Below are 50,889 nucleotides of genomic sequence, written 5' to 3'. Positions count from 1 at the left end.
CTCTGGTGTCGGCTCAAGGACTGGCGACGCATTGCTACCCGATACGACAAGCTTGCCGCCAACTACCTCGCAGGTGCCTACATTGCCGCCGTCATTGCATTCTGGTGCGATTGAGTCCCGACCCTAGTCCGCCGGCCCGCCGCGGCCCGCAATTCTCAAATCCTCGATGCGCTGCCTCATGTCCTTCGCCAGGCGCGAGGCCTTATCGACCGGCACGAAGGCGCTGTCCTGATGGGGCGGGGAGGAGGATTTCGCATCGAAGATGCGGGCACCCTCGGGCGTCATCACCACATCGCCACGGCGCAGCGTGGGGTCGTCCTTGATGGGAATGGAGGCAACGCCCAGAGGTCCGCTCCCAGTGCAGGTGCACGCGGCGTCCAGCTTGGTGCGGTAGAGATAGGCGTTGGGGATCGCACTGTAGGAGCGCCCGCTTTCGCTCGTCGCATAGTCGATGCTGGACCCGCCGCGGAAGACCTGGGTCTCGGCCTTGGGGCACAAGGCGGCGCACTGGGTCTGCGCACCCCATTCCGACGTGTTACTCAGCGGGAAATAGCGCCCGTCGCACATGCGCACGCAATAGGCCACGCCCCGGCCGGACCCGCGCGACGTCTCATCGCTCCCCGGCACGCTGTCCGGCGGCATGCCGGGCAGAATCATCATGGCCGGCGGAGGTTTCGGCCGAAGGAAGCCTCCGAACAAGGCGGCGAAGAAGTCGCCCGGACCCTGCGCGGCGGCGGGTCCCGCCACGGTGAGGCTCAGGGCCAGCACCATGACGGTGGATCGTGCTGCGTGCCGCACGGATACCTCCCATGAGCCGAAACCTCAGGCGAACGCGCTTGGGCCGTAATAGCGCTCGGGCTTCGGCGGCGGCTGGTCCGGTCCGGCGGACGAATGCGGGGCGAGAAGCGACGCTGAAGCCGACGAAATGACCGCCAGCAACGAAATGATCACGAAGGCGCGCGCAAGTGCCATGTCACCCTCCTCCGAACCCGGAACCCTCTTTTGAACCAGTGCCCCCATGGCGCCTGGAAACCCTCCGCTAACTCTGTTTCCGCGATTTCAGTTCCAGCACCAAAAGTGGTAGGAGGGCGCCAATCCCACCACTTCACGAGCATGTGCTTGAAACGCCCCTCAGATCGGGCAAGCTGGCGCGCCCACGGGCAGGGCCGCATACGCCTAAGGCAGATTGACCGCACCGGATGATCGACAAGCTTGAATATCTGATCGCCCTTGCCCGCGAGCGCCATTTCGGCCGGGCGGGCGAGGCGTGCGGTGTGACGCAGCCGACCCTTTCCGCGGGCATCAAGCAGCTGGAGGACACGCTGGGCGTGCTTTTGGTCCAGCGCGGTTCCCGCTTCATGGGCTTCACCCCCGAGGGCGAGCGCACGCTGGAATGGGCGCGCCGCATCGTCGCCGACTCTCGCGCCATGCGGCAGGACATCGATGCGCTCAAACGCGGCCTCGCCGGCCCCTTGCGCATCGCCGCCATCCCCACCGCTTTGCCCATGGTGGCGGCGCTGACCACCCCGTTCCGCGCGCGCCACCCGGATGTGCGCTTCACCGTGATCTCCCGCACCTCCATCGAGATCCTGAACCATCTGGAAAACCTGGAGATCGATGCGGGCCTGACCTATCTCGACAACGAGCCCCTCGGCCGGGTGAACACCGTGCCGCTCTATCGCGAGCGCTACCGGCTGGTGACCTCGCCCAACTCCAAATATGGCGACCGCCCGGAAGTCACCTGGGCCGAGATCGCCGAGCTGCCGCTCTGCCTTCTCACCCCAGACATGCAGAACCGGCGCATCATTGACGGGCTGCTCTCCGCCGCGGGCGGGCCGCCCAAGCCGACGCTCGAATCCAATTCCATGATCGTGCTGTTCACCCATGTGCGCACCGGCCACTGGGCGAGCGTGATGCCGGCCATGCTGGCGGATTCGCTGGGGCTGACCTCCATCGTGCGGTCCATCCCCATCGTCGATCCCGAGATCACCCATTCCATTGGCCTTGTGGTTCCTCATCGGGAGCCCACCACCCCCATCACCGCCGCCCTTGTCGCGGAGGCCCGGCGCATCGCGCCCCGGCTGGAGAGCCTGACGGACAAGGACCCGGCTCTTGCTGCACTGCAACCTTAGGCAGCCTTAGCGCGGCGCCGTTTTGCCGGCGCCGGATAGACGAAAGCAATCAGTTTTAGCTCTGGAAGCCCCGAATGCCGCAGTCTGGCAGGCGGCCAACCCTTTGCGCGCCGTCAATCAGGGCTGCGGAACGATAGAGATGTTCTATCGCAACATCCCACAGCTCGCTTGATTAGAACGATTGGTATGCCACACTCCTTGTAATCATCACAAAAAGCGCAGCGTCACGCTGCCCTATGGGAAGTGAAGAATGCCGGTTGCAGGGTACGAGCCATGGAGCGCAGAGCGCGCTTCACAGATCATAGCGTCGCACCGTGAGATGGCGGGCGCCACCATGCCGATCCTGCACGCCATCCAGGAAGCTTTCGGCTTTGTCCCCGATCCGGTCGTTCCCATGATCGCCGAGAGTCTCAACCTCTCGCGCGCCGAGGTCTATGGCGTCGTCACCTTCTATCACGACTTCCGCCGTGAGCCGCCGGGCCGACATGTCATCAAGCTCTGCGCCGCCGAGGCGTGCCAGTCCATGGGCTCGACCCAGCTCGCCGAATATGCCGAGGAGCGCCTCGGCATCGAGATGGGCGAGACCTCGCCGGACGGCCGGGTGACGCTGGAGCCCATCTACTGCCTCGGCCTGTGCGCCTGCGCGCCCTCGGCCATGATCGACGGCCGGCTCGTGGGCCGTCTCGACCGCGAGACCATCGACGAGCTCGTTGCGGAGACCAATCGATGAGCCCCGCCCGCATCTTCGTCCCCAACGACGCCACCGCCGTCGCCTGTGGCGCCGACCGCGTCGCCCTGAAGCTGGCCGATGCGCTCACCGCGCGCGGCCTTCAGGTGGACATCGTCCGCAACGGCTCGCGCGGCCTGTTCTGGCTGGAGCCCCTTTTGGAGGTGGAGACCCCCGCCGGCCGTGTCGGCTACGGCCCGGTGAAGCCTTCCGACGTGGAGAGCCTGCTGGATGCCGGCCTGCTGGAGGGCAAGGACCATCCGCTTTCCGTGGGGCTGGTGGAGGAAATCCCCTACCTCAAGAAGCAGACCCGCCTCACCTTCGCGCGTTGCGGCATCATCGATCCCCTGTCGCTGGCCGACTACAAGGCCCATGACGGATACAAGGGGCTCGCCAAGGCCATCGAGATCGGCCCGTCCGCCATCGTGGAAGAAGTGTTCCAGAGCGGCCTGCGCGGCCGTGGCGGCGCAGGCTTCCCGACCGGCATCAAGTGGCGCACCGTCGCCGGCACGAAGGCCGACCAGAGATACATCGTCTGCAATGCGGACGAGGGCGACAGCGGCACCTTCGCCGACCGCCTGATCATGGAGGCGGACCCCTTCTGCCTGATCGAGGGCATGACCATCGCCGGCATCGCGGTGGGCGCCACCAAGGGCTATGTCTACTGCCGCTCGGAATATCCCCTCTCCCTGATCGTCATGGAGAAGGCCATCGAGATCGCCCGCAAGGCGGGTCTCCTGGGCGATAACGTCGCCGGCTCCGGCTACGCCTTCGACATGGAAATGCGCATGGGCGCGGGCGCCTATGTGTGCGGCGAGGAGACGGCCCTTCTCGACAGCCTGGAAGGCAAGCGCGGCGTGGTGCGCGCCAAGCCCCCGCTGCCGGCGCTGAAGGGCCTGTTCGGCAAGCCCACCGTCATCAACAATTTGATCTCGCTGGCCACCGTGCCCGTCATCCTCGACAAGGGCGGCGCCTTCTACAAGGATTTCGGCATGGGCCGCTCGCGCGGCACCATGCCCGTTCAGCTCGCCGGCAACATCAAGTATGGCGGCCTGTTCGAGACCGCCTTCGGCATTTCGCTGGGCGAACTGGTGAACGAGATCGGCGGCGGCACGGCCTCCGGGCGCCCGGTGCGCGCGGTTCAGGCGGGCGGACCGCTCGGCGCTTATATGCCGGTGCACCAGTTCGATACGCCGTTCGACTATGAAGCGTTTGCGGCCAAGGACGCGCTCATCGGCCATGGCGGCATCGTCGTGTTCGACGACACCGTGGACATGGCCCACATGGCGCGCTTCGCCATGGAGTTCTGCTCCCACGAGAGCTGCGGCAAGTGCACCCCCTGCCGCATCGGCTCCACGCGCGGCGTGGAAACCCTCGACAAGATCATGGCCGGCGAGCGGCGCGAGGCGAACCTCGCCATCCTCACCGACCTTTGTCAGACCATGAAGCTCGGTTCGCTCTGCGCGCTCGGCGGCTTCACGCCCTACCCGGTCATCAGCGCCCTCACCCATTTCCCGGAAGACTTCGGCGCCGCGCCGAAGCTGCCCGTGGCCGCCGAATAGGAGACGCCCTGTGTCCCTCGTCCACGAAATCGACTACGGCACGCCCCTCTCCAAGTCGGAGAAGCTGGTTTCCCTCGTCATCGACGGGATGAAGGTGCAGGTGCCGGAAGGCACCTCCATCATGCGCGCGGCCATGGAGATCGGGAACCAGATCCCCAAGCTCTGCGCCACCGACATGCTGGACGCCTTCGGCTCCTGCCGTCTCTGCCTCATCGAGATCGAGGGGCGCAACGGCACGCCGGCCTCCTGCACCACGCCGGTGGGCGAGGGCATGGTGGTGAAGACCCAGACCGAGCGGCTGAAGCAGATCCGCAAGGGGGTGATGGAGCTCTACATCTCCGACCACCCGCTGGACTGCCTGACCTGCTCCGCCAATGGCGATTGCGAGCTTCAGGACATGGCCGGCGTCGTCGGCCTGCGCGAAGTGCGCTACGGCTATGAGGGCGAGAACCACACGAAGCTGGGCAAGGACGAATCCAACCCCTACTTCACCTATGAGCAGTCGAAGTGCATCGTCTGCAATCGCTGCGTCCGCGCCTGCGAAGAGGTGCAGGGCACCTTCGCGCTGACCATTTCCGGCCGCGGCTTCGGCTCGCGCGTCTCGCCGGGCATGGACGAGCCCTTCCTCAATTCGGAATGCGTCTCCTGCGGCGCCTGCGTGCAGGCCTGCCCCACCGCGACGCTGAACGAGAAGGCGATGTTCGAGATCGGCACGCCCGAGCACTCGCTGGTCACCACCTGCGCCTATTGCGGCGTCGGCTGCACCTTCAAGGCGGAGATGCGCGGCGACGAGCTGGTGCGCATGGTCCCCTACAAGGACGGCAAGGCGAACCGCGGCCATAGCTGCGTGAAGGGCCGGTTCGCCTATGGATATGCGACCCATTCGGACCGTATCCTGAAGCCCATGATCCGCTCCTCCATCCACGAGCCGTGGAAGGAAGTGAGCTATGAGGAGGCGATCAATTACGCCGCCTCCGAGTTCAAGCGCATCCAGGCGAAGTATGGCCGCCGCTCGGTGGGCGGCATCACCTCCTCGCGTTGCACCAACGAGGAGACCTACCTCGTCCAGAAGCTGATCCGCGGCGCCTTCGGCAACAACAACGTGGACACCTGCGCCCGTGTCTGCCACTCGCCCACGGGCTACGGCCTCTCCCAGACCTACGGCACCTCGGCGGGCACGCAGGACTTCGATTCGGTCGAAGACAGCGACATCATCCTGGTGATCGGCGCCAACCCCACCGACGGCCACCCGGTCTTCGGCTCGCGCATGAAGAAGCGCCTGCGCGAGGGCGCCAAACTCATCGTGGTGGATCCCCGCAAGATCGACCTCGTGCGCACCCCCCATGTGGAGGCGTCCTTCCACCTGCCGCTCCGGCCGGGCACCAACGTCGCCATCGTCACCGCTTTGGCCCATGTGATCGTCACCGAAGGCCTCGTGGACGAGGCCTTCGTGCGCGAGCGCTGCGACTGGGCGGAATTCCAGGAATGGGCCGCCTTCGTCGCCGAGGAGCGTCACAGCCCCGAAGCCATCGCCAAGCTCACGGGCGTTGACCCGGCGCTGGTGCGCGGCGCGGCCCGGCTCTATGCCACCGGCGGCAACGGCGCCATCTATTACGGCCTGGGCGTCACCGAGCATTCCCAGGGCTCGACCACGGTGATGGCCATCGCCAACCTCGCCATGGCCACCGGCAATATCGGCCGCAAGGGCGTGGGCGTGAACCCGCTGCGCGGCCAGAACAACGTGCAGGGCTCGTGCGACATGGGCTCGTTCCCCCACGAGCTGCCGGGCTACCGCCACATCTCCGACGACGCCACCCGCGCCTCCTTCGAGGCCCTGTGGGGCGTGACGCTGGACGACGAGCCGGGCCTGCGCATCCCCAATATGTTCGATGCGGCCGTCGACGGCACCTTCAAGGGCATGTACGTGCAGGGTGAGGACATCCTCCAGTCCGACCCCGACACGCGGCACGTCTCCGCCGGCCTCGGCGCCCTGGAATGCCTCGTGGTGCAGGACCTGTTCCTGAACGAGACCGCCAATTACGCCCACGTCTTCCTGCCGGGCTGCTCGTTCCTGGAGAAGGACGGCACCTTCACCAATGCGGAACGCCGCATCCAGCGCGTGCGCAAGGTGATGGCGCCGAAGAACGGCTATTCGGACTGGGAAGTCACGATGATGCTCGCCAAGGCCCTCGGCTACGAGATGGACTATGCCCATCCAAGCGAGATCATGGACGAGATCGCCCGCCTCACCCCCACCTTCAAGGGCGTGTCCTACACGAAGCTGGACGAGGTCGGCTCGGTGCAGTGGCCGTGCAACGATGCGGCGCCGGAAGGCACCCCGATCATGCACATTGACGGCTTCGTGCGCGGCAAGGGCAAGTTCATCCTCACCGAATACGTGCCCACGGACGAGCGGACCGGCCCGCGCTTCCCGCTGCTGCTGACCACGGGCCGCATCCTCTCCCACTACAATGTGGGCGCCCAGACCCGGCGCACCGCAAACGTGGCGTGGCATGCGGAAGACGTGCTGGAGATCCACCCGCACGATGCCGAGAACCGCGGCATCCGCGACGGCGATTTCGTGCGCCTCGACAGCCGCGCCGGCTCCACCTCGCTGCGCGCGGTGATCAGCGAGCGCATGCCCACGGGCGTCGTCTACACCACCTTCCACCACCCGGTGACCCAGGCGAACGTGGTGACCACTGACTTCTCCGACTGGGCCACCAACTGCCCCGAATACAAGGTGACCGCCGTGCAGGTGGCCCCCTCCAACGGGCCGTCCGAGTGGCAGGAAGAGTATGAGAAGCTCTCCCGCGAAAGCCGCCGCATCGCCGAAGCGGCGGAGTGAGCGGGTCGGCTTCGATGTCTGCCCTCTCCGGTTTGCGCACCGCGCTCCCTCTCCCGCTTGCGGGGGAGGGCTGGGGAGAGGGAAATGGTGCGCCCCCTTCGAATTTCGCAGCTGTGCTCTGCTTGAGTGCCCCCTCCCTAACCCTCCCCCGCAAGCGGGAGAGGGAATGGTGGTGCGCCCCTGCGGCGACCGCCCGCTTGAACTTCACACCAATCCACACAACCTTGAAGGCATCGGCCTTGCGCGGTGCCCATCATGCCTGACGATTTCATCATCCCCGATTTCCCCGATCCCGTCCGCCGGATTGCCCGCGATGCGTGGCGCGAAGGCGTGACCGCGCGCGGGGAACGGGCGGTGCCGGAGGAGACTCCGGTGGCGCTCACCTATAACGGCACCACCCAGGCCGTGATGATGGCGACGCCCCTCGACATCGCCGATTTCGCGCTGGGCTTCTCGCTGACCGAAGGCATCATCGCCTCCCCCGCTGACCTCCTCGGCCTGGACGTGATCGCGGTGGAGGAGGGCATCGAGGCCCGCATGTGGATCGCGGAGGAGAAGATGAAACATCTCTCCGCCCGCCGCCGGCATCTGGCCGGCCCCACCGGCTGCGGCCTGTGCGGGGTGGAGAGCCTTGCAGAGGCCATCCGGCCGGCCGCGCAGGTGACGTCCGACGCCGTCTTCACCCCCGAGGCGCTGCTGGAGGCCATGGCCCTTCTCGGCCCGGCCCAGGCGCTGAACCACGAGACCCGCGCGGTCCATGCCGCCGGCTATTTCGAGCCGGGGCGCGGGCTTTTGGCGGTGTGCGAGGATGTGGGCCGCCACAATGCCCTCGATAAATTGGTGGGCAAGGTGGTGGTGCTCGACGCCCAGCCCGCGCGCGGCCTGCTGCTCCTCACCAGCCGCGTCTCCATCGAGATGGTGCAGAAGGCGGCGGTGCTGGGGGTGGGCGTGATCGCCGCCGTCTCCGCGCCCACCTCGCTCGCCATCCGCACGGCGGACGCCGCCAGCATCACCCTCGCCGCCATCGTGCGTTCCGACGGCTTCGAAGTCTTCACCCATCCCCGCCGCATCGCGCCGGGCAAATCCTCACGGCAGGCCCATGTCGCATAAGACCACCAACGACCGCCTCGTCTATATGGCGAACCAGATCGCGACCTTCTTCTCCAGCCAGCCCTATGAGGCGGCGGTGGCGGGCACGCGGGACCATATCCAGAAGTTCTGGGACCCGCGCATGCGGGCCGGCATCGCCGATCATATCGCCCATGGCGGAGAGGGCCTCTCGCCCATCGCTAGGGAAGCGCTGGACGGACTGAAGCCGGTCAAGGCGGCGTGAGTTTCGCCGGCCTTCGCGTGGGCGGCGCGGCCTAAGTACAGCCGTCATCGCCGGACTTGATCCGGGAATCCACATTTATCCCTTAAGCCTGCACTTGCAGCGCCCCGTGGATGCCCGGGTCAAGTCCGGGCATGACGGTGGAGAGGATTAAGCTCAGCCGCAATCGTCAGGGGCCGCGGCCGCTTCCCCTCACACCACATGGGCCGGCGCGAGGGCGCAGGGCAGTTCGCCCGCCTCCACCTGGATCGCCGCATGGCCGATCTGGAACTTCTCCTTCAGCCCCGCGCAGGTCTCAGCCAGGAAAGCGTCGTCGAGCGCCGCGCCGGGTCGCACCAGATGGGCGGTCAGCGCATTCTCGGTGGTGGAGAGCGCCCAGATGTGCAGATCATGCACTTCGGTGACGCCCGGGCGCTTGGAGAGATAGGCCTCCACATCCGCCCGGTCGATGCCCGCGGGCACCGCATCCATGGCCATGTCCACGCTGTCGCGGAACAGGCCCCAGGTGCCGAGGATGATGGCGGCGGCAATGGCGAGGCTGACCAGCGGGTCGAGCCACAGCCAGCCGGTGAAGGCGATGACGGCCGCCGCGATCACAACGCCCAGGGACACCGCCGCGTCCGCCACCAGATGCACGAAGGCGCCGCGCACATTCAGGTCGCTCTTGCGGTCCGCCATGAAGAGGAGGGCCGTGCCGAAATTCACGCCGATGCCGATGAGCGCCACGATCATCACGATGCCGGTTTCCACGGGCTGGGGATCGGACAGGCGCGAGACGGCCTCGACGATGATGCCGCCGGTGCCCAGCAGCAAAATGATGGCGTTCGCCAGCGCGGCCAGGATGGAGGAGCGGCCGAAGCCGAAGGTGCGCTTGGCGGTGGGCGGCCGGGTCGACAGCCACGCGGCCGCCCAGGCCAGGAGCAGGCCGAGCACGTCGGACAGATTGTGGCCCGCATCGGCGAGCAGGGAGAGCGAGCCGGAGAGGAAGCCGAAGACGGCCTCGATGATCACGAAGCCGAAATTGACCGAGGCGCCGATGGCGAAGGCGCGCAGGGATTTCGGCATGGCATGGGCATGATCGTGCCCCGCGTGCGAATGGCCCCCATGGGAGTGCCCGCCATGGGAATGGCCGGCATGGGCCTCGTGGTCATGGTCTTCGTGATCGTGGCCTTCGTGGGCTTGCTTTTCCGGGGCATGCTTTTCGTGGGAATGCCCCTTATAGGCCTCCGCAGCGTGGGTGCCATGCTTGTGGCCGGCATGCTCCTCCCCATGGCCCGCATGGTCGTGGTCATGCTCACCATGATCGTGACCGGCATGGTCGTGCGCCCCGTGCCCCGTTCTGCTGGTGTCGCCGGCCATGGTCCTTCCCCACTCACCTCAAATACTGCTGCCCAGTAAACACCATTCGGTGTCACTGCGGTGTCGTTTTCAAGGGAAAGCGCTCACTTCAGAAAGCCTTCAACCAGGCCCGCGAAAGCTTCCGGCATCTCGATGGACGACATGTGGGCGCAGTCCAGCACCTCGCGCCGGGCGCCGGGAATGTGCTTTGCGATCAGTTCGCCCCATTCCGGCGGGGTGGAGCGGTCGCGGGCGCCGATGATCACCATGGCGGGGACGGCGACGTGCGCCAGCGCAGCGCGGAAATCCATGTCCCGCATGGCGCAGCTCGTGCCCATATAGCCCGAGGCCGGCGTGTCCACGATCATCTGGCGCACCGGCGCCACCTTTTCCGGCTGCGCTGCGCGGAACTCCGGCGTGAACCAGCTGTCGATCACCGCATCGGCCACCGAGGCGGTGCCGGCGCGGCGGATATGCTTGATGCGCCCTTCCCACAAACGCGGCGGGCCGGCATGGGCGGTGGTGTTGGCGATGACCATGCGCTTCAGGCGCTGCGGCGCGTTGAGCGCCATCCACTGGCCCACCATGCCCCCCAAGGAGAGGCCGCACAGATGTGCTGCGGGGATATTCAGCGCATCCAGGATATTGATGAGGTCGCGGCCGAGATCGCCCATGGAATAGACCGCGTCCGGCGCGGCGCTCTGGCCGTGGCCGCGCGCGTCGTAGCGGATCACGCGGAAGTGGCGCGAGAGCGCCGGGACCACACTGTCCCACATCTCCAGCGACGTGCCGAGCGAATGGGCCAGCACCAGAGGCGGCGCCGTCTCCGCGCCGTTGAGGGCGATGCGGAAGCGCTCGCCGGAAAAGTTGAGGAAGGACACGGGGAAACCTCGGGGTATTCTGTATTCCCGATCTAGCCCCAGCCGCGGCGCGAGGGAAGAGAGCGCCGGGGTCGAAACGCTCCCCGGGCGCGCCGGGGAGCGATGTGCTCAGTCCAGATCGGCGTCCAGGATGGCCATCTGGAAATTGTAGGACAGGTCGCCGTCCTCATCGTCCTTGAACAGGACGCCGATGAACTCGTCCCCGAGATAGACCTCGGCGGAATCCTTCTTCTTCGGCCGCGCGGTCACCTTGATCTGCGGGTTGCCGAACAAGGTGCGAAGATAGCGCTGCACGCGTTCCAGCTCGGTCTTTTCCAAACGTCAGTCCTCCAGGGGTACGAATGGCCGCGAGACCGCGGCCACGAATGCGGGATGCTCCCGCGTGTCAGATATCGGCGCCGGCGAAGATATGGTCGTCGAACATTTGGTCCATGGCCCGCGCCGGCTCGGCGCAGCCCGCCTCGCCCACCACCTTGGCGGGCACGCCGGCGACCGTGGTGTTGTGCGGCACAGGCTTCAGCACCACGGAGCCGGCGGCGATGCGGGCGCAATGACCCACCTCGATATTGCCGAGGATCTTGGCCCCCGCGCCGATCAGCACGCCGCGGCGGATCTTGGGGTGCCGGTCGCCGGTTTCCTTGCCGGTGCCCCCCAGGGTCACACCCTGGAGGATGGACACGTCATCCTCGATTACCGCGGTCGCGCCGACGACGATGCCGGTGGCGTGGTCGAGGAAGATCCCCCGGCCCACGGGCACCGCCGGGTGGATGTCCACGTCGAACACGGAGGAGGCGCGGCTCTGGAGATAGAGGGCGAAGTCCCGCTGCCCCTGCGTCCACAGCCAATGGGCGAGGCGATGAGTCTGGAGCGCGTGGAAACCCTTGAAATAGAGCACGGGCTCGAGCGTGCGGGTGGCGGCGGGGTCGCGGTCCACCACGGCCATGATGTCGGCGCGCACCGCCTGGGAGATGGACCGGTCACCCGCCACCGCCTCGTGATAGGCGGCGCGGATGATGGAGCCGGGCATTTCCGCATGGTCGAGCCGCGCGGCGATGCGGGCGCCGATCACACCTTCCAGGCTGTTATGGCCGAGCACGGCGCCGATGAAGAAGCCCGCCAGCAGCGGCTCCTTGCCGGACGCCTCGTCGGCCTCGTTGCGCAGGCGCGCCCAGACCGGGTCCACCACGTCGTGCCAACGCTCGTTCGACACTTTCGCGACGGCCGGAACCGGCGTCTGGAACAGGGATTGGGGCATTCCTGCCTCCCGAATGGATCGTTTTCGCCACACTTCTAGCACAGCCGGAGGCATGGGCGCACCCCGGCGGACGCGGGGCGGCCCTTCACGGCCTGCGGGCCAGGAACTCCAGCACTGCCTGCTTGAACACCTTGTCGCCCACGGCGGGGTTGTGGTCCCGGTTCGGGATGTCCAGCGCCTCGCCCTTCGGCAGCAAGGCGGCAAGTGCGTGGGGATCGCCTGCGATGGTATCGCGGGTGCCCACGGCGACCAGCGCAGGCACGCGGATTTCCCCCACCTGCTCGCGCGTCAGGATCTGGCGCGAGCCGCGGATGCAGGCGGCGAGCGCCTTGAGGTCCGCCTTGTTGGCGTCGCTGAAGGCACGGAACATGCGGCCCATGGGGTCGGTCACGTCGTCAAGGCTTGGCGCCTCGAGGGCCTCCGCGATGGAGGTGGGCAGGCCTATGCTGTCCACCAGATGGATGCCGAGCCCGCCCATGATGGCCGAGCGCACGGCCTCGGGATAAAGCAGCGCCATCTGGGCGGTGACGCGGGCGCCCATTGAATAGCCCATGATGTCGGCGCGCTGGAGGCGCAGATGCTCCAGCAGGCGCAGCGCATCCTTGGCCATGAGGCGGGTGTCGTACTGGTTGGGGTCGTAGAGCTTTGCCGAGCCGCCATGGCCGCGATGGTCGAAGGCGATGACGCGCCGGCCGTCCCCCGTCAGCGTCTTGAACCAGGACGTGTTGATCCAGTTCACCTCCTTGGTGGAGGCGAAGCCGTGGATCAAAAGGATCGGATCGCCCTGCCCCTCCTCCACATAGGCAAGGTCCAGTCCGTCGGAGGAGAAGGTCGGCATCGCATCCTCTAGGTCTTATGCGCGGCGGACCCTAATTCGGCTCGGGGCGAGAGGGAAGCGCGGCGCTTGCGGCGCCAGAGCGGGCGCACCAGCGAAACGCACAGGCCGTTGAAAGCCGAGATGAGGCCGACCACCCAGAACAGCGCGCCAAAGCCCCACCAGAGGAAGGACAACACCGCGCCCGTCACCATCAGCGCGCCGCGCCCCGCCGCGCGCAGGATGAAAAGCGTCTGCCCGCCTTTCTTCTCGGAGAGCCGGGCAAGGCGGGAGACGTCATTGCCGTTCTCCACCAGCGCAAGCCCCTCGAACGCCGCGCGGGTACCGGCCTTCGCCTGGACCGTGCCGAGATCGTCCATGAGACGCGCCACGCGGGCCACGCCCTGGGGCCGCACCACGCCCTTCAGGGCGGCGGCATCCAGCGTGCCGCCGGCCCGCCGCAGGGCGGAAAGGTCCACGCTGTCGCGCACGAGATGGGTGAGATAGGCGGCGAACGGAGCGGAGAGCTTGCCGGTGCGCTTCGCCGCCTTCACCAGGCTGATGCCCATGCGGGCGGGAACGCCCCCGCCAAGGGTCGCATAAGTGCCGGCGGTGAGGGCGAGGCCGGTGGCGGAAAGGCCGAGCACCAGAGGGTCCACCTCTTCGCCATGGGCGTATTTCCACCCTTCTCCGGCAGCATCGCGCAGATCGCCCCAGGCGGTGAGGTCGCCCGCCGCAGCGCCGGCAAGGCCCGGCAGGTCGTCGGGGGCGCCGGTGACGAAGCCCCGGCTGAACTTGCGGGCGGCATGCAGCGCCAGGGCCGCGTCGGTGCGGGCGGCCGCCACCTTCGCGCGCTGCTCGGGCGAGATGGCAAAGCCCCGTGCGTCCGCCCATTCCAGCGTGGACGCGGCAAGATCGGGATCGTCAGCCGCCAGCGCGGAGGCGATATCCGCCTCGGTCTGCGCCGGTGTGCGGGCCTTCAGTGCGAGATCGGCGAGGGTTGCGGGATCATTCCTGCCCATCACCAGCCGCACGCCGTCCCGCGCCGCCGGGAGCGCCCAGGGCGCAAGGCCCGCGAGGCTGCCCGCCAGGAGGAGGAAGGCGATGATACGTGCCATGCCGTGACACCCCCGATGAATGCGGCCGATTGGCGTCGAGCCTTCATTCATCAAGCGTGGGCGGGGGCTGGGGTTCCCGCGGTCACGCGACGGGCGAAGATGAGCAGAGAATGAAGCCGGAAATCGTCATGGCCGGGCTTGACCCGGCCATCCACGCGGTTCCGCTAGGTGCGGCTTAAGGGAGAGGCGTGGATGCCCGGGTCAAGCCCGGGCATGACGGCTCTCCTAGAGGCATGCCCCGCTGATGCGGATCGGCGGGGCATGCCTGGCAACCCCCCTCAGTGCGCGGGCTTCTTCTTCCGCCGCCGCACCAGCATGTTCAGCCCCTCGACGGCCGCCGAGAAGCCCATGGCGGCATAGACATAGCCCTTGGGCACGTGGAAGCCGAAGCCTTCGGCCATCAAGGTCATGCCGATCATGATGAGGAAGCCCAGCGCCAGCATCACCACGGTGGGGTTCGCCTCGATGAAGCGCGCCAGCGGATCGGCGGCGAGCATCATCACGCTCACCGCCACCAGAACGGCGATGATCATGATGGGGATGTGGTCGGTCATGCCCACGGCGGTGATGATGCTGTCGATGGAGAAGACGAGGTCCAGCATCAGGATCTGCACGATGGCGGCGCCGAAGGCGATGGTGGCCTTGCCGCTCTCGAACATGTCGCCTTCCTCATCGTGATCCACATTGTGGTGGATCTCCTTCGTGGCCTTCCACACCAGGAACAGGCCGCCGGCGATGAGGATGATGTCGCGCCAGGAGAAGGCGTGGCCGAACACCGAGAAGATCGGCTGGGTGAGCTGCACGATGATCGCCACCGTGCCCAGCAGGCCGAGACGCAGGATCAGCGCCAGCGAGATGCCGATGCGCCGGCCGCGCGAGCGCTGCGCCTCGGGCAGCTTGTTGGTGAGGATGGAGATGAAGATGAGGTTGTCGATGCCGAGCACCACTTCCATGGCGATCAGCGTGATCAGGGCCACCCAGGCAGCGGGGTCGCTCGCGAGCTGCAGCAGATAGTCCATTTTTCGCTCTTCAATCCTGTCGGGAAAGGGGTTGGCGGGGAAGGAAACGGCGGGAAGACAAGAGATCCCCCGGCGGGGTCGGCGGCGCATAGACCCGCAGCGCGGCGGGGCGGATGGAGAAATGGGCCGGCGTCCAGGTGGTGAGCTCGCCGTCCGTATTCACCGGGCGGGGCTTGCGGGTGCGGATGACCACTTGGGTGGTGCGGAAGGTGCGCACATCGCTCCAGCGGCCCTGCGTGCCTTCGCGCAGGCTGGGCAGGAGCAGCAGCAGCTTCCACCAATGGTCCACTTCGAGGCTGTAGAAATCCAGCGTCCCGTCGTCCGCCGTGGCGTCCTGCGAGACGGTCATGCCGCCCCCGTAATGGCGGCCATTGCCCACGGAGGCCTGGAGGGTGCGCACCGTCTCGATGGTGCCGTCATGCTCGATATAGGCAGTGAACAGGCGCGACTGGGCCAGCAGCCGCGCCGCAACGATGGCATAACCGAGCTTGCCCCAGCGCTTCTTCGCCTCGGCGTTCAGCGCGCGGGCAAGGTCCGCGGAGAAGCCGATGCTGGCGACGTTGAGAAAGGGATGGCCGTTCACCTCGCCCAGATCCACATGGCGCGGCTCTCCATCGGCGATGAGGCGCGCGGCGGCGAGCGGATCGGCGGGGATGCCGAGGGTGCGAGCGAAATCATTGGCGGTGCCTAGCGGCAGCACGCCCAAGGGGACGCCGGTGTCGTAGAGGCCGGGCGCGGCGCTGTTCAAGGTGCCGTCGCCCCCGCCGATGATGACGAGATCGCATTCGCCCGCCCGGCGGCGGATCATGTCGGACAGGCTCTCGTCGCCCGAGAGCGGCTGGTCCAGCAGCGTGATACCGCCGGCCTCCAGCACGGCCCGCGCGGCATCGACGGAGGCATCGCCCTGGCGCGCGCGGGGGTTCACCACGAACACGGCGCGGCGCAATCGAACGACAGGGTGGGCAAACTGATCGGTCACGGAACCCCTCACCGGCATTGAATGTCGGAGCATGTCCGACATCACGCGCCAGCTTGCTGGCCGCGCCAGAGGGGCCCGGAGTGCTGAGCGATAGGTAAGACTGGCAACCCCCGACGCCCACCCCGCCCCCGTGAGGCGCATTGTCGCATAAGGTCCTGCGGGTGGACATGGCTGCGGGGCTGGGGATTGATCGGCCTGCAAGGGAGGATCGCCAATGATGCTCGAGAGCTTGGACTTCGGGATGCTCAGCCTCGAAACCTGGGCTGCCTTCACCGCCGCCTCCGCCGTGCTGCTGGTGATACCCGGGCCGACCGTGTTGCTGGTGGTGTCCTATGCCCTCGGCCAGGGTTGGCGGGCGGCGCTGCCCATCGCCATCGGCGTCGCTTTGGGCGACTTCACGGCCATGACGCTCTCCATGCTCGGCGTCGGCGCGCTGCTGATGGCCTCCGCCACCCTGTTCACCGCGCTGAAATGGGCGGGCGCGGCCTATCTCATCTGGCTGGGGGTGAAGCTGTTCCGCGCGGGCGGAAGCCTGTCCGCGGAACCGCGCACCACGCCGGTCTCGGCGGTGCGCATGCTGGGCCATGCTTGGCTGGTGACGGCGCTGAACCCGAAGGGCATCACCTTCTTCGTGGCCTTCCTGCCCCAGTTCCTGGACCGGAGCAGCCCGATCCTGCCGCAGATGCTGGTGTTCGAGGCGACCTTCCTGGTGCTCGCCTTCGCGAATGCCTGCGGCTACGCGCTGGTGGCGTCCGGCGCACGCCGGAGCCTCGGGCGGCCGCGCATCATCGCCTGGTTCAACCGGGCCGGCGGCACGCTGCTGGTGGGCGCGGGCCTCGCCACCTTGGCGGCCCGCTCCAATCCTTGAGGGTCATTGAAAAAGGTCATCCCCCCGGACCCGACCGGAGGGATCTCCTGCCGTGGGTGCAGCGCGCCCCCTCTCCCGCTTGCGGGGGAGGGCTGGGTGGAGCCCGGCCATGACGGTTCTGGCGGATCAGACGTCCTGGATGGCCGAGAGCGTCCACTCCCCGCCGCGCGGGCGGGTGAAGGTCCACACCTCGGTGGTCTCCTCCAGAGCCTCGGTGCCGTGCGATGTCAGGGCGCCGGTCGCCCGGTCGCGCATGATGTCGCGCATCTGGTAGCGCAGGGCCACCGTCGCATACTCCGTATTGCCCTCGCGCCAGGATTCGGCGAGGTCGCCCTGGAGCAGCTTCACGTCGCGCACCTCGTTGCGCACGCCGTGGGCCGTGTTCCGGTCCAGTTCCTCGGTGAGGACGGAGAACACTTCCGGCGTGGCAAGGCGGCGCAGCGCGTCGCGATCCTCGCGGGAATAGGCGTCCTGAACCTCGGCGAGCCGTGCCTCGAACGTGTCGAAGTCCTTCGCGCCGATGCCGATCTCATCCTTCACCCGGCGATTGGGCGCCGGCTGGTAGGCAGGCTTGCCCATTCCGCCCATGCCGCTTCCACCCATGCCGCCGAGGGCGCTGCGCCCCGGCTGGGGCTGCGGCTCAGCGCCGCCCCCGAACATTGAATCCCGGTTCATGCCATAGGGCGCGCCCGCACCCGCCGGGGTCGGCTGGCGCCGCGCGGCAAAGAAGCGGAACGCCAGCATGGCGACGAGCGCGATCAGGCCCACCTGGAGCAGCAGGCCGAGGAAGCCCGCCATGCCGCCGAAGCCGCCGCCCAGGAGCAGGCCGACAAGGCCGCCGATGGCGAGGCCGCGCAGCAGCGAACCGCCGAGGCCGCCGCCGAACAGGCCGCCGCGGGCCGCATTGGCCGTGTTGGCGGTGGTCTGCGGGCCGGGGGCCGGCGTTGCGGAGCGCTGGATGGGCTGCGCCGCCGAAGGCGCCGTGGAAGTGGAAGGCGGAGCCGTATAGGTGCGCGTGCCACGGCTGCCGAAGCCGCCGCCCTTGCGCGCATCAGCCTCACCCACCGCTGCGACCGTCATGGCCGCGCCCAGAAGGAGCACACCCATAAATGCCGGAAAACGCTTGAAAATCTTCATGTCACCCTCAAGAAGCTGACCGCTTCCTCCCAACCTGCCCTTACGGCAGTCCGATGGAATATGGGGGTGAACGGAGGTTTTTGTAAGAGGGTGCCTTTTTGAAGCGGGACCTTTGGGCACGCCTTCCGCCCGGCGAGGCGAAGCGCTAAAGTCCGCCCGACACCGCAACGCCCGACCGGAGCGACGAGGCAGACATGGCAGCCACGGGAATCCCTCATTTCTGCAACGACCTCGGCGTCCCGGTGATCGAGGTGGGCGCGCACGAATTCATGTGCATCGGCGCCACCCCGCCCTTCGACCACCCGCATATTTTTCTCGACATGGGCAACGACACGGAAATCGTCTGCTCCTATTGCTCCACGCTCTACCGGCATAATCCCGCGCTGAAGGCAGCCGAGGCGAAGCCCGAGGGATGCGTGTGGCAGGAGCGGCCGGTCGCGGCCTGATCGTGCCGGCGCACCCGAAACACGGGGTCGCATCCAGCGCGGTGATCGTCGGCGGCGGCATTGGCGGTCTCGCCTGTGCCGTGGCGTTGCGCCGCGCGGGACTGTCGGTCTCCATCGTCGAGCAGGCTCCCGCGTTCGAGGAAGTGGGCGCGGGCCTTCAGCTCAGCCCCAATGCGACGCGCGTGCTGCGCGATCTCGGCGTGCTGCCCACGCTGGAAGAAAACGCCATCGCGCCCGAGGCGCTTGAGATCCGCGACGGCCATTCCGGCCGCATCATCGCAAGCTGTCCTTATGGGCCGGCCGCAGTGCGGCTCGGCGCGCCCTTCCTCGTCGCCCACCGGGCAGATCTGCACCGCGTGCTGGCCGAGGCCGCGCGCGCCCTCGACTGTACCTTCGAAATGGGCGCGCGGCTGGAGGGCATGGAAGCCTCAGACGGCGTGGCGGTGGCGGTTGCGAACCGGGACGGCGAAGCCTTGCCCATCCAGGCAGACATCCTGATCGGGGCGGACGGTGTGCGCTCCACGGTGCGCGCCCAGCTCGGCGGCTCCGCTGCCCCCGTCTTCGCCGGGCGTGTCGCCTATCGAGCGACCATTCCCGCCATCGCCGAAGGGCGGCCGGCGGTGCGGCTTTATCTGGGGCCCGAGGCCCATCTCGTCACCTATCCGGTCAGGGGCGGCGCCACTGTCAACATCGTAGCCGTAGTGAAGGCCGACCGTCCGGTGACCCGCTGGAGCGAGCCGGGCGAGGCCTCTGCCGTCCATGCCGCCTTTGCCATGTGGGCGGAGGAGGTGCAGGCGCTGCTCGCCGGCGCGCCGGAATTCCGCTGCTGGGGCCTTTACGACCTCGATCCCCTGCCCCGCTGGGGTGCGGGACGTGCCACGCTCCTGGGCGATGCAGCGCATGCCATGCTGCCCTTCCTGGCCCAGGGCGCGGCCCAGGCCATCGAGGACGCGGCGGCGCTGGCCGCCGCGCTGGCGCAAGGCCCCTCCGCCGAGGCGGCATTACGCGCCTATGAGGCGGCACGGCGCCCGCGCACCGCGCGCATCCAGCGCGAGGCCCGTACGTCCGGCGCCATCTACCACCTCTCCGGCCCCGCCCGGCTAGCGCGCGACGCCTTCATCGGCCTGACGGGTAACCGGCTGCTGGAGCGCTATGAATGGCTGTATGGGGGCTGAGGCCCCCTCAATTTCCCCGGATCACGCTCGCAAAATCCACCGCACCGACCACGCCCCCGCGCGCCCGCCCTCAATCTCGCCTTCGGCCCAGATCACCGCCCCCTCCGGCATCGACAGACCGCCCACCTCGTCCGCCCCCAGATTGGCCCTGAGGGACAGAACGGGTGTCTTGCCGTCGAACCAGTCCACTTCCATCCCCGCCTTGCCCGCAGTCCGGAAAGTCCCGCCCCGTCTGACAGTGCCCGCCAGCGGCCAGATGTGCTCGCGCCGCACCCGCAGCACCGCGCGGTACCAGGCGAGCCAGTCCTTCTTGTCCTCGTCCTCCCGTGCCGCCCAGTCGAGCTTGGCGGAGAGGAAGGTGGTCTCGGCCACCGGGTCGGGAATGCGCGCGCGCACCGCCGGATCGGCAAAGGCGGGGAAGCGGGCGAACTCGGCGCGGCGGCCTTCGCGCACGGCGTTGGCGAGGTCGCCGGTGAAGCCGCAGAAGAAGGGAAAGGGCTGCGCGCTCGCCCATTCCTCGCCCATGAACAGCATGGGTACCTGAGGTGAGAGCAGATAGATCGCCGCTGCCGCCCGCACCGCCTCGCGCGGCGCCAAAGCGGTGATGCGCTCGCCGAAGGCGCGGTTGCCCACCTGGTCGTGGTTCTGGAGGAAGGCGACGAAGGCGGTGGGCGGCAGCGTGCCGCTCGGCTCTCCGCGCGGAGCGCCGCGATAGGCCATCACCTCGCCCTGGAAGGCGAAGCCCTCCGCGAGGGCGCGGGCCAGAAGGCCGGGATCGGCGCGGTAGTCGGCATAATAGCCGTCCCCCTCCCCCGTCACCGCCACATGCAGGCCGTGATGGACATCATCGTTCCACTGCGCCGTGAAGCCACCGCGGGCGCCGGGGACGAGCCGGCGCGCGTCGTTCTCCTCATTCTCCAGCACCAGATGGACGTGCCGGTCGGGATGGGCGTCGCGCACGCGGCGGGACAGTTCGGACAGGAGATCCTCCGCGCTGTCGTCATGGATGGCGTGCACCGCGTCGAGGCGCAGGCCGTCCATATGGAATTCCTCGATCCAATAGAGCGCGTTGTGGATCATGAAATCGCGCACCGCCCGGCTGCCCGGTCCGTCATAATTGATGGCGGCGCCCCAGGGGGTCTCGTATCGGTCGGTGAAGAAGGAGGGCGCATAGGCGCCGAGATAATTCCCCTCCGGGCCGAAGTGGTTGTAGACCACGTCCAGCAGCACCATGAGCCCGCGCCTGTGGGCGGCATCCACCAGCGCCTTCAGGTCGTCCGGCGGGCCATAGGATGAATCGGGCGCATAGAGCAGCACGCCGTCATAGCCCCAGTTTCGCGGCCCCGGAAAATCCGCCACGGGCATCAGCTCGATGGCGGTGATGCCCAGCTCCACCAGATCGTCCAGCCGGTCGATGGCGGCCCGGAACGTGCCTTCGGGGGTGAAGGCGCCCACGTGCAATTCGTAGAGGATGGCCTCGTGCCAGGGCCGCCCCCGCCAGTCCGCGTCGTGCCATTGGTAGCGGGCGGGGTCCACCACTTCGGAAGGGCCGTGGCAATCCTCCGGCTGGTAGCGCGAGGCGGGGTCCGGCACGATGAGGCCGTCCTCCAGCTCGAAGCGATAGCGCGTGCCGGCCGGTACCGGAACGAGGGCGCGGTGCCAGCCTTCGGGCAGCGCCTCCATCTCCCTGACAAGGCCGTCCACGTGCAGCTTTACCCGCGACTGCGCCGGCGCGTAGAGGCCGAAGCGCACGCCCTCCGGCGTCATCTGCGCCCCGAACGGCATGGCATGGCGGGAGGCGGGCGCGCGCCCACTCTGACGCAACATCTCAGGTGTCATGAATGCGGCCATCGCCCTGGACAATCCGTGCTGAAACCGAATGCGGCTTCAATCTTCACGGCTTGAACCCGGTGACGGAACGGCCGGTTCCGCCGGTGGCCGGCCCGTATTGCCCCTGAGCTTGGCCATGGCCTATCCTGCCGATCTGGATGCCGGCTAAGAGGTTCGGCCATCCCGCACCTCCAGGATTTTCATGCCGTCTCCCGCATCCGCCGCCGCACCGGCCCACATTCCAGCCGGCACCCGCGTCGCGTGCCTGGACGGCCTGCGCGGCGTCGCGGCCTGCGCGGTGGTGGCGTTTCATTTCTTCTATGCATTCCATCCGGTGCCCTTCGCCAAAGGCCGCGAGGGTTTCGGCCTGTTCGATCTGCCGGTGGCGGTGCTGTGGAACGGCTATTTTGCGGTGGCGGTCTTCTTCGCGCTGAGCGGTTTCGTGCTGGCCGCATCGGCGCCGCGCTCCCTGCGCGAGGCGCCGCTGATGATCGGCCTGCGCTATGTCCGGCTCGCCGTGCCTGCGCTCATCTCCTCCGCCCTCGCCTGGGCGTGGCTCTCCAGCTTCCCCGACGCGGCGCGCGAGGCGCAGGCCATCAGCGGCAGCCCGTGGTTCCGCTGGACCTATCAGGCGCCCATCCCGCCCTTCTCGCAGGCGCTGTGGGAAGGCGGCATCGGCACGTTCCTCGAAGGCACGACCCGCTTCAACAACCCGCTCTGGACCATGCGCGCTGAACTCCTGGGCTCGCTGCTCATCTACGGCTCCTATGCTGTGCTCAAAGGCCGGGTCCGCGCGCCGGTGATGGCGCTGGGCCTGGTGGGTTTCGCCACCGCCGGCCAGTTCTATCTCTGCGCCTTCTGCGGCGGCGCACTGATCTATGAGTTGCGCCACCGCCTGAAAGACAGCCCCGTCATCGGCGCCCTCCTGTGCTTGGCGGGGCTCATCCTGGGCGGAAGCTTTCCCGGCCATGCGGCTGGGCCCGGCCTTTGGGCAACGCTGCAATCCTATCTCGGCGATGACGGCCTTCGGGAGGCGGGCGCCCTCCTCTTCATGGTCGCCATGCTGATCACCCCGCAGGTCCGCCGCGTCTTCGAGCACCCGGTGGCGCAGCGGCTCGGCGAACTGTCCTTTCCCATCTATCTGGTGCATGTCCCGCTCGTCGTCGCCCCGGCCGCCTGGGCGTTCGTGGCCTTCGGCCCGCTCTCACCCCTTGCGCTGGCGGGGCTTTTCGCCCTCGTCTGCCTCGGCACTCTTGCTTTGGCAGTGGTGTTCCTGGTGGTGGTGGAGCGGCCGGTCCTGGCGGTGCTGAAGGCCGTGCGTACCCGCGGGAGGGCGCGGCTCGCGGCTCTTTGAGGTGCCGCAGGGCACGCAAACCCTTGCCCTTCGCCTTCGCGCCTGCGAGAAGGCGCCATCATGATCGTTCTCGACGATATCTCGCTCCGCATTGCGGGGCGCCTGCTTTTGGATCACGCCTCGGTGGCCATCCCCGAGGGTGCGCGCGTGGGCGTGGTCGGGCGCAACGGCGCCGGCAAGACCACCCTGTTCAAAGCCATCATGGGCGAGCTGGAGCTGGAAAGCGGCTCCGTGCGCCTGCCGAACCGCGCCCGCATCGGCCGCGTGGCCCAGGAAGCCCCCGCCGGCCCGGACAGCCTTCTGGAACGCGTGCTGGCGGCGGACGAGGAGCGCGCCGCGCTTCTCGTGGAGCGCGAGACGGTCACCGACCCCATGCGCATCGGCGAGATCGAGATGCGCCTCGTGGACATCGATGCCCATTCGGCCCCCTCCCGCGCCGCCCGCATCCTTGCCGGCCTCGGCTTCGACGAGGCGGCGCAGGCGCGCGCCTGCTCGGAATTCTCCGGCGGCTGGCGCATGCGCGTCGCGCTCGCGGCCCTGCTCTTCACCGAGCCGGACCTCCTGATGCTGGACGAGCCCACGAACTATCTCGACCTCGAAGGCACGCTCTGGCTTCAGGACTACCTCGCGAACTATCCGCGCACGGTCATCCTCATCAGCCATGACCGCGACCTCCTGGACACGTCCGTCGACCACATCCTGCATTTCTTCAACGGCAAGCTCGCCATCTATCGCGGCGGCTTCACCTCGTTCGACCGGCAGCGCCGCGAGAAGCTTCTGCTGGACCAGAAGCACCGCAAGAAGCAGGAAGCCCAGCGCGCCCACATGGAAGCCTTCGTGGCCCGCTTCCGCGCGAGCGCGACGAAGGCGAAGCAGGCGCAGTCCCGCATCAAGGCGCTGGCCAGGCTGGAGCCCATCACGCCCGAGGTGGGCGAGCACAGCGCCTCCATCTCCATCCGCCATCCGGAGAAGCTGCTCTCCCCGCCCATCGTGGTGCTGGACCGGGTGGATGTGGGCTATGTGGAAGACAAGCCGATCCTCAGGAACCTCGATCTGCGCATCGACGAGGACGACCGCATCGCGCTGCTCGGCCCCAACGGCAACGGCAAATCCACCTTCGCCAAGCTGCTGGCCGACCGGCTGAAGCCGCAGCGCGGCAACGTCGTGCGCGCCGACAAGCTGGAAGTCGCCTATCTCGCCCAGCACCAATTGGACGAGCTGGTGCCCGGCGACAGCCCCGCCCAGCATGTGCGCAAGCTGATGCCCGACGCCCCCGAGGCGAAGGTGCGCGCACGGGCGGCGGAGATGGGCTTTTCCGGCCAGTCGGCGGATACCAAGGTCTCATCCCTCTCGGGCGGCGAGAAGGCGCGCCTGCTGCTCGGCCTTGCGGCCTTCAACGGCCCGCATCTGCTGATCCTCGACGAGCCGACCAACCATCTCGACATCCAGTCGCGCGAGGCGCTGATCACCGGCATCAACGACTTTCCCGGCGCCGTCATCCTGGTCTCGCACGACCGGCATCTGCTGGAAGCCTGCGTGGACCGGCTGTGGATGGTGGGCGGCGGCACGGTGAAGCCCTATGACGGCGACCTCGACCAGTATCGCCGCGAGGTGCTGAGCCGTTCGGGCAGCATGACCGGCGACGGCCGCAAGGACACCGAGAGCCGGAAGGACGAGCGCGCCGCGCTCGATCCGCACCGCAAGCGGCTGATGGAGATCGAAGCGCAGGTTGCGAAGCTGGAGAAGGACATCGCCGCCATCGACAAGCGCCTCGCCGACCCGAAGATCGCCAAGTTCCCCGCCGACGGCGCCCGCCTGAACAAGCAGCGCGACGAGGCGGTGGAAACGCTGGCCCGGCTGGAAGAGGAGTGGCTGGAGGCGAGCAGCGCGGTGGAAGCGGCGGGGTAGGCCAGGCTCAGTCGCCTTTGAGAATGCCTTCCAGGAAGCGTCCTCCATAGAAGATGCCCAGAATCTCGACCTCTTTGCGGCTGACGCGGTAGGCGATCGAAACCCGGCGCTCGAAGGTCAGGACCCGAATGCCGGGGCCGACCTCCGGCCGCAAAGGTGCGCGCTCGGGCAAATCGGCCAAGTGCTCGCATTGCGCCTGGATGCGCCTGATATAGCCAATGGCAATATCAGGCGAGCCGGTGTGATCGAGAATATAAGTGTAGAGCTGCTGAAGGGACTCTTCGGCGCGCGGTCGAAAAACGACCTTATGCGTCACGCTTCGACGCTTTCAAATCCTGCTGATAGCGCTGTTCCAGCTTGGCGAACACATCTTCGCCGGCAAGGCTCGGCCGGGGATCCTCGACCGCCCGGCGAACCTCTTCCCGCATGATGGCATCAAGGGCGGCGTGCTCACGCTCAAGCGCACGGACCGCCGCCCGCAGCACCTCGCTCGTCGAAGCATAGCGACCCGCAGCCTTGAGCGCGTCAACGCGCTCCTGCATGTCCCCGAGGGTGATGCTGATCGGCCTGCTGGTGCGCATACACCCAATCCTCCTCAGTTCGTCCCAGCGTACGCTGTACGACACTGTCATACAAGAATTGAGACGACACTAGAGCCAATCGACCTTCAGAAGTAAGCAGATTCACCGCCTTTCCTGCCGTCGTGGCCGGGCTTGTCCCGGCCATCCACGGGGCTCCGCCGGATGCGGACTTAAAGGAGAGACGTGGATGCCGGGTGCAAGCCCGGCCACGACGGCGCTTTGTGCCATAGCTCCCAAGAGTGAATGTCGATTGGCCCTAACCCAGCGCCACCACCACCCCCTCATTCGCCCTGAGCCCGATCTCCCCGGAGATTCGCTCCCCTTCGCGGTCGCAGAAGGTCGAGAGCAAAATCTCTCCCTTGAACTCCGTCCCGCTCGCCGCCAGCGGCTCGTCGCCGAGATTAAGCGCGACGAGGATGCGCTCCTCACCGTCTTCGCGCACATAGAGCAGCAGGTCGCCTTCCGCTGCTACGGGTGTGTAAGTGCCCAGTGCCAGGGCCGGATGGTGCCGCCGCAGCGACAGCAGATGCCGGTGCAGGGTCAGCATGGAATCCGCTTTGCCCTGTTCGGCCGCCACATTCACCTCGGTGAAGTCCGGCGCCAGAGGCAGCCAGGGCTCCACATGGGAGAAGCCGGCGAAGGGGCTCTCATCCCATTGCATGGGCGTGCGCACGCCGTCGCGGCCAAGACCGAGGCCGGGCACGTTCTTCTCGTAGGGGTCCTGGATGCGCTCCGGTGGGACATCCACCTGCGCCATGCCGATCTCGTCGCCATAATAGAGCGTCGGTGTGCCGCGCAGGGTCAATAGAAGCATGGCTGCGACGCGCGCCTGATCGGGGCCGACCCGCCTGGAAATCCGAGGACGGTCGTGGTTTCCCAGCACCCAATTGGGCCAGCCGCCCAAGGGAAGGGCCGCCTCATAGGCGGCGATGAGGGCTTCGATAGAGCGGGCGTTCCAGGCGGCCTCCAGCAGAGCGAAGTTGAAGGGCAGATGCGCGCCGTCGAGGTTGGTGCCGTAATAGGCGACAAGCCGTTCCAGCGGCAGGTAGATTTCCCCGATCAGCAGACGCTCGGGGAATTCATCCACGGTGCGCCGGAGCCCCGCCACCACCTCCTGCACCTCGGCAAGGTCCGTGGTGTGGATCGGCAGGAGCCGGTAGTAGGGGTTCGCGCCCGGCAGATAATCCGGGTTTTCGGGATTGTCCCGGAACTCCGGATCCTTGAGCATGTGCCAGATCACATCCACCCGGAAGCCGTCCACGCCCCGCTTCATCCAGAAGCGCATGACGTCGAACATGGCCTTCGCCACCTCCGGATTGCGCCAGTTCAGGTCCGGCTGCCGGTCGAGGAAGGCGTGGTAGTAGTATTGGCCCGTGGCCTCATCCAGGGCCCAGGCGCTGCCGCCGAATTCCGAGAGCCAATTGTTGGGCGGCCCGCCATCGGCGGCGGGATCGCGCCAGATATACCAGTCGCGTTTGGGATTGGTCCTGGATTTGCGCGCCTCCCTGAACCAGGGATGCGCGTCCGAGGTGTGGTTGGGGACGAGGTCCACCAGCACCTTCAGGCCCTTCTCGTGGGCCGCATCCACCAGCGCGTCGAAGTCGGACAATGTGCCGAAGATGGGATCGACGTTCACATAATCGGCCACGTCATAACCGAAATCGGCCATGGGCGAGGGATAGAAGGGCGACAGCCAGAGGGCGTCGATCCCCAGCTCGGCGAGATAGTCGAGCCGCCGGATGACGCCCTGAAGGTCGCCGATGCCGTCGCCGTTCGTGTCCTGAAACGAGCGCGGATAGATCTGGTAGATGACCCCGCTCCGCCACCAGGGAGCCTCATCCGAACGCCGCGCGGGAGGGTGCTGCAAGATGGTTCTCCTCGTTCCTCGCCCCGGGCAGTTTAACAGACGCTTCCATCCACCTGTTCCGCGCGACGCCCGTGAGACAAGAAATGAAGTGGTTTTAGGGAACCGGAAGCTCGGCCACGCGTTGGCCGGTCTGGAGGGGACCTGCCGGCACGTCGCCGGACGGGAGTCTGCCGCTCCGCCATTCCCCGCGGCGAGGACGATGTCGATACTCTGCCACTCCGCAAGCCCCAGCGCATTTCAAGCCGAGCCTTCCCCGCCCGCCCCAATCCGCCTGACGCAGGAGCGTTGACATGGCCGCTCCCATCACCGCCGGTGACGATCCGCTCTGGTACAAGGATGCGGTCATCTACCAGCTCCATGTGAAATCGTTCTTCGATGCCAACAATGACGGGATCGGCGATTTCCCCGGCCTCATCTCCAAGCTGGACTACATCGCCGATCTCGGCGCCACGACCATCTGGCTGCTGCCCTTCTACCCCTCCCCGCGCCGGGACGACGGCTACGACATCGCCCTTTATGAGGGCGTCTCGCCCGATTACGGCACCATGGAGGACGCGCGGCGCTTCATCGAGGCGGCCCACGCGCGCGGCATCCGCGTCATCACCGAGCTGGTGGTCAACCACACGTCCGACCAGCATCCCTGGTTCCAGGCCGCGCGCAACGCGCCGAAGGGCTCGCCCGAGCGCAATTATTACGTGTGGGCCGACGACGACCAGGGCTATCAAGGCACCCGCATCATCTTCCTGGACACCGAGAAGTCCAACTGGACCTACGACCCGGTGGCCGGCCAGTATTTCTGGCACCGCTTCTATTCCCACCAGCCGGACCTCAACTTCGACAATCCGGAGGTGCTGGAGCGCATCCTCTCGGTCATGCGCTTCTGGCTGGACATGGGCGTGGACGGGCTGCGGCTCGACGCCGTGCCCTACCTCATCGAGCGGGAGGGCACGTCCAACGAGAACCTCTCCGAGACCCACGACATCCTGAAGAAGATCAGGGCACATCTGGAGGAGCGCTATACCGGCCGCATGCTGCTGGCCGAGGCCAACATGTGGCCCGAGGACACGCAGCAATATTTCGGCGAGAACGGCGATGAATGCCACATGGCGTTCCACTTCCCGCTGATGCCGCGCATGTACATGGCCATCGCCAAGGAAGACCGTTTCCCCATCACCGACATCCTGCGCCAGACGCCCGCCATTCCCGACAATTGCCAATGGGCCATCTTCCTGCGCAACCATGACGAGCTGACGCTGGAAATGGTCACCGACGCGGAACGGGACTATCTCTGGACCGTCTATGCCGCAGACCAGCGCGCGCGGCTCAATCTCGGCATCCGCCGCCGCCTCGCCCCGCTTTTGCAGCGCGACCGGCGGCGCATCGAACTGATGAACGCGCTGCTTCTCTCCATGCCCGGGACGCCCGTCATCTATTATGGCGACGAGATCGGCATGGGCGACAACATCCATCTCGGCGACCGGGACGGCGTGCGCACCCCCATGCAATGGTCGCCGGACCGCAATGGCGGCTTCTCGAAGGCGGACCCCGAGCAGCTTGTCCTGCCGCCCATCCAGGACCCGCTCTACGGCTATTACGCGCTGAACGTGGAAGCGCAGTTGCGCGATCCGCATTCGCTCCTGAACTGGACGCGGCGGGTGCTCGCCATCCGCAAGCGCCACCCCTCCATGGGGCGCGGCACGTTCCGGCTCCTCTATCCCGGCAATCGCAGGATCCTCGCCTATCTGCGCTGCTATGAGGATGAGACCATCCTGTGCGTGGCGAACCTCTCCCAGACACTCCAGGCGGTGGAGCTGGACCTCTCCGAGTTCGACCAGCGCGTGCCGGTGGAGATGGGCGGGGGCACGCCCTTCCCGCCGGTGGGCCGCCTGCCCTACCTTCTCACCGTCCCGCCCTATGGCTTTTACGCCTTCAACCTTTCCAGCCAGATGGCGGAGCCCTCCTGGCATTCCCCACCGCCCGAGCAGCTGCCCGAATTCGAGACGCTAGTGCTGCGCGGCGGCCTTGCGGACGTGGTCTCCGAGCGCCATCGCCCGGCGCTCGAGCGCGAGGCGCTTCCCGCTTATGTGCGCCGGCGGCGCTGGTTCGCCTCACGCAACGAGCAGGTGAAGGGCGTGCGCCTCTCATGGGCCATGCCGCTGCCCCGCGCCGGCAACAACGTGTTCCTGGCCGAGATCGCGGTGGATACGCAAAGCGGGACCGAACGCTATGTCATGCCCCTCGCCATCGCCTGGGAGGACCTGCAGCCCTCTGCCCTTTCGGTACAGCTGGCCCTGACCCGGGTGCGCCAGGGGCGCCGCGTCGGCTACCTCACCGACGCGCTGACGCTGGATTCCATGCCCCATGCGGTGGTGCGCGCATTGCGCTCGGGGGTGGCGCTGCCGCTGCCGGATGGCGGCGACCTGCGCTTCGTCTCCACCAGCCGGCTGGCGGACGTGGAAATCCCGCACGACGCGCCGATCCACCGCATCGGTGCGGAGGAGGCCAGCTCCACCATCGTCATCGAGGAGTGCGCCACCTTCAAGGTGATCCGCCGCACCCTGTTCGGAACACACCCCGAGTCCGAGATGGTGCGCTACCTCACCGAGCAGAACTATGCCAACACGGCGCCGCTCCTTGGCGAAGTGGTGCGCTTCGACCCGGCCGGCCATCCCGCCGTGATGGCCGTGCTGCTCGGCTATGTCCGCAACCAGGGCGATGCCTGGAACTGGACCATCGACCAGCTCCGGCGTGCGCTCACCGCCTCCGGCCAGGGCGGCGCCGATATCGAGCACACCTTCGAGGAGCAATTGTCCGGCCTCGCCCCCTTCATGCGGGCGGTGGGGCGGCGGCTCGCGGAATTCCACACGGTGCTGGCGCGCCCCACCGACAACGCCGCCTTCAGCCCGGAGGTGGCCGGCAAAGAACGCGTCGCCGACTGGACCGGCGCGGTGGTCGAGGGGCTGGAGCGCGCCTTCGCGGTGCTGGAGGCGGACCGGCAATGGTCGTCGGAGGATGCGCGGCTTGAAGCGCAGTGCATCCTCGCGGTGCGCGCGGACCTCATTGCGGCCGTCGCCAGAATGGCGGCGGCGGGCGACGGGGCCATGCTCACCCGCATCCATGGCGACTTCCATTTCGGCCAGGTGATGGTGGCGGGCGGCGACGCCTATATCGTCAATTTCGACGGGCACCCCCACACCGCCACCGAAGACCGGCGCAGGAAGGACAGCCCCTGGCGCGACGTGGCGGGGCTGGTGCGTTCCATCGATGCCGCGGCGGCCCAGGTGGACTTCTCCGGCAACGAGATCCATGGGCTCGCCTCCACCCGGCAGCGCCGGATGCTGATGGAGCAGTTCAAGAACCGGTCCCTGCGCGCCTTCCTCTCCGGTTACGTGGAGGGCGGCGCCAGCACCACCGCCCCCGACCGTCCGCTCATGGACCTGTTCCTTCTGGAATTGATCGCCGGGCAGATCTCGGCCGAGGCCGAGGCGCGCCCCGTGGCGCTCGAATATGCCGTGCGCAGCCTCCACGCGCTGGCGGTGAAGCATGCGGGCGCGCAGGACGTGCAGACCGAGCTGGAGCTTGAGGAGGCGCCGGCATGAGGGGGCGGCCTCACCATGCGCAATCCGCTCCCTCTCCCGCTTGCGGGGGAGGGTTGGGGAGGGGGCACGTCAAGCAGAGCCGTGTTCGCCACCTCCATCATCGCACCCTTTCCCCCTCCCTAGCCCTCCCCCGCAAGCGGGAGAGGGAATTAGCGGCCAACCAACAGGGAGGCTCTGATGGGCGCCGTTGACCGAGCCCTTGCCGATCCCGGCCTCGATGCCGCAAGCATCCGCCTCCTTGTGGAAGGACGCCATGGCGACCCCTTCTCCGTGCTCGGCCCCCATGCGCTGAAGGGCGATATCGCACTGCGCACCTTCCAGCCCGGCGCGGAGAGCGTCGCCGCCATCGATCCCTCGGGCGACATCATCGCGCGGCTCGACCGCATCCACCCGTCCGGCCTGTTCGCCGGCCGGCTGAACAGCACGCGCACGCCTGACTACCGGCTTCGCATCACATGGCCCGGCGGCGCGGTGCAGGAGACGGAAGACCCTTACGCCTTCCCCCCGCTCCTGGGCGGTCTCGACCTGCATCTGCTGGGCGAGGGCACCCATCTCAATCTTGCCGACGCGCTGGGCTCCCACGTGATGGAGGCGGACGGCGTCTCCGGCGTACGCTTCGCCGTCTGGGCGCCCAATGCGCGGCGCGTCTCGGTGGTGGGCGACTTCAACAATTGGGACGGGCGGCGCCACGCCATGCGGCTGCATCCGGGCGCGGGCGTGTGGGAGATCTTCGTGCCGCGCCTCCCCGCCGGTGCGCGCTACAAATACGAGATCCTCTCCAACGATGGGCGCATCCAGCCACTGAAGGCCGACCCGGTGGCCCGCGCCACGGAACTGCCCCCGGCCACCGCCTCGATCGTGCCGGATCCCGCCCCGTTCCCATGGAGCGACGATCTCTGGATGGCCGAGCGCGGCGTCCGCCAGAGCGCGGATGCCGCCCTTTCCATCTATGAGGTCCATGCCGGCTCCTGGACGCACATGGACGGCTGGCGCGACCCCAATTGGGACGAACTGGCGGACCGGCTGATCCCTTATGTGACCGGGCTCGGCTTCACCCATATCGAGCTTCTGCCCATCATGGAGCACCCGTTCGGCGGCTCCTGGGGCTACCAGCCCCTCGGCCTGTTCGCGCCCACCGCACGCTACGGATCGCCGAAGGACTTCGCCCGCTTCGTGGATCGCTGCCATGCCGCCCAGCTCGGCGTCATCCTCGACTGGGTGCCGGCCCACTTTCCCAATGACACGCACGGTCTCGCGCAGTTCGACGGCACGGCCCTCTACGAGCATGCGGACCCGCGCGAGGGGTTCCACCACGACTGGAACACGCTGATCTACAATTTCGGGCGCCTCGAGGTGTCGCAATTCCTCGTCGCCAGCGCGCTGGAATGGCTGCGGCGCTATCACGTGGACGGGCTCCGCGTGGATGCGGTCGCCTCCATGCTCTATCGCGACTATTCCCGCAAAGCTGGCGAATGGGTGCCCAACATCCATGGCGGACGCGAGAATCTCGAAGCCGTCGCCTTCGTTCGGCGCCTCACCCAGACGGTGGCCCACGAAGCACCTGGCGCCATGGTCATCGCCGAGGAATCCACCGCATGGCCGGGCGTCACCGCGCCGGTGGCCGATGGCGGGCTCGGCTTCTCCTTCAAGTGGAACATGGGGTGGATGCACGACACCCTGGACTATGTGGGCAAGGACCCCATCCACCGCCGCCACCACCATGACGAGATGACCTTCGGGCTGGTCTATGCCTTCTCGGAAAAATACGTGCTGCCCATCTCCCATGACGAGGTGGTGCACGGAAAAGGCTCGCTCTATGGCCGCATGCCGGGCGATCCCTGGCAGAAGATGGCGAACCTGCGCGCCTATCTCGGCTTCATGTGGGGGCACCCGGGCAAGAAGCTGCTGTTCCAGGGCTGCGAGATCGCCCAGGTCACCGAATGGGACCATGATGGCGAGCTGCCCTGGGCGCTCCTGGAAGACCCGTCCCATCGCGGCATCCAGTCTTTGGTGCGCGACCTCAACGCCATCTATCGCCGCGAGCCGGCGCTGCACATGCGCGATGCGAGCCCCGAGGGCTTCCGCTGGATCATCGGCGATGACCGCGCCAATTCCGTCTTCGCCTTCTTCCGGCTGGGCGGCGGCCCGCCGGTTCTGGTCATCTGCAACATGACGCCGGTGCCGCGCCACGATTATCGCGCGGGCGTGCCGGAAGGCGGCTTCTGGGAGGAACTGGTCAATACGGACGCTGCCACCTATGGCGGCGCCGGCCTCGGCAATGGGGGACGCGTCGAGGCGCGGGCGGAACCGAGCCACGGGATGGAACATTCCCTTTCGCTCACGCTTCCGCCTCTCGCCACCCTGTTCCTCCGGCCGAGGTCCTCCGCATGACGCTGCCACCGCTGCCGGACAAGCTGGAGACGGGAAGCCCCTATCCCCTCGGCGCGACACCGGACGGGCTCGGCACCAATTTCGCGGTCTTCTCAGCCAATGCGGAGAAGATCGATCTGTGCCTGTTCGACCCGCGCGGGCGGCGCGAGGTGGCGCGGCTGCCCTTGCCGGAATGCACCGACGAGGTGTGGCACGGCTATTTGCCCGGCGCGTTCGACGGGCTGATCTACGGCTACCGCGCCCACGGCCCCTACGACCCCGCGCGCGGGCACCGCTTCAATCCGGCGAAACTCCTCATCGATCCCTATGCGCGCCAGCTCACCGGCGCACTGCGCTGGTCGGACACGCTGTTCGGTTACCGCATGCATGGCGGGCGCGGCGATCTCACCACGGACCGCCGCGACAGCGCCCCCGCCATGCCGAAGGGCGTCGTGGTCTCCAATTGGGCGGAATGGGGCGATGACCGCATGCCCGAGACGCCCTGGGCGGACACCATCGTCTATGAGGCCCATGTGCGCGGCCTCTCCATGCGCCGGCAGGATGTGCGGCCCCACGAGCGCGGCACGTTCGCGGCGCTCGCCCATCCCCGCTTCATCGACCATCTGCTGCGCATCGGCGTGACCGCGGTGGAGCTGATGCCGGTGCATGCCTTCCTCCAGGACCATTTCCTGGTGGAGCGGGGGCTGCGCAATTACTGGGGCTATTCCACCCTCTCCTTCTTCGCGCCGGAGCCGAGCTATCTCTCCACCGGCTCCCTCCAGGAGATGCGCGCCGCCGTGCGGCGGCTGCATGCGGCGGGGATCGAGGTGATCCTCGACGTGGTCTACAACCACACCTGCGAGGGCAACGAGCTGGGGCCGACCTTCTCCTTCAAGGGGTTGGACAATGCCAGCTATTACCGCCTCGTGCCGGGCGACGAGCGCTACTACATCAACGACACCGGCACCGGGAACACACTGAACCTCTCCCATCCCCGCGTGCTGCAGATGGTGATGGATTCGCTGCGCTACTGGGTCGAGGCGTTCCATATCGATGGCTTCCGCTTCGATCTCGGCGTCACGCTGGGCCGCGAGGGCACGGGGTTCGATCCCGGTTCCGGCTTCTTCGACGTGATCCGCCAGGACCCCGTCCTCTCCCGCTGCAAGCTCATCGCGGAGCCGTGGGACATCGGCCCGGACGGCTACCAGCTCGGCCGCCTGCCGCCGGGCTTCTCCGAATGGAACGACCGCTTCCGCGACGGTGCGCGGCGCTTCTGGAAGCGCGATCCCGGCATGCGCGGCGAGATCGCCGTGCGCCTCTCCGGCTCCGCGGATGCGTTCGACCGGCGCTTCCGCAAGCCGTGGGCCTCCATCAACTATGCCGCCTCCCATGACGGCTTCACCCTTCAGGACGTGGTCTCCTACAACGAGAAGCACAACGAGGCGAACGGCGAGGACGGCCGCGACGGCCACGACGGGAACTTCAGCTGCAATTGGGGCGTCGAGGGGCCGACCGATGACCCGAACATCCTGGCCCAGCGCGGGCGCATCACCAGGGCCATGCTGGCCACCATGATGTTCGCGCAGGGCACGCCCATGCTGCTGGCGGGCGATGAATTCGGCCGCACCCAGAAGGGCAACAACAACGCCTATTGCCAGGACAACGAGCTCTCCTGGCTCGACTGGGATCTGGCCCGTTCCCCGGAGGGGCGGACGCTGACCGCCTTCGTCGCGCGGCTGACCGAGATCCGCAAGCGCTACGCCATCCTGCGCGCCCCGCGCTTCCTCCACGCGCAAGAGGAATTCGTGCCTGGGCTACGCGACATCGGCTGGTTCGACGAGCACGGCGCCGAGATCCCGCCCGAGGGCTGGCAGCTGGACAGCGCCCACACCCTTGCCCTGCGCCGCGCCGGGCCGACGCCGGCCGGCGGCATCGAGGTGCTGCTGCTCCTCCTCAATGCCTCCGAGCATACAGTGGCCTTCCGCCTGCCCGAACCTGCCCTCACCTGGCGGCTGCTGGTGGACAGCGGCTCCGGCCTTGTCTCCGAGGAGCGCGCCATCACCGGCGAGACCCATCTCGAGCCCTCCAGCGTGCGGCTGCTCGCCGCTTATGTGGACCTGCGCCCGGTGACCCCGCATCTCCATTTCTCCGACCCTCTTCGGTGAGCCTCCCGCATGGACGACGCGCTGCTGCATCTCGCCCGCCTCGCCGGCATTTCACCCCACTGGCACGACGCGTTCGGCCGGCCGCAGACCGTGCCGACGGACTCGCTGCGCGCCATCCTCGGTGCCCTTGAGCTTCCGGCGGCCACCGGAGCGGACCTCGCAGACAGCATCGCCCGCGCCGAGGCGGAGCGGTTTTCCGATCTCCCACCGCTGGTGACGGCGGATGCGGGCGCCCACGTCCGCCTGCATGTGCCGGGCGCGAGCGGCCGGGTGCGCTACCACGTGACGCTGGATGGCGGCGGCGTGGTGGAAGGGGAAGCGGAGATGGAGGATGGCGTCCTGCCGCTCCCCGCCTTCGACACGCCCGGCTACCACACGCTGGAGGCCGGCGGCTTTCGGACCGTGCTGGCGGTCGCCCCGCAACGCTGCTTCGGCGTTGCGGACGCGGCGCACGGCGAACAGGCCCGCCTGTGGGCGCTGGCGGTGCAGATCTATGGGCTGCGGCGGGACGGGGATTGCGGCATCGGCGATTTTTCCGGCCTCTCCCAGCTTGCTGTGAAGGCCGCGAACGAAGGCGCTTCGGCGCTGGTGCTGAGCCCCGTCCATGCCGGCTTCTCGGCGGACGCCCACCATTTCAGCCCCTATGCGCCGTCCAGCCGGCAGTTCCTGAATCCGCTCCATGCGGACCCCCATGTGGTGCTCGGCGGGCATGCGGTGGACGCGGCCATCGCAGCCTTGGGCTTCGGCTCCGAGATCGCGCGCCTTGAGCGGGCACGCATGGTGGACTGGCCGGCCGCCGGCCCCATCAAGCTTGCCATCATGCGCCGCCTCTATGAGGAGACGCTGCCGCACATGCCGGAGCTGATGGCGGCGTTCGAGGCGTTCCGCGCCGCCGGCGGGCAGGCGCTGGAAGATCACGCCCGCTTCGAGGCGATCCACGCGGCGCAGCTCCAAGCCGATCCCGACACATGGAACTGGCGCACCTGGGGCGACGGCCTTGCCGACCCCCGCAGCCATGCAGTCTCCGCCTTCGCCCGGCAGCATGCGGACGAGGTGGGCTTCCACGTCTTCCTGCAATGGCTCGCCGACCGCAGCCTCGCCCAGGCGCAGGATGCGGCGCGCTCCGCCGGCATGCCCCTCGGCCTCATTAGCGACCTCGCGGTGGGCACCGACGGCGGCGGCAGCCAGGCCTGGAGCCGCCAGTCGGACATGCTGATCGGCCTCTCCGTGGGCGCGCCGCCGGACCTTCTGAACGGCCTCGGCCAGAGCTGGGGGCTCTCGGCCTTCTCCCCGCGCGCGCTGGTGCATTCCGGCTTCGGCGCATTCCGTGACATGCTCGGCGCGGTGATGGCCCATGCGGGCGGCGTGCGCATCGACCACATCATGGGGCTCATGCGGCTCTGGCTGGTGCCCGAGGGGTTTTCCGCCACCCAGGGCGCCTATCTCGCCTATCCCTTCGACGATCTCGCCCGCCTCGTGGCGCTGGAATCCCACCGCCGCCGCGCCATCGTCATCGGCGAGGATCTCGGCACCGTGCCGGAGGGGTTCCGGGAAAAGCTCTCGGCGCGCGGCATCCTCGGCATGAAAGTGCTGTGGTTCGAGCGGCACGGCGACTGGTTCACCCGCGCGGACCACTATTCCCGCGATGCCATCGCGGTCACCGGCACCCATGACCTGCCCACCGTCGCCGGCTGGTGGAAGGGCCGCGACATCGACTGGCGCGTGCCGCTGGGCATCGTCGGCGAGGGCCAGACGGAGGCGAGCGAGCGCGAGGCCCGCAGCCGCGACCGCCATGCCATCTGGCAGGCCATCGCCCCCGAGGGCACCGACCCCAACGCGCCACCCGAAGAACCCGAGACAGTGGTGGAAGCGGCGCTCTCCTTCATCGGCCGCACACCCGCGCCTTTGGTGGTCATCCCGGTGGACGACGCACTCGCCCTTGAGGAGCAGCCGAACCTTCCCGGCACCGTGGACGAGCACCCCAACTGGCGCCGCCGGCTCGCCCCGCAGGCCGCCGACATGCTCGACAATGCCGCCGTCCACCAGCGGCTCTCTTTGCTCGACCGCGCGCGGAAAGGGGCATGAGGGCGCCCCGCGCCACCGTGCGCCTGCAGTTCCATGAGGACTTCCCGCTGGATGCCGCCATCCCCCTCCTCGACTATTTCGCGAACCTCGGCATCAGCCACATCTATGCCTCCCCGCTTTTGACCTCCCGGCGCGGCTCCCGCCACGGCTATGACACGGTGGACCACGGCACGCTCGATCCGGAAGTGGGCGGCGAGGCGGCGCTCGGCCGGCTGGTGGCCGCCCTGCGCGAGCGGGGCATGGGGCTGATCCTCGATATCGTGCCCAACCATATGGGCGTCGGCGGCGCCGACAACCGGGTATGGCTCGACGTGCTCGAATGGGGCCGCGACAGCGCCTATGCCGACGTGTTCGACATCAACTGGACACCGGCCGACGCGGCGCTCGAAGGCAAAGTGCTGGTGCCCTTCCTGGGCGCGCCCTATGGCGAGGCGTTGCGCGAGGGCACCATCACCCTCGCCTATGACGCGGCACGCGGCGAGTTCCAGGCGCGCCATTACGATCACGTCTTCCCCATCTGCCCGCTGCATTATGGCGATGTGCTCGCCGGGGCGGACGTGCCCGAGCTGAAAGAGCTGCGCACCGCCTTCGCCGAGGTGCCGCAGGATCGCACGGGCAAGGCCGAGGCGATGCGGCTGAAGGAGCAGCTCGCCATCCTGGTCTCCAATGCCGGCGCGGACCTCCTCGCCCCCGTCCTCGCCGCCCACGATGCGAAGGACAGGGACGCCTGCCGCCGCCTGCACGCGCTGCTGGAGCGGCAGAATTTCCGCCTCGCCTGGTGGCGGACGGCGAATGACGATCTCAATTGGCGGCGCTTCTTCGACATCACCGACCTTGCCGGCGTGCAGGTGGAACGGCAGGAGGTGTTCGAGCAGGCCCATGCCCTGGTCTTCCGCCTTTATGCCGACGCACTGGTGGATGGCTTCCGGGTGGACCATGTGGACGGCATCTCCGACCCCGGCGCCTATTGCCGGCGGCTTCGCAGGCGCCTGGAGCAGCTCGATGCCCGCCGGCCGGGGGATGCGCCGCCCGGCGGCTATGTGGTGGTGGAGAAAATCCTGCACCGGGGAGAACGCCTCCCGGACACGTGGCAGGTGGAGGGCACCACCGGCTACGACTTCATGGACGAGGTCTCGGCCCTGCTCCATGACGGCGGCGCGGACGAAGCCCTCGACCAAGTCTGGGGGCAGGCCACCGGCGATGCCTCGACCTATGCCGGGCAGACGGAGGCGGCGCGGCGCCAGGTGCTGCGCGACGGCTTCGGCGCGGAGATGCAGGCCGCGACCCGCGCGCTCCACCGCGTGGCGCGCGGCGACCTCGACACGCGAGACATTACGCTCGCCGCCATCCGCCGGGCGTTGAACGAGCTGGTGGTGGCCTTCCCCGTCTACCGCACCTATGCGGACGCCTCCGGCCGCTCGGACCAGGACTGGACCTATGTGTCGGAGGCCATCATCCAGGCGCGAAAGCGCCTGTCGCCCATCGACCATCCCGTGCTGGACCTCATCGACGGCTGGCTGGGCGGCGACGCGCCGAGCGGGCTCGGTGACATATTGGAGGCGGGAACGCGGGCCCACGCCATCGCCAAGTTCCAGCAGCTCACCTCCCCCATCGCTGCGAAGTCCGTGGAGGACACGCTGTTCTACCGCTATGGCCGGCTGCTCTCCCGCAACGAGGTGGGCTCGGACCCGGCGCAGATGGGCTTGTCGCCGGCAGACTTCCATGCCGCCAACGCGGCCCGCCTCGCGCGCCTGCCCAGCGCCATGCTCGCCACCGCCACCCACGACCACAAGCGCGGCGAGGACGCCCGCATGCGCCTTGCGGTGCTGAGCGAGATCCCCCGCGAATGGTCGCTGGAGCTGGAGCGGCTCATGGCGCTGGCCGCGCCACTGCGCACCGAGCTTGAAAGCGGAATCGCGCCCGCACCGGCGGACGAGGTGATGCTTTACCAGACGCTCATCGGCGCGTGGCCTCTGAACCTTTCGCCCGAGGACGTGGACGGCTTGGCGGACTATGCCGAGCGGGTCGCAGGCTGGCAGCTGAAAGCCCTGCGCGAAGGCAAGGGCCGCACCAACTGGATCTTCCCCGACACCGCCTATGAGGAGGCGTGCGGGCGCTTCCTCTCGGCGATCATGACGGAGGACGCCGGCACCGGCCTGCGCCGGAGCCTCGCCGCCTTCGCCATGCGCCTCGCCCCGGCGGGAGCGCTCAACAGCCTCGCCCAGACCATGCTGAAATATACTGTGCCGGGGATGCCCGACCTCTATCAGGGCACCGAATTCTGGGACTTCAGCCTGGTCGATCCCGACAACCGCCGCCCGGTGGACTATCCTGCCCGTGCGGCAGCCCTGGACGCCGGCGATGCCCCCGCCGCTCTGCTGGCGCGGTGGCGGGACGGGCGCGTCAAGCAGGCCCTTATCACCCGCCTGCTCCGGGCGCGGGCCGACCATCCCGCTGTGTTCGCGGCGGGCACCTATGAGCCCCTGGCCCTGGAGGGCCCCGCCGCCGGCCGGGCGCTCGCCTTCCTGCGCCGGCAGGAGGAGACGGCGCTGCTCGTCGTCGTGCCGCGCCTCTGCGCGGCGGCGCTCGGGCCTGAAGCTGAGCTGCCGCTCGTGCCGCAGGCGGCGTGGGAGGACACGTCCATCCTCGTGCCGGACGGTTTTGCGGAAAGCTTCACGGACCTGCTCACGGGGCGCATCATGGCGCCCGGCGGCGGGCGTTTGGATCTCGGCGCGCTTCTGCGGGATTTCCCGGTGGCGGCCTTGCTCTCGGGCACGGGAGAAACCAAATCAGCGCTGTGAGCGTTGCTGTAGGGGCACCGGAGGCAGGCCGCATCCGCCGACCCCTCCGCCATGAGAGGCTGACATGACCAACGGCGCACATGTGAAGAAGCCGACCAAATCGCAGGAAGACGCGAAGCTGGACGAGGCGCTGGAAGAGACCTTCCCCGCCAGCGACCCGCCGGCCCTCACCAACCCCTCCAGCTTCACCGGGGCGGAAGTGGCGCACGAGAAGGATGCCGACGCCGCGGCCCGCGCCGCCTCCGATGAGCTGGACGAGGAACTGAAAGAGACCTTCCCCGCCAGCGACACGCCCACCGCGCTGAGGAAGCGCGGGAAGGACGGCTGAACACCCCCACCTTCGTCATCCCCGGGCTTGACCCGGGGATCTCCTGCCTTCTGCATACCGGCGCAAGATCCCCGGTCAAGCCCGGGGATGACACGCATCAAGCGCGGCTCACGCCGCCTTGCGCGCGCTCATGGTGAGAAGCTCGTAGCGTGCCACCGTGTCGCCGTCCTGGTTGAACACCTCAGCGTCCCAGCGCACCTCGCCATATTCCGGCTTCCGGGCCGCCTGCTTCTGCTTCACCGTGAGGCGCACCTTGATCTCGTCGCCCGGCGAGACCGGTTTGAGGAAGCGCAGATTGTCGAGGCCGTAATTGGCCAGGAGCGGCCCCGGCGCCGGGTCCACGAACAGGCCGGCGGCAAAGGAGAGGATGAGGTAGCCGTGGGCCACGCGCCCCGGGAAGAAGGGGTTGGCCTTGGCGGCCTCCTCATCCATGTGGGCGTAGAATTTGTCGCCGGTGAAGTCCGCGAAATGCTCGATATCGCCAAGGGTGATCGCCCGCGACGGCGTCTCCACCGTGTCCCCCACGCGGATCGCGTCATAATCCAGCTTGAACGGGTGCTGGGACGGCGCGGGCGAAGGCGCGCCCTTGATCCAGCTCTTGGTGAGCGCCGCAAGCCGGCCCGGCGAGCCCTGGAGCGCGGTGCGCTGCATGTAATGGAATACGCCGCGCAGGCCGCCCATCTCCTCCCCGCCGCCGGCCCGGCCGGGGCCGCCATGGACGAGGCCGGGAAGCGGTGAGCCGTGGCCTGTGGATTCCTTCGCGCAATCGCGGTCGATCACCAGCACGCGGCCATTATAGGCGGCGATGCCGAACACGAGCTGCTCGGCCACGTCAGGGTCGTAGGTGAAGACCGAGGCCACGAGGCTGCCCTCGCCCTTCGCCACCAGCGCCACCGCCTCGGCAAGCCCGTCATAGGCCATGAGGGTCGCCACCGGGCCGAACGCCTCGGTCAGGTGGGGCGCGCTCGCGGTGCGCGGATTGGGACACCGCAGCAGGATCGGGGCCATGAAGGCGCCCGCCTCCGCATCCCCGCCCACCGGCGCGACCGTTGCGGGATCGCCAAAGGCGATCTCGGCCTCCTGCGCGATCTCCTCTACGGCCTCGCGCACGCTGTCACGTTGGGCGAGGCTGGCGAGCGGGCCCATGCGCACCTCCTCGCGGCGCGGATCGCCCACGACGATGGCGGAAAGCTGCGCCTCCAGGGCCTTGCCCACCGCATCCTCCAGCACGCGGGGCACGAAGATGCGGCGGATGGCGGTGCATTTCTGGCCCGCCTTCACGGTCATCTCGCGCACCACCTCCTTCACGAAGAGGTCGAATTCCGGCGTGCCTTCCCTGGCATCCGGGCCGAGCACGGCGGCGTTCAGCGAATCCCGCTCGGCGATGAAGCGCACCGCATTGCGCGAGACGGCGGGATGATCGCGCAGCGCCTGCGAGGTGGAGGCAGAGCCGGTGAAGGAGAGCACATCCTGACCGGTGAGATGGTCGAGCAGGTCGCCCACCGAGCCGCACACGAGCTGCACCGCCCCCTTGGGCAGGATGCCGGCCTCCACGATCAGCCGCACCACGGCCTCGGCCACATAGGAGGTGGCGGTGGCGGGCTTGGTGATGACAGGCACGCCCGCGAGGATAGCCGGCGCCAGCTTCTCCAGCATGCCCCAGCAGGGGAAGTTGAAGGCGTTGATATGGACCGCGACGCCCTGGAGCGGGGTGAGGATGTGTGCCCCCACGAAGGTCCCGCCCTTGGACAGGCCCTCGGGCGCACCCTCCACCACGAAGCGCTCGCTGGGCAGTTCCCTCCGCCCGCGCGAGGCATAGGCGAACAGCGTGCCGATGCCGCCGTCGATGTCGAAGAAATTGTCCCGCTTCGTCGCGCCCGTGTCGGTGGAGAGCGCGTAAAGCTGCTCCTTGTGCTCGCCGAGATGCTTCGCGAGCGCCCGCAGCATGTCGGCCCGCTCGTGGAAGGTGAGCGCGCGCAGCGCAGGGCCGCCCATTTCACGGGCGTGGCGCACCATGGCGCCGAAATCCAGCCCCTTCGTAGAGGCGCGCGCGACCACCCGCCCGTCGATGGCGCTCGGAATGTCCACAAGGCCGGAGGTGGGAGCGAACCAGCCGTCGAGGGCGTAGCTTTCGAGGGTGCGTGTCATTGGTGGTCCCTGTCAGGTCTTGCGCCACTGCGCGAAGCTGCCGCCGGTGCGGGCGAGGTCTTTCAGCAGTGCGGACGCCTCTGAGCCGGCCCCGCCCGCGGCATGAGCGGCTTCCACCTCGCGCAGCACCTCGGGCAGGCCCATCTGATCGGCGGCGAACATGGGGCCGCCCTTCAGGCGCGGGAAGCCGTAGCCATTGACGAAGGCAAGGTCGATGTCGGAGGCGCGCAGCGCGATGCCCTCCTCCAGCTCCTTCGCGCCCTCGTTCGCCATGACGCTGACGAGGCGGCGCTGGATGTCTTCCGCGGCGAAGGCGCGAGGGGAAATGCTCTTCTCCGCCCGGGCGGCGGCGATGATCTCGCCGGTCCTGGGATCGACGGATTTCTTGCCCGCCGTGTCATAGGCATACCAGCCTGCCCCGGTCTTCCGGCCGAGCCGACCGGTCTCGCACAGCACGTCCGCGATGGAGACGTAGCGCTCGCTGGGATCGCGCGTGGCGGCCCGGCGCTTCCTCATGGCGAAGGCGATGTCGAGGCCGGACATGTCGGAGACCGCGAAGATACCCATGGCGAAACCATAGGCTTCCAGCGCCGCGTCCACCTCCTCCGGCGCCGCGCCGTCCTCCACCAGATATTCCGCATGGCGACGGTAGACCGCATAGATGCGGTTGCCGATGAAGCCGTCGCAATTGCCTGCTACCACCGGCTGCTTGCCGATCTTCTTCGCCAGCACCAAGGCGGTGGCGAGCACGTCCGGCGCGGTTTTTTCCGCGCGCACGATTTCCAAGAGCCGCATCACATTGGCGGGGGCGAAGAAGTGCAGGCCCACTACATCCTGCGGGCGGGATGTCATCGCCGCGATGGCGTCGAGGTCGAGATAGGAGGTGTTGCTGGCGAGCACGGCGCCGGGCCGCGCGATCGCGTCGAGGCGCTGGAAGATGTCGGCCTTCACCGCCATGTCCTCGAACGCCGCCTCGATCACGAGGTCCGCATCCGCCAGCCTCTGCCAATCGGCGGTGGGCGAGACGCGGGAGACGCGCTCCTCCGCCTGGGCCTCGCTGAGGCGTCCGCTCTTCACAGGCCGCTCATAGAGCCCCCGCACGCGCGCAAGACCCGCTTCGGCGGCCTCAGCATCCCGCTCCACCAATGTCACTGAGAGGCCTGCATCCAATAGCGACACGGCGATGCCCGCGCCCATGGTGCCGGCGCCGATGACGGCCACCTTGCCGAACGGACGCGGCGTCGCACCATCGAGGCCAGGCACCTTGCCGGCCTCGCGCTCGGCGAAGAACAGATGGCGCAGCGCCGCCGCTTCCGCGCTCTGGCGCAGGGCCAGGAAGGCGACGCGCTCGCGGGCCATGCCCGCGGCGAAATCGCCGTCACGCGCGGCTCGGATCACCCGGACCGCCTCGGCGATGGCCGGCACGCCCTTGGCACCCTTCAGCGCCTGCGTGGCGGCGGCGTCTTCCTCGGCCGCGTCTCCGGCGGGAACCGGCAGCGCGGAAACGCGGCGCTTCGCTTGCGTCTGCGCGCGCGCCACGGCGGCGGCGATGAGGTCTCCTTCCACGATCTCGTCCAGCAGGCCGAGATCCAGCGCCTCCTTCGCCTTCAGGATGCGCCCCTCACAGATAAGGGGAATGGCCTTTGCAACACCCACGACGCGCGGCAGCCGCTGGGTGCCCCCGGCGCCGGGAATGATGCCGAGGCGGGTCTCGGTGAGGCCGAGAAGCGCCTTCCCCGAGCCGATGCGCGCGTCGCAGGCGAGTGCGATCTCCAGCCCCCCGCCGAGCGCCGCCCCGTCAATGGCCGCAATCACGGGCTTGTCGAGCGCGTCGAGGGCCGCGACCACATCCGGCAGGAAGGGCTCCTCCGGAGCTAAGTTCATCTCGCGGATGTCGGCGCCGGCAATGAATCTTCCGGCGCCGCCACTGATCACCACCGCCGCCACGCCATCGTCGGCGCCAAGCGCTGCCACGGCCTCCATGAGCCCTACACGGACGGCTCGGGAGAGCGCGTTGACCGGCGGGTTGGCGATCTCCACCACGGCGACGGGGCCGTGGTGGCGAATGGCGACGGCGGCGGTCACGATCACACCCGCTCGATGAGGGCGGCGATGCCCTGGCCGACGCCGATGCACATGGTAGCGATGGCACGCTTGCCGCCGCGGGTCTCCAGCGCGCTCACCGCCGTCATGGCGAGACGCGCCCCGGACATGCCGAGCGGGTGGCCGAGCGCGATGGCGCCGCCATGGGGGTTCACGTGCTCCGCATCATCAGGCAGGCCGAGCTGGCGCAGCACCGCGAGCGCCTGGGAGGCGAACGCCTCGTTCAGCTCGATGAGGTCGATGTCGTCCAGCGCCAGCTTGTTCTTTTCCAGCAGCTTGCGGGTGGCCGGCGCCGGGCCGATGCCCATGATGCGCGGCGGCACGCCGGCCTGCACCACCGAGACCACGCGGGCGCGGGGGGTGAGGCCGTACTTCTTCACCGCCGCCTCGGAGGCGATGATGAGCGCGCCGGCGCCGTCATTCACGCCGGAGGCGTTGCCGGCGGTGACCGTGCCGCCTTCCTTGCGGAACGGGGTCTTCAGCGCGGCGAGCTGCTCCAGGGTGGTGTCGCCGCGGGGGTGCTCGTCCCTGTCGACGATGGTCACCGCACCCTTCTTGCCCTTGATCTCGATGGGCGCGATCTCGCGGGCGAAGAAGCCGGCCTCCTGCGCCGCCTTGGCGCGCTGCTGGGAATTGTAGGCGAACAGGTCCTGGTCCCTCCGCGAGACCTGGAAGTCCTCGGCCACGTTCTCGCCGGTCTCCGGCATGGAATCGACACCGTACTGCGCCTTCATGAGCGGGTTCACGAAGCGCCAGCCAATGGTGGTGTCAAAGATCTCCGCCTGCCGCGAGAAAGCCTCCGTCGCCTTGCCCTGGACGAAGGGCGCGCGGGTCATGCTCTCGACGCCGCCGGCGATGATGAGGTCGGCATCCCCCGTGAGGACGGCGCGGGCGCCGATGCCCACCGCGTCGAGGCCCGAGCCGCACAGGCGGTTCACGGTGGTGCCGGGGGCGCTCACGGGCAGGCCGGCCAGCAGCACCGCCATGCGCGCCACGTCGCGATTGTCCTCGCCCGCCTGGTTGGCGCAGCCGAGGATGACGTCGTCCACCGCTTCCCAGTCGATGCCCGGATTGCGGTCCTTCAGCACGCGGATGGGATGGGCGGCGAGATCGTCGGGGCGCACGTCCTTCAACGCGCCGGCATAGCGGCCGATGGGGGTGCGCGCGAAATCGCAGATGTAAGCGTGCGTCATGGTGGTCTCCGATGATCGGGATCAGGCGATGGTTTTACGGCGCGCAGAAAGCCCGAAGGCGCGGCGCAGGGAAAGCCAAATCTGCCGGAAACGCGCGCGGCCTGCGCTTGCCGCGGCGGCAAAAGGCCCGGTGCGCATCGAAGTGGTCGGCCATGGCATCCTCCCGTGAGGCGGAGCATTGTGGCTCGTGTTGACAAGCTTGCCCCTTGGGCTAAAGATTAACCGATCGATCGGTTAATTCAAGAGGCTCCCTGAGAGAGCCCTGATTGGGAGGAACGGGTGGAGAGCGTGCTTCTCGTGGACCGCCGCGACGGCTGGACCATGCTGACCCTGAACCGGCCGGACCGGCTCAACTCCTTCAATGAGGACTTGCACCTCGCTCTGCGCGGCGCGCTGGACGCCATCGCGGCGGACGAGACCTGCCGCGCGGTGCTCCTCACCGGCGCCGGGCGCGGCTTCTGCGCGGGCCAGGACCTGTCCGCCCGGGTGGGCCTCTCCGAGGCGCCCGACCTCGGCAAGACCATCGAGACTTTCTACAATCCCCTCATCCGCCGCATCCGCGCGCTGAAGAAGCCGGTGGTCTGCGCGGTGAACGGGGTGGCGGCCGGCGCGGGGGCGAACATCGCCTTCGCCTGTGACATCGTCCTGGCCGCCAGATCCGCCAAGTTCATCCAAGCCTTCTCCAAGATCGGCCTCGTGCCGGATTCCGGGGGCACCTTCTTCCTGCCGCGCCTCGTGGGCGATGCCCGCGCCCGCGCCCTGATGCTGCTGGCCGAGCCGGTGAGCGCCGAGCAGGCCGCGGACTGGGGAATGATCTGGAAGGTGGTGGACGATGCCGCCCTGCGCGCGGAGGCGGAAGCGCTCACTGCCCACCTCGCGACCCAACCGACCCACGGCCTTGCCTTGACCAAGCAGGCGCTGAACGCCTCCGCCTCCAACGACCTGGACACGCAGCTCGATCTTGAGCGCGACCTCCAGCGCGAGGCCGGCCGCACGCCGGATTATGCGGAAGGCACGAAGGCCTTCATGGAAAAGCGCGCGCCGCGCTTCACGGGACGCGCATCATGAGCGATCTCAGCCCCACCCGCTCGCCGGAGGAAACCGCCCGCCTCTGCGCCGAAGCCATGTGGGCCACCGATACCGCAAGCCGGGGCCTCGGCATGGAGCTGGTGGAGGTGGGGCCGGGCACCGCCGTCCTCTCCATGATGCTGACGCCCGAAATGGCGAACGGCCACGGCACCGCCCATGGCGGCTTCATCTTCACCTTGGCCGACAGCGCCTTCGCCTTCGCCTGCAACAGCCACGACCACCGCACCGTCGCCGGCCATTGCAGCATCAGCTATCTCAGGCCGGGAAAGCCGGGGCACACGTTGGTGGCGCACGCCCGCGAGATCACCCGCGCCGGCCGGTCCGGCATCTATGACGTGAGCGTCACCCAGGACGGCGTGCTCATCGCCGAATTCCGCGGCCATTCCCGCACCATCGGCGGCTCGATCATCGCGCCGGAAGAACACGACAAACCCTGAGCGGAGGAGACGATGAACATGGCAGCCCCAGCCACCAGCTTCGACCGCGGCATCAAGGACGGTCTCGACGCCATCGAGCGCGCCTCGCGCGACGAGGTCATGTCGATCCAGCGCCAGCGCCTCGCCTGGTCGCTCCAGCACGCTTACGACAACGTGCCCTTCTACCGCGCCCAGTTCGATGCAGCCGGCGTCCGTCCCTCGGACCTGAAGGACCTCTCCGACCTCGCGAAATTCCCCTTCACGGTGAAGAAGGACTTGCGCGACAATTATCCCTTCGGCCTGTTCGCCGTGCCGCGCGAGAAGCTGGCGCGGGTCCACGGCTCCTCCGGCACCACGGGCAAGCCCATCGTGGTGGGCTACACCAAGGCCGATATCGACATGTGGGCCGACGTCATGGCCCGCTCCATCCGCGCGGCTGGCGCGCGCCCCGGCATGATGGTGCATGTGGCCTATGGCTACGGCCTCTTCACCGGCGGCCTCGGCGCCCATTATGGCGCCGAGCGGCTCGGCTGCACGGTGGTGCCCATGTCCGGCGGCATGACCGAGCGCCAGGTGCAGCTCATCACCGATTTCAAGCCTGACGTGATCATGGTGACGCCCAGCTACATGCTGGCCATCCTCGACGGCTTCGCCAAAGCCGGCCTCGACCCGCGCGAAAGCTCGCTCAAGTTCGGCATCTTCGGCGCCGAGCCCTGGACCAATGCCATGCGCTCGGAGATCGAGCACGCCTTCGCCATGGACGCCACCGACATTTACGGCCTCTCGGAGGTCATCGGCCCGGGCGTCGCCCAGGAATGCGTGGAGACCAAGGACGGGCTCCACATCTGGGAAGACCATTTCTACCCTGAGATCATCGACCCGGAGACCGGCGAGGTGCTGCCGGACGGGGAGAAGGGCGAGCTGGTCTTCACCTCGCTCACCAAGGAAGCCTTCCCCATCATCCGCTACCGCACGCGGGACCTGACGCGCCTTCTGCCCGGCACGGCGCGGCCCGGCATGCGGCGCATGGAGAAGGTGACCGGCCGCTCGGACGACATGATGATCCTGCGCGGGGTGAACGTGTTCCCGACCCAGATCGAAGAGGCGCTGCTCGCCACCGACTGGTGCGCCGGCCACTTCCTCATCGAACTGACCCGCGAGGGTCGCATGGACGAGATGACCGTGCTGGCGGAGGCCCGCGAGGAGCATTGGGACACTGCCGGACTGTCGGTGCATGCGGAACGGCTGGTGTCACGCATCAAGGACACCATCGGCATCACCACGCGCGTGGTGATCCAGGCGCCGGGGAGCATCGAGCGCTCCATGGGCAAGGCCAAGCGCGTGGTGGACAAGCGGCCGCGGGAGTGAGGATTTGTCCTGGGCGCATGCAACGAAGCGCAGCGCAGCGCAGTGGAATGCGACCCGGGACCCAGCGCAAGAGACCGCCGAAGGCGCTTCACCCCGTCTCCGGCGCCACGCGGCGGAGACGCTCTTTACGCTGGTCGCGGATTGACGGCTTCGCCGGAATCTTGCGCTGGGTCCCGGATCTGCGCTCCGCCTGCGGCGTCGCTTGTCCAGGACAATACTTAGAAAAGCAGTCATGCCCGGGCTTGACCCGGGCATCCACGCCTCTCCGTTAAAGATGCGCTTGCGGCACGCCGTGGATCCCCCGGGTCAAGCCCGGGGATGACGGTTGTCCTGCGTGGAGCCGAAGCCCTCAGACCAGCTCGCTGACGCTCTTGCGCTCGTTGCGCTTGCGCTCGTTCGGGTCGAGCCAGCGCTTGCGCAGGCGGATGGACTTCGGCGTCACTTCCACCAGTTCGTCGTCCTGGATCCAGGCGAGCGAGCGCTCCAGCGTCATGCGGATCGGCGGGGTCAGGCGCACCGCCTCGTCCTTCGACGTGGTGCGGATGTTGGTGAGCTTCTTGCCCTTCAGCACGTTCACTTCCAGGTCGTTGTCCCGGTTGTGGATGCCCACCAGCATGCCCTGATACACCTTCCAGCCGGGCTCGATGATCATCGGGCCGCGGTCTTCCAGGTTCCACAGGGCATAGGCCACCGCCTCGCCCGCTTCGTTGGAGATCAGCACGCCGTTGATGCGGCTCGGGATCTCGCCCTTGTGCGGCTCATAGGCCTTGAACAGGCGGTTCATGATGGCGGTGCCGCGCGTGTCGGTCAGCAGTTCCGACTGGTAGCCGATGAGGCCGCGGGTCGGCGCATGGAACACAAGGCGCTGGCGGTTGCCGCCGGAGGGGCGCATCTCGATCATCTCGGCGCGGCGCTCGGACATCTTCTGCACCACGGTGCCGGAATATTCCTCGTCCACGTCGATGACCACTTCCTCGACCGGCTCCAGGGTCTCGCCGTTCGGCCCCTGGGAATAGACCACGCGCGGCCGCGACACGGCGAGCTCGAAGCCCTCGCGGCGCATGGTCTCGATGAGGATGGCGAGCTGGAGTTCGCCGCGCCCGGAGACGAAGAACGAATCCTTGTCGTCGGATTCCTCGATCTTCAGCGTGACGTTGCCCTCGGCCTCCTTGAACAGGCGGTCGCGGATCATACGGCTCGTCACCTTGTCGCCCTCGGTACCCGCCAGCGGCGAATCGTTGACGATGAAGGACATGGTGACGGTGGGCGGATCGATGGGCTGCGCCTGGATGGGGGTGTCCACCGCGGGATCGCAGAAGGTGTCGGCCACCGAACCCTTCACGAGGCCGGCGATGGAGACGATGTCGCCCGCCTCGCCCACGTCGATGGGCTGGCGCTCGATGCCGCGGAAGGCGAGGATCTTCGAGACGCGGCCGCTCTCCACGAGGTTGCCCTCGCGGTCCATCACCTTGATGGACTGGTTGGGGCGCACCGAGCCGGAAGAGATGCGGCCGGTGATGATGCGGCCGAGGAAGGGGTTCGCCTCCAGAAGCGTGCCGAGCATGCGGAACGGCGCCTCGTCCACATGGGCCGGCGGCACGTGCTTCAGCACCAGGTCGAACAGCGGCGCCAGCGCCTGGTCCTTCGGGCCTTCCGGCTCGTCCGCCATCCAGCCGTCGCGGCCGGAACCGTAGAGGATCGGGAAGTCGAGCTGCTCGTCATTGGCGTCCAACGCCGCGAACAGGTCGAACACCTCGTTGATGACTTCCTGCGGGCGCCCGTCCGGCCGGTCCACCTTGTTGATGGCGACGATGGGCTTCAGGCCGATCTTCAGGGCCTTGCCCACCACGAACTTGGTCTGCGGCATGGGGCCTTCGGCCGCGTCCACCAGCACGATGGCGCCGTCCACCATGGAGAGGATGCGCTCCACCTCGCCGCCGAAATCGGCGTGGCCTGGGGTGTCGACGATGTTGATGCGCACGCCCTTCCACACCACCGAGGTGGCCTTGGCCAGGATGGTGATGCCGCGCTCTTTTTCCAGGTCGTTGGAATCCA

The 50,889-nt window shown here is 68.1% G+C and carries 41 protein-coding genes and 1 pseudogene (1 of these 42 running past the window's edge); 23 read left to right on the top strand and 19 right to left on the bottom strand.

The features are described from left to right. Nucleotides 1-114: pseudogene (locus ABLE91_RS26725) on the top strand (IS5/IS1182 family transposase); the annotation flags it as partial. Between the two features lie 9 nt (nucleotides 115-123). Here the strand turns inward: ABLE91_RS26725 and ABLE91_RS26720 are convergent. After that, nucleotides 124-798 (bottom strand): DUF2865 domain-containing protein, encoded by a 675-nt coding sequence (locus ABLE91_RS26720; protein ID WP_348935598.1) that lies wholly within the window; start codon nucleotides 796-798, stop codon nucleotides 124-126. Nucleotides 799-822: 24 nt separating this feature from the next. Then, nucleotides 823-972 (bottom strand): hypothetical protein, encoded by a 150-nt coding sequence (locus ABLE91_RS26715; protein ID WP_348935597.1) that lies wholly within the window; start codon nucleotides 970-972, stop codon nucleotides 823-825. Between the two features lie 227 nt (nucleotides 973-1,199). Between ABLE91_RS26715 and ABLE91_RS26710 the strand changes: the two genes are divergently transcribed. The 6 genes from ABLE91_RS26710 (at nucleotide 1,200) to ABLE91_RS26685 (ending at nucleotide 8,602) form a co-directional block, all read left to right on the top strand. Further along, on the top strand, nucleotides 1,200-2,132 hold the full coding sequence (locus tag ABLE91_RS26710) for a LysR family transcriptional regulator (RefSeq protein ID WP_348935596.1): 933 nt from the start codon (nucleotides 1,200-1,202) through the stop codon (nucleotides 2,130-2,132). Between the two features lie 250 nt (nucleotides 2,133-2,382). Next, the gene (locus tag ABLE91_RS26705) at nucleotides 2,383-2,862 is read left to right on the top strand and encodes a formate dehydrogenase subunit gamma (RefSeq protein ID WP_348935595.1); all 480 of its coding nucleotides are present in this window, start codon (nucleotides 2,383-2,385) and stop codon (nucleotides 2,860-2,862) included. Further along, nucleotides 2,859-4,421, top strand: a complete 1,563-nt coding sequence (locus ABLE91_RS26700; protein WP_348935594.1) for a formate dehydrogenase beta subunit — start codon at nucleotides 2,859-2,861, stop codon at nucleotides 4,419-4,421. Before ABLE91_RS26705 ends, ABLE91_RS26700 begins: the two co-directional genes overlap by 4 nt. A 10-nt stretch (nucleotides 4,422-4,431) precedes the next feature. Next, nucleotides 4,432-7,269, top strand: coding sequence for a formate dehydrogenase subunit alpha (gene fdhF, locus ABLE91_RS26695; RefSeq protein WP_348935593.1), 2,838 nt, complete (start codon nucleotides 4,432-4,434; stop codon nucleotides 7,267-7,269). A gap of 255 nt (nucleotides 7,270-7,524) precedes the next feature. Further along, nucleotides 7,525-8,379, top strand: a complete 855-nt coding sequence (gene fdhD, locus ABLE91_RS26690) for a formate dehydrogenase accessory sulfurtransferase FdhD (RefSeq protein WP_348935592.1) — start codon at nucleotides 7,525-7,527, stop codon at nucleotides 8,377-8,379. Continuing rightward, on the top strand, nucleotides 8,369-8,602 hold the full coding sequence (locus ABLE91_RS26685; RefSeq protein WP_348935591.1) for a formate dehydrogenase subunit delta: 234 nt from the start codon (nucleotides 8,369-8,371) through the stop codon (nucleotides 8,600-8,602). Before fdhD ends, ABLE91_RS26685 begins: the two co-directional genes overlap by 11 nt. A gap of 189 nt (nucleotides 8,603-8,791) precedes the next feature. Here ABLE91_RS26685 and ABLE91_RS26680 read toward each other — a convergent pair whose 3' ends face one another. Beyond that, nucleotides 8,792-9,664: a cation diffusion facilitator family transporter gene (locus ABLE91_RS26680; protein ID WP_348935590.1), complete on the bottom strand. Its 873-nt coding sequence runs from the start codon at nucleotides 9,662-9,664 to the stop codon at nucleotides 8,792-8,794. 39 nt (nucleotides 9,665-9,703) lie between these two features. On the opposite strand from ABLE91_RS26680, the gene ABLE91_RS26675 reads away from it, so the two are divergent. Further along, entirely contained in the window at nucleotides 9,704-9,997 is a 294-nt protein-coding gene (locus ABLE91_RS26675) for a hypothetical protein (protein ID WP_348935589.1), read from the top strand. A 44-nt stretch (nucleotides 9,998-10,041) separates the two neighbouring features. Here ABLE91_RS26675 and pcaD read toward each other — a convergent pair whose 3' ends face one another. From pcaD to ABLE91_RS26640, 7 genes are all read right to left on the bottom strand, one after another. After that, on the bottom strand, nucleotides 10,042-10,818 hold the full coding sequence (gene pcaD, locus ABLE91_RS26670) for a 3-oxoadipate enol-lactonase (protein WP_348935588.1): 777 nt from the start codon (nucleotides 10,816-10,818) through the stop codon (nucleotides 10,042-10,044). A gap of 108 nt (nucleotides 10,819-10,926) precedes the next feature. Further along, entirely contained in the window at nucleotides 10,927-11,136 is a 210-nt protein-coding gene (locus ABLE91_RS26665; protein WP_348935586.1) for a DUF3126 family protein, read from the bottom strand. 67 nt (nucleotides 11,137-11,203) lie between these two features. Beyond that, nucleotides 11,204-12,073 (bottom strand): serine O-acetyltransferase, encoded by an 870-nt coding sequence (cysE, locus tag ABLE91_RS26660; RefSeq protein ID WP_348935585.1) that lies wholly within the window; start codon nucleotides 12,071-12,073, stop codon nucleotides 11,204-11,206. Between the two features lie 85 nt (nucleotides 12,074-12,158). Beyond that, nucleotides 12,159-12,911 (bottom strand): alpha/beta fold hydrolase, encoded by a 753-nt coding sequence (locus tag ABLE91_RS26655; protein WP_348935584.1) that lies wholly within the window; start codon nucleotides 12,909-12,911, stop codon nucleotides 12,159-12,161. Nucleotides 12,912-12,919: 8 nt separating this feature from the next. Further along, entirely contained in the window at nucleotides 12,920-14,005 is a 1,086-nt protein-coding gene (locus tag ABLE91_RS26650; protein WP_348935583.1) for a hypothetical protein, read from the bottom strand. A gap of 278 nt (nucleotides 14,006-14,283) precedes the next feature. Next, nucleotides 14,284-15,024 (bottom strand): TerC family protein, encoded by a 741-nt coding sequence (locus ABLE91_RS26645; protein ID WP_348935582.1) that lies wholly within the window; start codon nucleotides 15,022-15,024, stop codon nucleotides 14,284-14,286. A gap of 10 nt (nucleotides 15,025-15,034) precedes the next feature. Beyond that, nucleotides 15,035-16,003 carry a lipid kinase gene (locus ABLE91_RS26640; protein ID WP_348935581.1) on the bottom strand — a complete coding sequence of 323 codons (969 nt, stop codon included), beginning with the start codon at nucleotides 16,001-16,003 and terminating at the stop codon, nucleotides 15,035-15,037. Between the two features lie 214 nt (nucleotides 16,004-16,217). On the opposite strand from ABLE91_RS26640, the gene ABLE91_RS26635 reads away from it, so the two are divergent. Beyond that, nucleotides 16,218-16,871, top strand: coding sequence for a LysE family translocator (locus ABLE91_RS26635; protein WP_348935580.1), 654 nt, complete (start codon nucleotides 16,218-16,220; stop codon nucleotides 16,869-16,871). A 126-nt stretch (nucleotides 16,872-16,997) separates the two neighbouring features. Here ABLE91_RS26635 and ABLE91_RS26630 read toward each other — a convergent pair whose 3' ends face one another. Continuing rightward, complete coding sequence (locus tag ABLE91_RS26630; protein ID WP_348935579.1) at nucleotides 16,998-18,008, bottom strand: Tim44 domain-containing protein; 1,011 nt, start codon at nucleotides 18,006-18,008, stop codon at nucleotides 16,998-17,000. Between the two features lie 194 nt (nucleotides 18,009-18,202). Here ABLE91_RS26630 and ABLE91_RS26625 point away from each other — a divergent pair, with 194 nt between their 5' ends. Both ABLE91_RS26625 and ABLE91_RS26620 read left to right on the top strand, forming a co-directional pair. Next, on the top strand, nucleotides 18,203-18,454 hold the full coding sequence (locus ABLE91_RS26625) for a zinc-finger domain-containing protein (RefSeq protein WP_348935578.1): 252 nt from the start codon (nucleotides 18,203-18,205) through the stop codon (nucleotides 18,452-18,454). Beyond that, nucleotides 18,421-19,629, top strand: coding sequence for an FAD-dependent monooxygenase (locus ABLE91_RS26620; RefSeq protein WP_348935577.1), 1,209 nt, complete (start codon nucleotides 18,421-18,423; stop codon nucleotides 19,627-19,629). The genes ABLE91_RS26625 and ABLE91_RS26620 overlap by 34 nt, the downstream gene beginning before the upstream one ends. A 21-nt stretch (nucleotides 19,630-19,650) precedes the next feature. Here ABLE91_RS26620 and treZ read toward each other — a convergent pair whose 3' ends face one another. Continuing rightward, nucleotides 19,651-21,456, bottom strand: a complete 1,806-nt coding sequence (gene treZ, locus ABLE91_RS26615; RefSeq protein ID WP_348935576.1) for a malto-oligosyltrehalose trehalohydrolase — start codon at nucleotides 21,454-21,456, stop codon at nucleotides 19,651-19,653. Between the two features lie 205 nt (nucleotides 21,457-21,661). On the opposite strand from treZ, the gene ABLE91_RS26610 reads away from it, so the two are divergent. Both ABLE91_RS26610 and ABLE91_RS26605 read left to right on the top strand, forming a co-directional pair. Then, complete coding sequence (locus tag ABLE91_RS26610; protein WP_348935575.1) at nucleotides 21,662-22,813, top strand: acyltransferase family protein; 1,152 nt, start codon at nucleotides 21,662-21,664, stop codon at nucleotides 22,811-22,813. Nucleotides 22,814-22,873: 60 nt separating this feature from the next. After that, on the top strand, nucleotides 22,874-24,721 hold the full coding sequence (locus ABLE91_RS26605; RefSeq protein WP_348935574.1) for an ABC-F family ATP-binding cassette domain-containing protein: 1,848 nt from the start codon (nucleotides 22,874-22,876) through the stop codon (nucleotides 24,719-24,721). 7 nt (nucleotides 24,722-24,728) lie between these two features. Here the strand turns inward: ABLE91_RS26605 and ABLE91_RS26600 are convergent, their stop codons facing one another. The 3 genes from ABLE91_RS26600 to ABLE91_RS26590 all read right to left on the bottom strand — a co-directional run bounded on the left by ABLE91_RS26600 (nucleotide 24,729) and on the right by ABLE91_RS26590 (nucleotide 27,169). Beyond that, entirely contained in the window at nucleotides 24,729-25,037 is a 309-nt protein-coding gene (locus ABLE91_RS26600) for a type II toxin-antitoxin system RelE/ParE family toxin (protein WP_348935573.1), read from the bottom strand. After that, the gene (locus ABLE91_RS26595) at nucleotides 25,027-25,302 is read right to left on the bottom strand and encodes a ribbon-helix-helix domain-containing protein (protein ID WP_348935572.1); all 276 of its coding nucleotides are present in this window, start codon (nucleotides 25,300-25,302) and stop codon (nucleotides 25,027-25,029) included. The genes ABLE91_RS26600 and ABLE91_RS26595 overlap by 11 nt, the downstream gene beginning before the upstream one ends. A gap of 256 nt (nucleotides 25,303-25,558) precedes the next feature. Next, nucleotides 25,559-27,169, bottom strand: coding sequence for an alpha-amylase family glycosyl hydrolase (locus tag ABLE91_RS26590; protein WP_348935571.1), 1,611 nt, complete (start codon nucleotides 27,167-27,169; stop codon nucleotides 25,559-25,561). A 290-nt stretch (nucleotides 27,170-27,459) separates the two neighbouring features. On the opposite strand from ABLE91_RS26590, the gene treS reads away from it, so the two are divergent. From treS to ABLE91_RS26560, 6 genes are all read left to right on the top strand, one after another. Then, entirely contained in the window at nucleotides 27,460-30,768 is a 3,309-nt protein-coding gene (gene treS / locus ABLE91_RS26585) for a maltose alpha-D-glucosyltransferase (RefSeq protein ID WP_348935570.1), read from the top strand. Nucleotides 30,769-30,945: 177 nt separating this feature from the next. Next, on the top strand, nucleotides 30,946-33,159 hold the full coding sequence (gene glgB / locus ABLE91_RS26580; protein ID WP_348935569.1) for a 1,4-alpha-glucan branching protein GlgB: 2,214 nt from the start codon (nucleotides 30,946-30,948) through the stop codon (nucleotides 33,157-33,159). After that, complete coding sequence (gene glgX / locus ABLE91_RS26575; protein ID WP_348935568.1) at nucleotides 33,156-35,303, top strand: glycogen debranching protein GlgX; 2,148 nt, start codon at nucleotides 33,156-33,158, stop codon at nucleotides 35,301-35,303. The genes glgB and glgX overlap by 4 nt, the downstream gene beginning before the upstream one ends. A 9-nt stretch (nucleotides 35,304-35,312) precedes the next feature. Beyond that, complete coding sequence (malQ, locus tag ABLE91_RS26570) at nucleotides 35,313-37,388, top strand: 4-alpha-glucanotransferase (RefSeq protein WP_348935567.1); 2,076 nt, start codon at nucleotides 35,313-35,315, stop codon at nucleotides 37,386-37,388. Beyond that, nucleotides 37,385-40,189, top strand: a complete 2,805-nt coding sequence (gene treY / locus ABLE91_RS26565; protein WP_348935566.1) for a malto-oligosyltrehalose synthase — start codon at nucleotides 37,385-37,387, stop codon at nucleotides 40,187-40,189. Before malQ ends, treY begins: the two co-directional genes overlap by 4 nt. 64 nt (nucleotides 40,190-40,253) lie before the next feature. Continuing rightward, nucleotides 40,254-40,517 carry a hypothetical protein gene (locus ABLE91_RS26560; protein WP_348935565.1) on the top strand — a complete coding sequence of 88 codons (264 nt, stop codon included), beginning with the start codon at nucleotides 40,254-40,256 and terminating at the stop codon, nucleotides 40,515-40,517. Between the two features lie 108 nt (nucleotides 40,518-40,625). On the opposite strand, the gene paaZ is transcribed toward ABLE91_RS26560, so the two are convergent. The 3 genes from paaZ to pcaF are packed head-to-tail and all read right to left on the bottom strand — an operon-like array spanning nucleotide 40,626 to nucleotide 45,961. Beyond that, nucleotides 40,626-42,665, bottom strand: coding sequence for a phenylacetic acid degradation bifunctional protein PaaZ (gene paaZ, locus ABLE91_RS26555; protein ID WP_348935564.1), 2,040 nt, complete (start codon nucleotides 42,663-42,665; stop codon nucleotides 40,626-40,628). Nucleotides 42,666-42,677: 12 nt separating this feature from the next. Continuing rightward, nucleotides 42,678-44,750 (bottom strand): FAD-dependent oxidoreductase, encoded by a 2,073-nt coding sequence (locus ABLE91_RS26550; protein ID WP_348935563.1) that lies wholly within the window; start codon nucleotides 44,748-44,750, stop codon nucleotides 42,678-42,680. A gap of 2 nt (nucleotides 44,751-44,752) precedes the next feature. After that, entirely contained in the window at nucleotides 44,753-45,961 is a 1,209-nt protein-coding gene (pcaF, locus tag ABLE91_RS26545) for a 3-oxoadipyl-CoA thiolase (protein ID WP_348935562.1), read from the bottom strand. Between pcaF and ABLE91_RS26540 the strand changes: the two genes are divergently transcribed. The 4 genes from ABLE91_RS26540 to paaK all read left to right on the top strand — a co-directional run bounded on the left by ABLE91_RS26540 (nucleotide 45,960) and on the right by paaK (nucleotide 48,834). Continuing rightward, nucleotides 45,960-46,130, top strand: coding sequence for a hypothetical protein (locus ABLE91_RS26540; RefSeq protein WP_348935561.1), 171 nt, complete (start codon nucleotides 45,960-45,962; stop codon nucleotides 46,128-46,130). The genes pcaF and ABLE91_RS26540 overlap by 2 nt on opposite strands. Nucleotides 46,131-46,240: 110 nt before the next feature. Beyond that, nucleotides 46,241-47,029 carry a 2-(1,2-epoxy-1,2-dihydrophenyl)acetyl-CoA isomerase PaaG gene (paaG, locus tag ABLE91_RS26535; RefSeq protein WP_348935560.1) on the top strand — a complete coding sequence of 263 codons (789 nt, stop codon included), beginning with the start codon at nucleotides 46,241-46,243 and terminating at the stop codon, nucleotides 47,027-47,029. Further along, the gene (gene paaI, locus ABLE91_RS26530; RefSeq protein ID WP_348935559.1) at nucleotides 47,026-47,487 is read left to right on the top strand and encodes a hydroxyphenylacetyl-CoA thioesterase PaaI; all 462 of its coding nucleotides are present in this window, start codon (nucleotides 47,026-47,028) and stop codon (nucleotides 47,485-47,487) included. The genes paaG and paaI overlap by 4 nt, the downstream gene beginning before the upstream one ends. 18 nt (nucleotides 47,488-47,505) lie before the next feature. After that, entirely contained in the window at nucleotides 47,506-48,834 is a 1,329-nt protein-coding gene (paaK, locus tag ABLE91_RS26525; RefSeq protein ID WP_348935558.1) for a phenylacetate--CoA ligase PaaK, read from the top strand. Between the two features lie 349 nt (nucleotides 48,835-49,183). Here paaK and typA read toward each other — a convergent pair whose 3' ends face one another. Further along, nucleotides 49,184-50,889: the 3' portion of a translational GTPase TypA gene (typA, locus tag ABLE91_RS26520; RefSeq protein WP_348935557.1), read on the bottom strand. It continues 121 nt past the right edge of the window; 1,706 of the gene's 1,827 nt are visible here — the last part of the coding sequence; its start codon lies beyond the right edge, outside the window; its stop codon occupies nucleotides 49,184-49,186.

It is taken from the genome of Aquabacter albus, from assembly GCF_040049275.1.
GTDB lineage: Bacteria > Pseudomonadota > Alphaproteobacteria > Rhizobiales > Xanthobacteraceae > Aquabacter.
Note: the sequence above shows the minus strand (reverse complement) of the source record. Positions and strands in the feature narration are given on the sequence as shown.

Excerpts from the sequence above, each read along its gene's own strand:
- ABLE91_RS26715 (WP_348935597.1), bottom strand. The coding sequence starts at position 972 with ATGGCACTTGCGCGCGCCTTCGTGATCATTTCGTTGCTGGCGGTCATT.
- ABLE91_RS26710 (WP_348935596.1), top strand. The coding sequence starts at position 1,200 with ATGATCGACAAGCTTGAATATCTGATCGCCCTTGCCCGCGAGCGCCAT.
- ABLE91_RS26705 (WP_348935595.1), top strand. The coding sequence starts at position 2,383 with ATGCCGGTTGCAGGGTACGAGCCATGGAGCGCAGAGCGCGCTTCACAG.
- ABLE91_RS26700 (WP_348935594.1), top strand. The coding sequence starts at position 2,859 with ATGAGCCCCGCCCGCATCTTCGTCCCCAACGACGCCACCGCCGTCGCC.
- fdhD (WP_348935592.1), top strand. The coding sequence starts at position 7,525 with ATGCCTGACGATTTCATCATCCCCGATTTCCCCGATCCCGTCCGCCGG.
- ABLE91_RS26685 (WP_348935591.1), top strand. The coding sequence starts at position 8,369 with ATGTCGCATAAGACCACCAACGACCGCCTCGTCTATATGGCGAACCAG.
- ABLE91_RS26680 (WP_348935590.1), bottom strand. The coding sequence starts at position 9,664 with ATGCCGAAATCCCTGCGCGCCTTCGCCATCGGCGCCTCGGTCAATTTC.
- ABLE91_RS26675 (WP_348935589.1), top strand. The coding sequence starts at position 9,704 with ATGGGAGTGCCCGCCATGGGAATGGCCGGCATGGGCCTCGTGGTCATG.
- cysE (WP_348935585.1), bottom strand. The coding sequence starts at position 12,073 with ATGCCCCAATCCCTGTTCCAGACGCCGGTTCCGGCCGTCGCGAAAGTG.
- ABLE91_RS26655 (WP_348935584.1), bottom strand. The coding sequence starts at position 12,911 with ATGCCGACCTTCTCCTCCGACGGACTGGACCTTGCCTATGTGGAGGAG.
- ABLE91_RS26650 (WP_348935583.1), bottom strand. The coding sequence starts at position 14,005 with ATGGCACGTATCATCGCCTTCCTCCTCCTGGCGGGCAGCCTCGCGGGC.
- ABLE91_RS26645 (WP_348935582.1), bottom strand. The coding sequence starts at position 15,024 with ATGGACTATCTGCTGCAGCTCGCGAGCGACCCCGCTGCCTGGGTGGCC.
- ABLE91_RS26635 (WP_348935580.1), top strand. The coding sequence starts at position 16,218 with ATGATGCTCGAGAGCTTGGACTTCGGGATGCTCAGCCTCGAAACCTGG.
- ABLE91_RS26630 (WP_348935579.1), bottom strand. The coding sequence starts at position 18,008 with ATGAAGATTTTCAAGCGTTTTCCGGCATTTATGGGTGTGCTCCTTCTG.
- ABLE91_RS26625 (WP_348935578.1), top strand. The coding sequence starts at position 18,203 with ATGGCAGCCACGGGAATCCCTCATTTCTGCAACGACCTCGGCGTCCCG.
- ABLE91_RS26620 (WP_348935577.1), top strand. The coding sequence starts at position 18,421 with ATGCGTGTGGCAGGAGCGGCCGGTCGCGGCCTGATCGTGCCGGCGCAC.
- treZ (WP_348935576.1), bottom strand. The coding sequence starts at position 21,456 with ATGTTGCGTCAGAGTGGGCGCGCGCCCGCCTCCCGCCATGCCATGCCG.
- ABLE91_RS26610 (WP_348935575.1), top strand. The coding sequence starts at position 21,662 with ATGCCGTCTCCCGCATCCGCCGCCGCACCGGCCCACATTCCAGCCGGC.
- ABLE91_RS26605 (WP_348935574.1), top strand. The coding sequence starts at position 22,874 with ATGATCGTTCTCGACGATATCTCGCTCCGCATTGCGGGGCGCCTGCTT.
- ABLE91_RS26595 (WP_348935572.1), bottom strand. The coding sequence starts at position 25,302 with ATGCGCACCAGCAGGCCGATCAGCATCACCCTCGGGGACATGCAGGAG.
- treS (WP_348935570.1), top strand. The coding sequence starts at position 27,460 with ATGGCCGCTCCCATCACCGCCGGTGACGATCCGCTCTGGTACAAGGAT.
- glgB (WP_348935569.1), top strand. The coding sequence starts at position 30,946 with ATGGGCGCCGTTGACCGAGCCCTTGCCGATCCCGGCCTCGATGCCGCA.
- glgX (WP_348935568.1), top strand. The coding sequence starts at position 33,156 with ATGACGCTGCCACCGCTGCCGGACAAGCTGGAGACGGGAAGCCCCTAT.
- malQ (WP_348935567.1), top strand. The coding sequence starts at position 35,313 with ATGGACGACGCGCTGCTGCATCTCGCCCGCCTCGCCGGCATTTCACCC.
- treY (WP_348935566.1), top strand. The coding sequence starts at position 37,385 with ATGAGGGCGCCCCGCGCCACCGTGCGCCTGCAGTTCCATGAGGACTTC.
- ABLE91_RS26560 (WP_348935565.1), top strand. The coding sequence starts at position 40,254 with ATGACCAACGGCGCACATGTGAAGAAGCCGACCAAATCGCAGGAAGAC.
- paaZ (WP_348935564.1), bottom strand. The coding sequence starts at position 42,665 with ATGACACGCACCCTCGAAAGCTACGCCCTCGACGGCTGGTTCGCTCCC.
- ABLE91_RS26540 (WP_348935561.1), top strand. The coding sequence starts at position 45,960 with ATGGTGGTCTCCGATGATCGGGATCAGGCGATGGTTTTACGGCGCGCA.
- pcaF (WP_348935562.1), bottom strand. The coding sequence starts at position 45,961 with ATGACGCACGCTTACATCTGCGATTTCGCGCGCACCCCCATCGGCCGC.
- paaI (WP_348935559.1), top strand. The coding sequence starts at position 47,026 with ATGAGCGATCTCAGCCCCACCCGCTCGCCGGAGGAAACCGCCCGCCTC.
- paaK (WP_348935558.1), top strand. The coding sequence starts at position 47,506 with ATGGCAGCCCCAGCCACCAGCTTCGACCGCGGCATCAAGGACGGTCTC.